The organism is Angustibacter luteus, from assembly GCF_039541115.1.
In the GTDB taxonomy this organism is placed as follows: domain Bacteria; phylum Actinomycetota; class Actinomycetes; order Actinomycetales; family Angustibacteraceae; genus Angustibacter; species Angustibacter luteus.
This window is the reverse complement of sequence record NZ_BAABFP010000007.1, coordinates 269,961-325,416: the sequence shown is the minus strand read 5'-3', so window position 1 is coordinate 325,416 and position 55,456 is coordinate 269,961. Positions and strand designations below refer to the sequence as shown.

Here is a 55,456-nt window from a genome sequence, read left to right as displayed (position 1 = left end):
TGCTTGGAGGGCAGCGGGAGCCAGGCCGGCCGGGGGGCGCGGGCCCGGGCCACCACGACCTCGAGCGCCTCGCCGACCGCCGTGACGATCCGCGCGCCATCCGCCGCCAGGTCCGCGTCGAACAGGGTGCCGCCGACGACGTCCAGGGTGGCCCGCAGGCAGGCCGCGTCGACGTCCACGACCGCTCCGGGCGCGAGGTCGCGCCACTGCCCCAGCAGGTGCTGGGCCGCCCGCGCGGACTGGTCGGCGACGGCGTCCAGCGAGCCGTGGTGGAAGGCCGGCTGCGCGATCCGCCGGTGCCGGCGCCACTCCGGACCGTCCGCGGTCAGCAGGCCCGCACCGGTGACCGCGCCCAGCGCGCCGTACTGCACGGTCTGCTTGGAGTAGCCGCGCGCGTTCTCCACGAGCACCCGGCGGGCGCCGTCGGGGTCGTTGACGAGCAGCACCGGCGTGCGCGGCAACGGGAACGCCACCAGGTCGCCGTACCGGGCCACCACCCGCTCCAGGTAGCGCAGCGGGTCACGGCGGATCGCCAGCAGGTCGCGCAGCATGTCCCGCGGGAGCGGGCCGTCGACGTCCAGCGCGGTGTAGCGGGCGTTCGCGCGCGCGCTCAGAGGTACAGGCCCGTCTGGCCGTCGTCGACCCGGGACGCGGCGACGGCGTGCACGTCCCGCTCGCGCAGCAACGCGTAGGGCGCGCCCTGCAGCTCGACCTCGGACCGGTCCTCGGGGTCGAACAGCACCCGGTCCCCCACCTGCACCTGGCGCACGTGCTGCCCGACGGCCTTCACCTCGGCCCAGGACAGCCGCTTGCCGACCGCCGCCGTGGCCGGGATCACGATGCCCCCGCCGCTGCGCCGCTCCCCGCCGTCGCCGTCGGCCGAGACCAGCAACCGGTCGTGCAGCATCCGGATCGGCAGCCGGGAGGTGGGATCGGTGGGGCTCACGGGGTGCACGCTACCCGCGCGTCACCAGGACGACGAGCCCGCACCACCCTTGAACGGACCGACCACCCGCCCGGTCACCCAGCCCCCGTAGAAGCCGCCCTCCTGCGCCCGGACCGGCTCGTCGTCCACCGTGCACTCGTCCATCCGCGCCGGGTACAGCGCGAGGTAGCCGGCCAGGTGCTCGAAGGGAGGTGTGGGGTGCGGGTACGTCCAGGCCGCCCGCTCCGCGACCACCGGCTGCCCGTCCGGGCCGCCGTCGCTGCCGCCGACGACGTCCAGGTAGGACGCGATGCCCTTCCACTCGCAGAAGGACGAACCGGCGGCCGCACGCAGGGCGCCGGGGGCGACGTCGTCCAGCGGCAGGTAGTACGTGGGCGGGTGGCTGGTCTCCAGCAGCCGCAGGCTGCGTCGGGTGTCGATGACGACGGCACCGCCCAGCCGCACGACCACGTGCTCGGACGACGGCTCGGTGCGCGGCGGCCGGGGGTAGTCCCAGACCGACTCCTGGCCGGGCTGGGGCTCGACCGGGACGACGCCCCGCGGGGTACGCCGGGTCGTCGCCACGTCAGGACCGGCGGTGACGCAGCACGGCGAGCAGACCGACGACGGCGGCCACGGCAGCGGCCACGGCAGCGATCCGTTCCACCCGCAGCGAGCCGTCGGGGTTGGTCGTCGCCTCGCGCACGTCGGACTTCGCCTCCGCGACGGAACGCCGGGCGATCTCCTTGGGGGTCAGGCGGTGGGCGAGCTCGTCCACCGTGCCCTTGAGGTGGTCGCGGGTGGCCACGATCTCGGACTCGATGGCAGCGGGGTCTGTCTGGCTCACGGCGTCTCCCTGCTCTGGTCCGGCGGTGCTGGTGCGTGCTGCTTCGGCTCCGCACAACCTACCGGCCGCGGCCCTGCGGGGCAGCGGGAGATGATGAGATGGAGCACGACCCAGCACCGCAGTCCCGAACGAGAGGCGCACCGTGCCCCAGCTCACCGTCGGCCAGCCCGCCCCCGACTTCACCTTGACCGACCAGACCGGGCGCGAGGTCTCGTTGCACGACCTGCGCGGCCGCAAGGTCGTCGTGTTCTTCTACCCGGCGGCGATGACGCCGGGCTGCACCAAGGAGGCCTGTGACTTCCGGGACAGCCTGGCACCGCTGCAGGCCGCGGGCTACGAGGTGCTCGGCGTCAGCCCGGACAAGCCCGAGAAGCTCGCGAAGTTCGTCGAGAAGGAGTCGCTGACCTACCCGCTGCTGTCCGACCCGGACAAGGCGACGCTGACGGCCTGGGGCGCGTTCGGCGAGAAGAAGCTCTACGGCAAGACGGTGACCGGCGTGATCCGCTCGACCGTCGTCGTCGGCGAGGACGGGGACGTCGAGCTCGCCCGGTACAACATCAAGGCCACCGGGCACGTGGCGTCGCTGCGCAAGCAGCTGGGCGTGTGACCTTCTCGTAGGCTGTGGCCGCGAGCGGGAGTGGTGTAACTGGCAGCCACGCAGGATTTAGGTTCCTGTGCCTTCGGGCGTGAGGGTTCGAGTCCCTTCTCCCGCACGGAAGGGGGTCGCACCGATGTCGGACGACCTACGCACGACCTTCGACGCCGTCGCCACCCAGTACGCGGACGTGCGACCCGGCTACCCGGACGAGCTGTTCGACGCCCTCGTCGCGGCGACCGGGATCGGCCCGGACTCGGCGCTGCTGGAGATCGGTCCCGGCACCGGCCAGGCGACCGTGCCCCTGGCCGCCCGCGGGTTCGCCATCACGGCCGTCGAGCTCGGCGGCGCGATGGCCCGGCTGGCTCGCGAGCACCTCGCGCCGTACCCGCGGGTCCACGTGGTGCAGGGAGCCGTGGAGAGCACCGACCTGCCACTACAGGCGTTCGACGTGGTGTACGCCGCGACGTCCCTGCACTGGGTGCCCGAGGCCGTCCGCTGGCGACGGCCGCACGACCTGCTGCGTGCCGGCGGCCACCTCGCCGTGATCTACAGCGAGCACGTCGCTCACGAGTCCGGCGACGCGTTCTTCGCTGCGTCCCAGGACATCTACCGGCGGTCGACGGAACGACCGCACCCGCGCCGCCACGCCCACGGCGCCTCACCGGACGACGAGCCGCGACTGCCGTCGGTGGGCGAGCTGCAGCCGGAGCCGGCTGATCCCGACCTGTTCGAGCCGGTGGACTTCCTGGTGTACCCGGTCGTCGTGCGCTACTCCGCGCAGCGGTTCGCGGCGCTGGTCGACACGTTCTCCACGACCCGGGCGCTGCCCCCGACGGAGCGCGCCGAGCGGCTCGACGCCCTGCGGGTGCTGATCGACCGGGACTTCGGCGGCTCCGTCGACAAGCACTTCGCGATGACCTTGACGATCGCCCGTGCCCGCTAGCTCAGACGTCGACCAGGCCGACGTAGTTCTCCGCCAGGGAGGTCGCGTAGGCCGTGGACGTCGTCGCGTACCGCAGCTGGGACAGCGCGAGCTGCTCCTCGTACGGGTCGGCGCCGCCGAAGGTGTGCAGCATCGACGTCATCCACCAGGAGAAGTGCTGCGCCCGCCAGACCCGGCGCAGTGCGGTGCGGGAGTAGCCGTCCAGGAGCTCTCGCTCGCCCCGGCCGTACCAGGAGTCGAAGGCCTGGCCGAGCAGGTTCGCGTCGGCCATCGCCAGGTTCATGCCCTTGGCACCGGTCGGCGGGACGATGTGCACGGCGTCGCCGGCCAGGAACAGCCGCCGGTGCTGCATCGGCTCGACGACCAGGCTGCGCATGGGCGTGATGCCCTTCTCCAGCACCGGTCCCTCGGTGACCCGCACGGGGTCGCCGTCCAGCTCGAGCCGGGTGTGCAGCTCGGCCCACACCCGGTCGTCGGGCCACTGCGCCAGGTCCTCGTCCGGGGCGACCTGCAGGTAGAGCCGTGAGACCTGCGGCGATCGCAGGCTGTACAGGGCGAAGCCGCGATCGTGCCGGGCGTAGATCAGCTCGTGGACGGCCGGTGCGGCCTGGGCCAGGATCCCCAGCCAGGCGAACGGGTACGTCCGCTCGTAGGTGGTCAGCACCCCGTCCGGCACCGCGTCCTTGCTGACCCCGTGCGAACCGTCGCAGCCGACCACGAAGTCGGCCCGCAGCTCGTGCTGCGCACCCTCGACGCGGTAGCGCACCACCGGGTCGTCGCTGTCCACCCCGTCGACCGCGACGTCGGCGGCCTCGAACACGATCTGCCCGTCGTCCGCCAGCCGTTGCGCGATGAGGTCCTTCACCACCTCCTGCTGGCCGTACACGGTGATCCGCCGGCCGGTCAGCTCGGTCATCGCGATCCGGTGCCGCTCGCCGGCGAACTGCAGGTTGATCGCCTCGTGGGGCTGCCCCTCGCGGAGCAGTCGGGCCCCGATCCCGCTGTCTCGCAGCAGGTCCACGGTGCCCTGCTCGAGGACGCCGGCGCGGACCCGGTGCTCGACGTACTCCCGGTCCCGCACCTCCAGCACGACCGAGGTGACGCCGTGCAGGTGCAGCAGGTGGGACAGCATCAACCCCGCCGGGCCGGCCCCGACGATGGCGACCTGGGTGCGCTCCTGGGTGCGCACGTGACCTCCGGCCATGTCAGAAGGGGTACGGCGTGATCGCCGCCTGCAGGGTGAGCCACTGCGTCTCGGTGAACGCCTCGACGTTCGCGGCCGCCCCGCCGAAGCGCGAGCCCGTCCCGGACGCCCCGACCCCGCCGAACGGCGCGACCGCCTCGTCACCGACGGTCTGGTCGTTGATGTGCACGATGCCGCTCGGGATCCGCTCCGCCAGCTCGTACGCCTTCATCACGTCCCGGGTCAGGATGCCGAGCGAGAGCCCGTACTCGGTGCCGTTGGCGAGCGCGGCCGCGTGCTCTAGGTCGGCGAACCGCAGCACGGGGGCGACCGGTCCGAACACCTCCTGCGCGTACGCCGGGGTGTCGCCCGTGACGCCGTCGAGCACGGTGGGCCGGTAGAACAGCTCGTCGTACTCACCGCCGGCGAGCACCTTCGCGCCGGACTCGACGCTCGCGGTGACCAGCGAGTGCACCCGGTCGCGCTGCCCGGCGTCGATCAGCGGGCCGAGCGCGACCTGCTCGCGGAACGGGTCACCGACCGGGAGCGCCTGGGCGTGCTCGACCAGCCGTCCGACGTACTCGTCGGCCACCGACTCGTGCACCAGGTGGCGGCCGGTGGTCATGCAGATCTGCCCCTGGTGCATGAACGAGCCGAACGCGCCGGCGCTCACCGCGAGGTCGAGGTCGGCGTCGTCGAGCACCACGAGCGCGGAGTTGCCGCCGAGCTCCAGGTGCGCGCGCTTGAGCAGCCGACCGGCCGCCTCGCCGACCTTGCGCCCGGCCGCGGTCGAGCCCGTGAAGCTGATCACCCGCACCCCTGGGTGCTCGACCAGCGCCTGGCCGGCCTCGACCCCACCGGGCAGCACGTGCAGCAGGCCGGACGGCAGCCCGGCCTCCTCGAACGCGCGGGCGATCATCAGCCCGCCGGTGACCGACGTGCGCGGGTCCGGCTTGAGCACGACGGCGTTGCCGAGCGCCAAGGCCGGTGCGACGGAGCGGATCGAGAGGATCAGCGGGAAGTTGAACGGCGAGATGACGCCGACGACGCCGACCGGACGACGGCGCACCAGGCTGAGCCGGGGTTGGGCCGACGGGATGATCTCGCCGAGGGGGGCCGAGGTCAGCGCGGCCGCCTCGAAGCACTCCTGCGCGGCGACGTGCAGCTCGAGGTCCGCCTTCGGTGGGATGCCGCCGGTCTCCCGGACGATCCAGTCGCGCAGGTGGTCGGCCTGCTCCTCGAAGATCCGGCCGACAGCGCGCAGCACCGCCGCCCGCTCCTCGAAGTTCGTTGCGGCCCAGGCCGTCTGAGCGGCCGCTGCGCTGGCGACGGCGCGGTCCACGTCCGCGGCGTCGGCGCTGCCGGCCCGCGCCAGCTCGTCCCCGGTGGCAGGCTCGGTGACCGGTGCGTCCCCGCCGGACGACGTCGTCCAGCCGTCGCTGAACACCTTGCCGTGCCAGCCGGTCCCATCGAGCAGTGCCATCGGATCTCCGTTCGTATGACGAACACGTGTTCTCACCATGAACGTACGGTCGCCCCCGGGTCGCGTCAATGGCGCCCCGCGGCCCGTTGACGTGCGCGGATCGGCTCCGTATGTTCGTCATAGGAACGCCCGTGCGGAATGCGAACACACGGGAGCCGAGCGGGACGGACCGAATCGAGGGGTGACCATGGCGCGCATCATGAGCCTGCGCGACGCGGTCGCCGAGCTCGTCCGGGACGGCGACACGGTCGCCCTGGAGGGCTTCACCCACCTCATCCCGTTCGCGGCCGGGCACGAGATCATCCGGCAGGGACGGCGCGACCTGACCCTGGTCCGGATGACCCCGGACGTCGTGTACGACCAGCTCATCGGCGCCGGCTGCGCGGCCCGGCTGGTGTTCTCCTGGGGCGGCAACCCCGGCGTCGGCTCGCTGCACCGGTTCCGGGACGCCGTCGAGCACGGCTGGCCGGGACCGCTGGAGCTCGAGGAGCACAGCCACGCCGGGATGGCGAACCGCTACGTGGCCGGCGCGTCCGGGCTTCCGTTCGCGGTGCTGCGCGGCTACCGCGGCACCGACCTCGTCGAGCGGACCGCAACCATCGCGCCGATCACCTGCCCGTTCACCGGTGAGGAGCTGACCGCGGTCCCCGCGCTGCGCCCCGACGTCACGGTCGTGCACGCCCAGCGCGCCGACCGGCAGGGCAACGTGCAGCTCTGGGGCATCACCGGAGTGCAGAAGGAGGCCGTGCTCGCCGCGCACCGGTCCCTGGTGACGGTCGAGGAGCTCGTCGACGAGCTGACACCAGTGCCCGGGGACGTCGTCCTGCCGTCGTGGGTGGTGACCGCGGTGGCGCACGTCCCCGGCGGGGCGCACCCGTCGTACGCGCAGGGGTACTCGGTGCGGGACAACGAGGCCTACCGGCGCTGGGACGCGGTCAGCCGCGACCGGGACGCGTTCACCGCGTGGCTGGACGCCGACGTGCTGGCCGCCGGAGCCCCGGCATGAGCAGCGCCGAGACCACCACCGAGACCACCGCCGAGACCAGCGCCGAGTGGACCGCCGACGAGATGATGACGGTCGCCGCCGCCCGCCAGCTGCACGACGGCACGGCCTGCTTCGTCGGCATCGGACTGCCCAGCACCGCCGCCAACCTGGCCCGCGCGACGCACGCACCGGGCCTCGTGCTGGTCTACGAGTCCGGCTGCATCGGTGCCAAGCCGGACCGGTTGCCGCTGTCCATCGGCGACGGCGTCCTGGCCGACACCGCGGACGCCGTGGTGTCGGTCCCGGAGGTCTTCAACTACTGGCTCCAGCCCGGCCGGATCGACGTGGGCTTCCTCGGCGCTGCCCAGCTGGACCGGTTCGCCAACATCAACACGACCATGGTCGGCGGGACCTACGACGCCCCCGCCGTCCGGCTGCCCGGCGCGGGCGGAGCCCCCGAGATCGCCGCGTCGTGCCGGGAGGTCGTGGTCGTCGTCCGCCAGTCTCCACGCACGTTCGTGCGCGAGCTCGAGTTCGTCACCTCGGTGGGCTTCGGCTCCGGGCCGGGCGACCGCGAGCGGTGGGGCCTGCGCGGCGCCGGCCCCCGGGTCGTGATCACCGACCTCGGTGTTCTCGAACCGGACCCCAGCACCTGCGAGCTGACCCTGACCTCGCTGCACCCCGGCGCCACCGTCGAGCAGGCTCGGGCCGCGACCGGCTGGGACCTGCGGGTCGCCGCCGACGTCGCCAGCACCCGCCCACCCGACGCCGACGAGCTGCGCGTCCTGCGCGCGCTGAACGCCACGTTGCGGGCAGGATCGTGACCAGCACGGCCGACGAGGACGGGAGCAACCAGATGACCAGCCCGGACACCAGGGCCTACCGCCGCATCCCGGCCGACGAGCGGCCGCCGCTGCTGTTCCCGGGGTACGCCTCGACCGTGCAGCGCGCGCCCGCCCAGCCGCTGGAGTACCTGCCGCACATGCTGACCGAGCTCACCGGTCCCCTCCTGGGCGAGGGGCGCGTCGGCCCGCTCGACCACGACCTGACCCGCCAGCACGTCGGCGAGCCGCAGGGCCAGCGGATCGTCGTGCACGGCCGGGTTCTCGACGAGGACGGCCGGCCGGTGCCGCGCACCCTCGTGGAGGTGTGGCAGGCCAACGCGGGTGGGCGCTACCGGCACGTCACCGACACCTGGCCGTCGCCACTGGACCCGAACTTCACCGGCACCGGACGCGCCCTGACCGACGACCAGGGCCGCTACGAGTTCGTCACGATCAAGCCCGGCGCCTACCCGTGGCGCAACCACGACAACGCGTGGCGGCCGGCGCACATCCACTTCTCGCTGTTCGGGCGCGCCTTCACCCAGCGCCTGGTCACCCAGATGTACTTCCCGGACGACCCGTTGTTCTTCCAGGACCCGATCTTCAACTCGGTGCCGGATCCCGTTGCGCGGCAGCGGATGGTCAGCCGCTACGACCACGGCGCCACCCAGGAGCAGTGGGCGCTGGGCTTCGCGTTCGACATCGTGCTGCGCGGCCGCGAGCAGACCCCGTTCGAGGACGAGGACGACGATGAGTGAGCTGGCCGCTGGACGACCTGGTGGCACGACGCCGTCGCAGACCGTCGGCCCGTACCTGTCGATCGGGCTGACCTGGGACGACGGACCGTACGTCGTCCCCGAGGGCACCCCGGGGGCGTTCTGGATCCGCGGGCGGCTGTTCGACGGCACCGGCGCGCCCGTGCCGGACGGCATGATCGAGACGTGGCAGTGCGATCCGGACGGCCGCTTCGACCACCCGGACGACCCGCGCGGTGCCGCTCCGTCGTCCGTGCCGGGCTTTCGCGGCTTCGGCCGCAGCCGGACCGACGCCGAGGGTCGCTGGGCGGTGCTGACCGTCCGCCCGGGTCGGGTGCCGGACGGCACCGACGGGCGGCAGGCACCGCACCTGGACGTCTCGGTGTTCGCCCGTGGCCTGCTCGACCGGGTGGTGACCCGCCTCTACCTGCCCGACGAGAGCAACGCGAACGCACAGGACCGCGTGCTGAACGCCGTGCCCGCCGAGCGACGGCCTACGCTCGTCGCTGCAGCAGGTCCCGACGGCCTGGTGTTCGACATCCACCTCCGGGGGGACGATGAGACCGTCTTCTTCGCGATCTGACGGCGCCGGGCCACCACCGCCGCCACTGCTGGCCGGGCTCACGGCCGGCCCGGACGTCGACGCACTGCTCGACGACACCGCACTGCTGCGGGCGATGCTGGACGTCGAGTCCGCCCTCGCCGGTGCGCTGGCCGACTGCGGGCTGGCCCCGCGATCCGTCGCGGACGCGCTCGAGGAGGCGTGCGAGCGTCCCGACCGGCTCGACCTGTCCGGACTGGTGGAGGGCACGGCGTCCGCCGGCAACCCGGTGGTGCCGCTGGTGTCGGCGATCGGTACAGCCGTCCCACCGGACGCCCGCACCTGGGTGCACTACGGCGCCACCAGCCAGGACGTCCTGGACACCGCGCTGATGCTGCTGGTCTCCCGCTGCCACGCCACGCTCGACGCCGCCTTTCGCACCGCTGGGGACGCCGCCGCCTCGCTCGCGCTGACCCATCGGGACACGCTCGCCGTGGCACGCACTCTCGGACAGCAGGCCTCCCCCACCACCTTCGGACTGGTCGCCGCCGGGTGGCTGAGCCAGCTCGACACCGCGCGCGCCCGGTGGGCCCTGGTCGCAGGCGACCTGCCCGTCCAGCTGGGCGGTGCTGTCGGCACGCGAGCGGCATACGGCACGCAGGGCGAGGCCGTCGCCGCCGCGCTCGCCAGCCGGCTCGAGCTCACCACGCGGTCGCCCTGGCACACCGACCGCCAGCCGATCCTCGACGTGGCGGCTGCGCTCGGCGCGGCGGTGGTGGCGTGCGGGAAGGTCGCGACCGACGTCCTGCTGCTGGCCCAGACCGAGCTCGGTGAGGTCGCGGAGGCGAGTGGCGGCGGCTCATCAGCCATGCCGCACAAGCAGAACCCGGTGTCGGCGGTGCTGGTCAGCGCGGCCGCCCGACGCGGCCCGGCACTGGTCGGCTCGCTGTTCGGCTCGGCCGTGCACGAGCAGCAGCGGGCGACCGGCGCCTGGCACGCTGAGTGGGAACCCCTGCGGGACCTGCTGCGGCTCGCCCTCGGTGCCGCGCAGCGCACGGCCGACCTGCTGGAGGGGTTGCAGGTGTTCCCGGACCGGATGCGTGAGCACCTGCGCGGTGGCGGGGCCGTCGTCATGGCCGAGTCGGTCGCCACCCGGCTGCTGCCCTCCCTGGGTCGGGCCCAAGCCCAGTACCTGGTGGCCCAGGCCGCCCGCAGCAGGGACTTCGAAGCGGCCCTGCGGGCCGACCCGTACGTGCTCGACGCGTTGGGCGACAGCGGGATCAGCGACGCCCTGGATCCGAGGCAGTGGCTCGGCACGAGCGGCGAGCTGGTCGACGCCGCCGTGGCCCGGCACCAGCGACTGGGCGCCCCGTGAGCGCCCGCCTGCACGTGGTCCAGGACGGACGCGCCGACGGGCCGCCGCTGCTACTGGGCAGCTCGCTGGGCACCACGGGGGTGATGTGGCAGCCGCAGGTCGACCGGCTGGCGGAGGCCTGGCGCGTCGTCCGGTACGACCACCGCGGGCACGGCGGGTCCGACGTCCCGGCCGGCCCGTACTCGCTCGACGACCTCGGCGGCGACGTCCTCGCGCTGCTGGACCGACTCGAGATCGAGCGGACGTCGTACGTCGGGCTCTCGCTGGGCGGCATGGTCGGCATGTGGCTCGCGATGCATGCGCCGCAACGGATCGACCGGCTGGTGCTGGTCTGCACGTCGGCGCGGCTGGGGCCGGCGCAGGGCTGGCGCGACCGCGCCCACGCGGTGCTGGACGGCGGGATGGCGGCCGTCGCCGACCCCGTCGTCGCCCGCTGGTTCACCCCCGGCTTCGCCGCGGTGCAGCCGCACGTCGTCGCCGCCGCCCGCGCGGACCTGCTCGCCGTCCCGCCCGTCGGCTACGCCGGGTGCTGCGAGGCGATCGCCGCGATGGACCTGCTGGCCGACCTGCCCCGGATCAGCGCGCCGACGTTGGTGATCGCGGCGGCCGACGACCCGGCCACTCCGCCGGAGCACGCGCGTGCCATCGTGAGCGCCGTCCCGGGGGCCCGGCTGGCCCTCCTGGACGACGCCGCTCACCTGGCCAACCTCGAGCAGCCGGACGCCGTGACCCGGCTGGTGCTGGACCACCTCGGCGCCGACCAGAGCACCCAGTAGGGGGATCGACGTGGACGACGACGAGCGCCGCGAGGCCGGGACCGACGTCCGGCGAGCCGTCCTGGGTGACGCGCACGTCGACCGGGCCGCCGCCGGCGCCACGCCGTTCACCGAGCCGTTCCAGGACCTGATCACCCGCTACGCCTGGGGCGACGTGTGGTCCCGCCCCGGCCTGGACCGGCGGACCCGCAGCGCCATCACCGTCGCCATGCTGGCCACCCTGCAGCACGAGGACGAGCTGGCGATGCACTGCCGCGCCGCGCTGCGCAACGGCCTGACCCGCGACGAGCTGGCCGAGATCCTGCTGCAGGTGGCGGTGTACGCCGGCGTCCCGACGGCCAACCGCGCGTTCCGGGTGGCCGAGGAGGCGCTGCGCCCGGAGCCCGACGACCCGCCGGAGCCGACGTGACCGGCGACGCACCCGGCGACCTCGGGTCGGCCCGTTCCACCGACTTCGTGCAGTCCCTGGAGCGGGGCCTGTCCGTGATCCGGGCGTTCGACGCGGAGCACCCGGCGCTGACGCTCAGCGAGGTGGCCCGCGCCACCGACCTGACCCGTGCGGCCGCGCGGCGGTTCCTGCTGACCCTCGTCGACCTGGGCTACGTGCGCACCGACGGACGGCTGTTCTCGTTGCGCCCCAGGGTGTTGGAGCTCGGCTACGCCTTCCTGTCCAGCCAGACGCTGCCCGAGCTCGCCATGCCGCACATGGAGGTGCTGGTCTCCCAGGTGCACGAGTCCTGCTCGGTGTCGGTGCTGGACGGGGACGACGTCGTCTACGTCGCCCGGGTGCCCACCAAGCGGATCATGACCGTGGCCATCGCGGTCGGCACCCGGTTCCCGGCCTACGCGACGTCGATGGGCCGGGTCCTGCTGGCCGCGCAGCCCGAGACCTGGCTCGACCAGTACCTGACCGGCCTCACCATGCCCGCCCTGACCGCCCGGACGGTGACCGACGTGGACCGGCTGCGCACCGTGCTCGGGCGGGTCCGGTCGCAGGGCTACGCGCTGGTCGACCAGGAGCTCGAGGAGGGCCTGCGCTCACTGGCCGTGCCGGTGCGGGACGCGAACGGCGTGGTCGTCGCGGCCATGAACCTCTCGGCGCACGTGAGCCGAGGCAGCTCGGACGCCTTCCGGCGCGAGCTCCTCGGCCCCTTGCGGGAGGCGGCGCGCGGCGTCGAGCAGGACCTCGGCCGCACCTCTCGCTGACCCTCGCTGACCCCACGCCAACGTCCGAACGGATCGCACCGAGAGGTGCGATCCGTTCGGACGCTACGGGTTCAGCAGGTCACATCTTCGGCGGCATCAGCACCGAGTCGATGAGGTACACGGTCGCGTTGGCGGTCTTGACGCCACCGCAGATCACCTTGGCGCCGTCCGCACCGACGGTCAGGTTGTCGCCAGAGCCCTTGACCTCGACGTCCTGGCCCTCGACGGTCTTGTGGGTGCCGACGATCTGGTCGGGCGAGAGCTGCCCGGCGATGACGTGGTAGGTCAGGATGCTGCTGAGCGTCTTGCCGCCCTTCTCCTTCGCCAGCGTGTCGACGGTGCCGGCCGGCAGCTTCTTGAACGCGTCGTCGACCGGAGCGAAGACCGTGAACTCGCCGTTGTTCAGCGTGTTCACCAGGTCGACCGAGGGGTTGACCTTGCCGGAGACGGCCTGGGTCAGGGTCTTGAGCAGCGGGTTGTTGGAGGCCGCGGTGGCGACCGGGTCCTGGGACATGCCCTCGACGGAACCGGCACCGGACGGAACGGCCTTGGCGTACTCCGCGCAGCCGGCGCCGACCATCCCGGACGCCATGGCGTCGGACGTCGTGGGCGAGCTGGAGGAGGTGGTCGAGGAGGACGAGGACGCCGAGGAGCCGGCGTCGGTGTCACTGCTGCCGCAGGCGGTGGCTGCGAGGGCCACACCGGCGACGGCGATGGTGAGTGCGAGACGGGGCTTCATGATGAGCGTTCTCCTTCTTCGGCTTCGCGACGGTGTGTCCGTCACATCTGTACTTCGCACCTGAGGGCCAAGCGGTTTGGTCTGGAGCGAGATTTCTTTTCTGGCACAGCGCATTTGCGCTCTGCCGTGCTCAACCGGGCTCAGGACACCGTGACGTTCTTGGAGTCCAGGCCGGTCGAGCCGTCCGGCCGGATGCCGTGCTTGGACTCGACCTGCTCGTTGCCGTCGGCGTCGACCAGGCGGCACTCGAGGGTGTGGCTGCCGGGCTCGGCATCCCACTCGTAGACCCACTGCACCCAGGTGTTCTTGCTGGGCGCGCCAGCGAGCCGGGCGTCCTGCCAGGATCCGCGGTCCACCCGGACCTGCACCTTGGCGACCCCGACGGCCTGCGCCCAGGCGACCCCGGCGATCGCGTTCTTGCCGGCCTTCAGCTGGGCGAAGCCCTTCGGCACGTCGATGCGCGACGAGAACTTGATCGGCGCCTTGGCGGAGTAGCCGCGCGGCGTCCAGTACGCCTCGTCGTCGGCGAACCGGGTCACCTTCAGGTCGGTGACCCACTTGGTGGCCGACACGTAGCCGTACAGCCCGGGCACGACCATCCGCACCGGGAAGCCGTGCTGGACGGGGAGCGGCTCGCCGTTCATCGCGACGGCGAGCAGCGCGTCGCGGTTCTTGGTCAGGTTCTCCAGCGGCGTCGAGATGGTCATGCCGTCCTGCGAGGTCGACAGCACCATGTCCGCGCCGGGGTCGACCTCGAGGTCGGCCAGCAGGTCCTTGACCGGGTAGCCCAGCCAGACGGCGTTGCCGAGCAGCTTGCCGCCCACCTCGTTCGACACGCAGGTGAGCGTGATCAGCCGCTCCACCAGCGGCTTGGCCACCAGGGTCCGGTAGTCGATGGTCAGCTCCTTGCCGACCTTGCCGTGCACCTTCAGCGACCACTCCTCGGTGGTGATCTGCGGCAGGCGCAGGGCGGTGTCGACCCGGTAGAACGTCGCCGGGTCCGTCTGCCACGGGGTGATCCCCTTGATCGGCAGCTGGACGTCCTTCGGCACGGTGACGGGCTCGGCCGCCTTGGGCAGCCGGACCTTGGCCCGCGAGTCCTCGACGCTGCCGAGGCTGGACTCCAGCACGTGCCCGGCCCCGCCGGCCACCACGGCCGCGGCGCCCGCCGCCCCGGCGCTGCCGAGGAACGTGCGCCGGCTCCACCCGGCCGCGGAGCCGTCGTCCGAGGTGGTCGGGGTGGCGCGCTCGATCAGCCAGCGCAGCGTCCACAGCCCGGCCGCCGTGCCGATCACGGTGGGGACCACGTCCAGCGGGGACGCCGAGGGTCGGGTCATGATCGCGCCCACGGCCACCAGACCGAGCAGCAGCACCAGGCCCAGGCCGACCACCAGGCGTCGCCCGGCGGCGATACCGGCGGCGAGCGCCAGCACGACCAGCACGAGGCCGATGGACCCGAGCAGGACGAGCTTGTCGTTCTCGCCGAAGGTCCGGACGGCGAAGTCCTTGAGCGGGCCGGGCGTGCGGTCCACGAAGGCGTCACCGACGGAGATCACGGGGCTGGGCTGGCCCCCGGCCAGCCCGGTCACGGTGAGCACCGCCGCCAGCAGCTCGGCGAGCCCGACGGTCACCGCGCCGGCGACCAGGCCGGACAGCGCGGCAGCCCACCAGCGGGGGTGGGTTCGCTCGGCGGCTGGTGCGGGCGGCGCGGTCTGGGTCGCAGTCATACCGGGGGTTCGGCGCCGACGTCCCCCCGGCTTGCTCCCGAGTCCAACCCGACCCCGCAGATGTCCCGCTTTCCGGTGTCAAAGGGTCGGTTTGAGCCCGGAAAGCGGGACATCTGCGGGGGTGGTGGGGGCCTCGTCGCGGGAGGACGACGAGGCCCCCACCGCTGTCTACGGAGCCGGACGCCGGATGGTTTGGTCCCAGCGCGGGTTCGACACCAGCGCTGGCCTCAGCGGGCGGGCACCGGCTGCGGCGGGGGTGGCCCGACGTACCGCGCGGACGGCCGGATGATCTTGGGGTCGCGGGCCTGCTCGAGCACGTTCGCGGACCAGCCGATCACCCGGGCCACGGCGAACGTCGGGGTGAACAGCTCGCGCGGCAGCCCGCACAGCGACATCACGACCCCGGCGTAGAACTCGACGTTGGTGTGCAGCTCGCGGCCCGGCTTGAGCTCGGCCAGGATCTGCACCACGCGACGTTCGACCTGCTCGGCCAGCTCGACGAGCTCGGACGCCGCGGGGTCCCCCTCGCTGAGCCGCTCGGCGACGCCCCGCAGCAGCCGCGAACGCGGGTCCTCGGTGCGGTAGACGGCGTGGCCGAAGCCCATGATCCGGTCCCCGGAGAGCACCCGCTGGCGGACCCAGGGGTCGATCCGCTCGACGGTGCCGATGTCGTCCAGCGTGTCCAGGGCGCGGCTGGGCGCGCCGCCGTGCAGCGGCCCGGACAGTGCGCCGATCGCGCCGACCAGGCAGGCCGCGACGTCCGCGCCGGTGCTGGCGATCACCCGGGCCGTGAACGTCGAGGCGTTGAAGCCGTGGTCGACGGTCAGCACGAGGTACTGCTCGACGGCGCGGGCCTGCTCGGGTGTCGGCTCGGCGCCGGTGAGCATGGTCAGGTACGCCGCGGCGTGGCCCAGGTCGTCCCGGGGCTCGAGCGGGACGAGCCCGGCGCGCAACCGGTGCAGCCCGGCCAGCACGGTCGGCACGGCGGCGGCCAGCCCGATGGCGTCGCGGCGGCGGGTGTCGTCGTCCAGGTCGTAGACCGGTCGCAGGCCGCGGGCGCTGCCGAGCAGCGACAGGACGGTGCGCAGCCCGTCCAGCGGCGAGCCGCCACCGGCGGCGATGACCGGCAGCGCCTCCGCAACCTCGGGCGGCAGGTGCCGGGCGGCCGCAACGTCAGCGCCGAACGCCGCCCGCTCGGCGTCGTCCGGCAGCCAGCCGAACAGCCCGAGGAACCACACGTCCTCCAGCCCGCGGCGCTCGGCCAGCTCGACGGCCGAGTACTGCCGGTAGTGGAAGAACCCCTCGTCCCCGCGGACGTCGCCCAGCTCGGTCTCGGTGACCACCACCCCCTTCAGTCCTCGGGGCACCTCGATCAGGTCGTTCTGTGTCGTCGTCGTCATGCCCGCAGCGTGCGACTGTCCACCTATCGCTGTCAACGTTGATACAGTCAATGTATGACGCTTCGACCGCCGACCCGGCTGACCACCCAGGAGGTCGCCGACCTGCTCGGCGTCCGGCTCGAGACGGTGTACGCGTACGTGAGCCGCGGCCGGCTCACCAGCGACCGGTCAGCCGGCGGCCGGGGCAGCACGTTCGACCGGGACGAGGTCGAGGCGCTGGCCCAGGGCGACCCGCGACGGCGCACCGCCACCCCGGCCCGCACCTGGCAGGGCCCGGTGGTGGACACCGACATCACCCTGATCGAGGAGGGCCGGCTCTACCTGCGGGGCGTGGACGCCGCCGAGCTGGCCGCCAGCGTCGGCTTCGAGCCGGCGGCCCGCTGGCTGTGGACCGGCGACTGCGGTCCGACCCGCTTCGCGGCCCCCGCCGAGCCGCTGGCCGCAGCCCGGGCCGCGGCGGCCAGCCTCCCGCCGTCCGCCGACCTGATGGGCCGGCTCCGGGTCGCCGTCAGCGCAGCCGGCGCCGTCGACCTCCTGCGGTACGACGTCCGCGAGCGGGCCGTGGTGCCCATGGCGCAGGGCCTGGTGGCGACGATGGTCGAGGCGCTCCCCCTGCTCGGCGCGGCGCCGGCACCCGATGCCGCGCTGGCCCGGCGCCTCTGGGCCCGCCTGTCCGAGCGAACCCCGACCGACCGGCTGCTCGGCTGCCTGGACGCCGCCCTGGTGCTGATGCTGGACCACGACCTGGCGGTCTCCACCGTCGCGGCCCGGACGGCGGCCTCGGTCCGGGCGCACCCGTACGCCGTGGTCGCCACCGGGCTGGCCGCCATGGAAGGTCCGCTGCACGGCGCGGCCAGCACCCTGGCCCGCGACCTGCTCACCGATGCGGCCGAGCGCGACCCGCAGCTCGTCGTCGCCGACCACCTGCGCACGGGCCGCCACCTGCCCGGCTTCGGCCACCCGCTCTACCCCGACGGCGACCCACGGGCCGCGGCCTTGCTCGCCCTGCTGGCGGACGAGCCGGCCGCGGCGGACGTCGTCGAGCTGGTGGAGCGGCTGGCCGACGCGGCCGACCAGCGGCCCAACGTCGACCTGGCACTGGCGGCCCTCGGGGCGGCGTCCGGCATGGTGCGGGACGGCGGTGAGGTGGTGTTCTGCGTCGCGCGCTCCGTCGGCTGGATCGCGCACGCGCTGGAGGAGTACGACGAGACGCCGCTGCGCTTCCGGGGCAGCGGCCGCTACCGGGGGCCGCGGCCGCCGCAGCCGGTCCCCACGCCCCTGACCTGAGTCGAACCCGACGCGATCGTGGCAACCTCGCATCGCCGGTGATGCGAGGTTGCCACGATCCGGCGCACCTGGCTGCTACTCCAGGCAGATCCCGCGGTCGATCGTCGCGTGCTGCCCCTGCGTCACGCTGTTCACGATGGCCCGGTCCACGATCGTCAGCCGCACGACGTACCCGCACGGGGCGAGCATCGGGTCCGTCAGGTCGATCGTGAAGTCGGTGCCGGACAACGGCGTCTGGGACGACGTCGGGAGCATCGGCAGGTTGCCGGGCAGGTGCAGCGGCGGCTGCGGCGGGTTGCCGCCAGGGCCGCCGAGCAGCGAGAGCGACCAGCTCGAGAAGTGCAGGTCCCGCGCCACGAACCGGGCGTTCAGCTCGGCCTTGGGCACCTTGCAGGCCCCCGCGGTGTCGAGCCACAGGTCACCGGCGTTGACGGTGTCCAGCGCGTCGACCTCGTTGCGCACCAGGTTGTCCAGCTGCACCCGCGCGGTGTCGACGGTGTTGCCGGCGACGTCCAGCTCGAGCGTGTAGTCCCACTGGTCGTTGCCGCCCGGGGTGTGCACGCCGAGGAAGCCCTCGGTGTTGCTCGTCCACGTCGGCCAGGGCGCCCACCCGGTGCCCGGCGTCGGCGTCACCGTGCCGGGGTTGCCGTTGCTGTCCACGACACCGAACGCGGTGTCCAGGTAGTGGAAGCCGCCGCCGCCGAGGTTGGTCGCCTTGATCCGGTACTGGTGCCCGGCGAGCGTCGGGTCGTTCGGCCCCTGCAGGGTCACCTGGCCCGCGAACGGGCACAGCGGCGGGTTCAGCGGCACCGTCGACGTGCCCAGCGTGGCGCCCGGGTCGGTCAGCCCGGTGATCAGGTTGACCTTGTTCGCGGCCACGCCGCCGACGATGGTGAAGTGCGCGGTGCCGTCGTACGTCGGGCCGGGCTCGACCTGCACGTGCCGGTCGATCCGGTTGCCCCAGGTGGGGAGCTTGTCCGGATCGGTGGTGGACGGCGGGCTCCCCCAGGACAGCACGGCGCGCACCCGGTTGATCCGCGGCTTGTCGCACGGACGGCGCAGCGCACCCAGGTCGATCGGCTGGATGGCGGCGTAGCACAGGCCTCCGTCGGGCAGGTCGTAGTCGTGCACGACGACCTCGACGGTGCCGAGGTAGGTGTACCGGCAGTCGTCGTCCCAGTCCGCCCAGAACGCGACGTACTCCTTGCTGCCCGCGGTGCACGGGCCCCCGGAGTAGCCGCTGTTCTTCTTGACGTTGAACGTCGCCACCAGCGACGAGATCCCCTCGTCGAGACCGAGGCACTCGAGCTCCTCGAAGTCGACGTCGCCCTTGGTGTCCTCGAGCTGCTTCAGGATCTCGCTGAGGTTCAGCTTCGAGGCCTGGGCGACCAGGGCGGAGCTGGCCAGCGCCTGGCCGCCGACCCCGGCGGTGTCGCTGAGCGCCATCAGCTGCGGGAACGCGAACCGGTGCGCCGGCACGTCGTCCTGGCGGTAGCGCGTGGTGAGCTCGGCCAGGTCCATCAGCGGGCCCGGGTCGGGGTCCGGGTGCGGGATCGGCGTCTGCTCGATCACCTTGGCGGGCAACGTGTCCAGCACCTTGGACGGGATGTACTGGATGATGTCGCCGAAGAAGAACCGGCGCGGCGCGATCTGCACGTGGCACTCGTGGACGTCGCCCCAGACCGGCGGGAAGTCCGGGTCACCGGGCGTCGGCGGCAGGTTCCAGGACAGGATGACCCGCACCCGTGGCAGCACCGGGGTGCCGCACCAGCGGCGGTGGGGCGTGTGCTTGACACTGGCGACGTAGCTGATCGGGTGCAGCGGGTCACCCGGACAGTCCCGGCCGGCCGCGAAGTCGTGCACCTTGATGGCGGCGGGACCGGCGTCCTCCCAGCCGCTGCCGTAGTCGACGTAGAACCGCAGGTGCTCGAAGGAGCCGCTGGTGCACGGTCCGCCGGAGTAGCCGAACGTCTGCTTGACGTTGATGGTCGCCTCGATGCGGTCCCGCGTCGGGCTGTACGAGACGCACTGGACCTCCTCGTACGCCGTGTTGCCCTGCATCGGCTCGACGACCTCGAACGGCAGGTCCGGGAACGTGCCGAAGTGGTTCGGGTTGGCCGTGATCAGCTGCCGGAACTGCCACCGCGAGGCGGTGAGCACCACGTCGCCCGAGTCGTCGGGTCGTCCAGAGTTCTCAGTCATGGTGATTCCCCCCAGGTCGCCGCCCGGAGTAGGCGGCATCCCCTAGGAAGAGCGCGCGGACGAGCCGCTGGATACGTCCCCGGTCAGGTGATGGTGACGCTGACGGTGTGCCAGCCCGTGGCGCCGTTCGGGGCCGGGGTGGCCTCGTCGCCGGTCTGGACGTCGTCCTGGGCGTCCGTGGCCCGCACCTGCAGGGTGTGCTTGCCGGGGCTGGCGTCCCACTCGTAGACCCACTGCTTCCAGGTGTCCGCGGTGCCACCGTCGCCCAGCCGGGCCGGTGCCCAGGCGCCCTCGTCGACCCGCACCTCGACCCGCTCGATCCCACGGTGCTGCGCCCAGGCGACCCCGGCCACCGCGACCTTGCCGGCCTTCGCCTTGCCGCGTGGGACGTCGATCCGCGACCCGGTCTTGATCGGGCCCAAGGCGCTCCAGCCGCGCGGCGTCCAGTAGCCCTCGGCCTGGTCGAACCGGGTGACCTCCAGGTCGACGACCCACTTGGTCGCGGACACGTACCCGTACAGCCCCGGCACCACCATGCGCACCGGGAAGCCGTGCTCGACCGGCAACGGCTCGCCGCCCATGGCCACGGCCAGCAGTGCGTCCCGGTGGTCGTCCGTGAGCGCCTCCAGCGGGGTGCCCGCGGTGAAGCCGTCGATGCTGGTGGACAGCACCATGTCGGCGTCCTGGGTCGGCTGGGCGCGGGCCAGCAGCTCCCGGATCGGGTGGCCGAGCCAGACCTGGTTGCCGATCAGGTCGCCGCCCACCTCGTTGGACACGCAGGTCAGCGTGGTCTGGCGCTCGATCATCGGCAGCGCGAGCAGGTCCGCGAACGTCATCCGGATCTCGTGCTCCACCATGCCGTGCACGCGCAGGTGCCAGTCCTGGGTGGACAGCTGGGGCACCGAGAGCGCGGTGTCGATCCGGTAGAAGTCCTCGGGCGGGGTGACCATAGGGCTCAGTCCGGGCACGTCGAGACCGGCCAGCTGGGCCGGGGTGGGGGTGGCGCCGGTCGGCGCCGGGAGCGCGAGGGCCGCCCGGCTGGCCTGGACGGCGCGACTGGCGTGCGCGATCACCTGGGCGCCCACCCCGGCCAGCACGGCGAACGCGCCGCCGCCGGCCAGCGCCCGCAGGAAGGAGCGCCGGGCCAGGTCGCCGTCGATGCGCGTGCTGGGGGTGTCGGCGGGATCGTCGGCTCGGGCCAGGTCGCTCCGCGCCCAGCGGTCGAGCAGCTTGCTGAGGGCGAACAGTCCGACCACGGTGCCGATCACGAGCGGGAACAGGTCGGTGCCGGACGACTTCGGTCGGCTGAGCACGGCGAACCCGGCGACGGCGGCCATCGCCACCACGACCAGCAGGCCGGCCACCCGGTGCCGGGCGGCGACGATCCCGGCCACCGCCGCGACCACCACCACGACCGCGGCGATGCCCGTGAGTAGCGCCTGCTTGTCGTGCGTGCCGAACGTCGAGACCGCGAGGTTCTTGAGCCACAGCGGGGTGCGGTCGATGAACGCCTGGCCGAGGGCCACGACCGGGGACGGCGTGCCCTGGCTGTGCCCGGACCGCACCAGCAGGGCCGCGAGCAGCTCCGCGACCGAGACCGTGAGCGCGCCCGCGACGATGCCGGCCAGCGCCGGCCACCAGATGGTCGGCCGTCCCGTCGGCTGTGTCGCCGGTCGCGCCGTCGTCGTGGCCGTCCCGCTCGAGCTGTCGTTCACCCTTCAAGCATCACACGAGCCGACGTGGCCTGCCCTGCCGTCGGGATTACGACTTGCTGACGTCGGCGACGAGCAGGTCGACCAGGCGCGGCGCGATCGCCCGCAGGGCCCGTCCGCGGTGGCTGATCGCGTTCTTCTCCGCGTTGGCGTACTCGGCGAGGGTGCGACCGTCGTCCATCACCAGGATCGGGTCGTAGCCAAAGCCGTTGTCCCCGTGCGGTTCGCGGCCGAGCGTGCCGCGCACGTGGCCGTGCTCGACGTGCTCGAGGCCGTCCGGACCGACCAGTGCCGCGGCGCAGACGAAACCGGCCGCGCGGTGCTCGTCGAGCACGTCGTGCAGCTGCTCCAGCAGCAGGTCGACGTTGGCGCGGTCCTGCGCGGCTCGATCCGGTGCGGCGCGGTCGGCGCCGCCGGCCCGCTTGCCGGACCAGCGGGCCGAGAAGATGCCCGGCGCGCCCCCGAGGATGTCGACGGCCAGGCCGGAGTCGTCGGCCAGCGCCGGCAGCCCGGTCGCCGCACTCACCGCGTGCGCCTTGATCAGCGCGTTCGCCGCGAACGAGTCGCCGTTCTCCACCGGCTCCTCGAGCCCCGGGACGTCCCCGGCCCCGATGACCGCACGGTCCAGGTCGACGTCCATGCCCCGGTCGCGGACGACGTCCGCGATGATCTCGCGCAGCTCGACGACCTTGTGCGGGTTGTGCGTGGCCAGCACCAGGCGCGCGCCGTCCGGCACGCTCACGTGCCGGCCGCCAGCGCCGCGCGCTGCAGCTCGGTGAGCTCGGTGCACCCCACGGCGGCCAGGTCGAGCAGGCCGTCCAGCAGTGCGCGGTCGAAGGCCTCGCCCTCGGCGGTGCCCTGCACCTCGACGTAGCGGCCGTCCCCGGTCATCACGACGTTCATGTCCGTCCCCGCGGTGACGTCCTCCTCGTAGCAGAGGTCGAGCAGCGGCCGACCGCCCACGATGCCGACGCTGACCGCGGCGACGGAGCCGGACAGCGGCTGCGCGTTGGCGGCGACCAGGCCCTGGGACCGCGCGTTCTCGATGGCGTCGGCCAGCGCCACGTAGGCACCGGTGATCGCGGCCGTGCGCGTCCCGCCGTCCGCCTGGAGCACGTCGCAGTCCAGCACGATCGTGTTCTCTCCCAACGCCTTCGTGTCGATCACCGCGCGCAGGCTGCGGCCGACCAGGCGGCTGATCTCATGGGTGCGGCCACCGATCCGGCCCTTGACGGACTCGCGGTCGCTGCGGGTGTTCGTGGCGCGCGGCAGCATCGCGTACTCCGCGGTCACCCAGCCCTGGCCGCTGCCCTTGCGCCAGCGCGGCACGCCGGCCGTGAACGACGCGGCGCACAGCACGCGGGTCTTGCCGAACTCGACCAGCACGCTGCCCTCGGCGTGGTCCAGCCAGCCGCGGGTGATCGTGACCGGGCGGAGCTGGTCGGGGGTGCGGCCGTCGACGCGCGCGGCCGAGTCCTGCGTCTCGGGAGCCATGCGGTCCAGGCTAGACGGCGCCACCGACGACGTAGGTGGCGCCCGGCGTCGCGACCTCGAGCGGACCGTCCCAGACCTCACGGGCCTGGGCCAGGCAGACCTGCGGGTCGTTCCACGGCGGCAGGTGGGTGAGCACCAGCCGACCCACGCCCCCGGCGTCCAGCGCGGCCTGGGCGGCCCGGCGTCCGGACAGGTGGATGCCCTCGACCTCGTCCCGGCCGTCCACGAAGGCCGCGTCGGCCAGCACGAGGTCGGCGCTGTGGCACAACGGCTTCAGCGCGTCGCAGGCATCGGTGTCACCGGTGTAGGCGAGCACCGACCCGTCGTGCTCGATGCGCATCCCGTAGGCCTCGACCGGGTGGTTGACCAGCAGCGGCGTCACGGCCAGCGGGCCGATCCGCACCGGCTCGCCATCCGACCAGGCCTGCACGTCCAGCTCGGCCGACATCCCGGGATCAGTCGGCAGGTCGTAGGCGCCGGCCAGCCGCGCCGCCGTGCCCGACGGCCCCCAGACCGGGATGCGCGGGCGCGGCTGCACCCCGACCGGCGAGTGCCTGAGCATCACGTACAGCCCGCACAGGTCCAGGCAGTGGTCGGCGTGCAGGTGGCTGAGCAGCACCGCGTCCACGGACATCGGGTCGACGTACTGCTGCAACGACCCCAGCGCCCCGCTGCCCAGGTCCAGCAGCACCCGCCAGGTGCGGGGGGCGCCGTCCGGACCGACGCCGTCGGCCTCCAACAGGTAGCAGGACGCCGCGGAGCTCGGCCCCGGCACCGACCCCGAGCAGCCGACCACGGTCAGCCTCATCGGGCGTCCCCCACCAGCTGGGCCGGCGAGACCTCGGGACCCAGGAAGCGTCGTCCGAGCTCGGCGAACGCCTTGGGGTCCCCGGTGGTCTCGAACCGGTGCTGCGGTGCGGGCAGGCCGTCCGGGCGGACCAGGTCGTGCTCGACGAGCTGGCGGTAGACGTCCTTCGCCGTCTCCTCCGCGCTGCTCACCAGGGTCACCAGGTCGCCGACGACGTAGGAGATGACGCCCGTCAGCAGCGGGTAGTGCGTGCAGCCGAGGATCAGCGTGTCCACGCCGGCGGCCACTACCGGGTCGAGGTACTCGTGCGCGGCGGCGAGCAGCTCGGGCCCGCTGGTCACGCCGTCCTCGACGAAGTCCACGAAGCGCGGGCAGGCCTGGGTGGTGACCCGCAGGTGCGGTGCCGCCGCGAAGGCGTCCTCGTACGCGCCCGAGGTCTTCGTGGCCTGGGTGCAGATGACCCCGACGTGGCGGTTCCGGGTGGCCGCCGCCGCCCGCCGCACGGCCGGCCGGATGACCTCGACGACCGGGACGCCGTACCGCTCCCGGGCGTCGCCGAGGACGGCCGCGCTCGCACTGTTGCAGGCGATGACCAGCAGCTTCACGCCCTGGTCGACGAGCTGGTCCAGGCACTCGATGGCGTACTCGCGCACCTGGGCGATCGGCCGCGGACCGTAGGGCTGACGGGCCGTGTCGCCCATGTAGAGGACCGGCTCGTGCGGCAGCTGGTCGAGGACGGCGCGCGCGACCGTGAGGCCGCCGTAGCCGGAGTCGAAGATGCCGATGGGAGCGTCTGCCACGGTGACGAGCCTACGGTTCGGCTCGGCCCGACGTGCCGCACCGCACCGTGAGCCTCACCACGCCGCGCCCGCCCCACCACCCGATCGTGGCAACGTCGCACCACCGGCGATGCGACGTTGCCACGATCGGGTTCCGTGCCCGGGCCTGTGGATGAACCAGGGAGGGTCGGCCGGCAAACCGGCAGGCTTGGGCGGTGCCTTCACCGAGCCTGCTGGACGACCTGGTCGAGCAGCAGCACGGCGTGGTGTCGCACGCTCAGGCGGTCGGAGCCGGTCTCGGTCGGGGCTGGATCGGCCACCAGCTGCGCAGTGCCCGCTGGCGCCGGGTGTTCCCCGGCGTGTATGTCACGCACACCGGACCGGTCACCTTTCGGAGCCGGGTCTGGGCCGGCCTGCTGCACGCCGGGACGCCAGCCGTGGCGAGCCACCGCACGGCGGCCTACCTGCAGGGCCTCGTGGACGACGAACCCGAGCTCGTCGAGGTGTGCGTCTTCGCACCGCACCGGACCACCCGGCAGGACGGGCTGCGCATCCGGCGGCGCCGTCGGTTCGCGAGCATCGCCAGCGCCGCGGGCTCGATACCGGTGACGACGGTTGAGGACACCGTGCTCGACCTGACCGAGCTGGTCGGCAGGCCGGACGCCGTCGTCGGCTGGTTGACCCGAGCCTGCCAACGTCGTCTGACCACTCCGGCCCGCCTGGGCGCTGCGGCAGCCCGGCGGTCCCGCCTGCGCCACCGCCAGCTCGTGCGCGAGGTGCTCGACGACGTCCGGGCGGGGGTGGCCTCGGCTCTCGAGCGACGCTACGTCCGCGACGTCGAACGGGCGCACGGCCTGCCGCCGAGCGAGCGGAACAGCCGGCAGGTGGTGCGGGGCGTCAACCGCTACGCGGACGTGCGGTATCGCCGGTGGCGGACGCGGGTCGAGCTGGAGGGGCTGGCCTACCACCCCGCCGACGGCAGCCACCGCGACCACGGGCGCGACAACGCCGCGACGCTGCACGGCGATGCCACCTTGCGGTACGGCTGGCCGGCCGTCGCCGGTGCCAGCTGCTCGACCGCGCTGGAGGTCGCCGCGGTGCTCCGCCGCCGGGGCTGGACGGGACGGCTCAGGCCGTGCTCGTCGACGTGCCTCGTCAGGGCCGCGCAACCGGCGTGATCGTGGCACCCTCGCATCACCCGCGATGCGCGGTTGCCACGATCGGGTAGGGGACGGGCGCGGGGTGGGGGTCAGTCGTGCGGCAGGGGTTCGAGCAGGGCCTCGACCAGGCTCTCCTGCAGCCAGGTGAGGAAGTCGTAGACCGCGAGCACCCAGGCGAGCCCGCTGGACGGCGGCACGTCACCATCACCGTCACCGTCCCCGTCCTGCGCCGGCACGCCTTGCGCCTCGGCAGCCAGCTCGGCGGCGGCGAGCGCCTCGAGCCGTTCGTGGTCCTCGTCGACCTCCAGGCCCATCCGCGAGGCCAGCACCAGCCGGACGTCGGTCAGCGCCACCACCCAGGCCTGCGCCTCGTCCTCGTCCAGCACCAGGGTGGCTCCGTCGCGGCCGAGGCTGCGGCGCGCGACCTCCAGCCCGGTCCGCTTGCGCTCGCGCAGCCCGGCCTCGGTGTAGCGGCGGAACTCGGCGGAGGCGTCCGGGTCGTCGCGGTGGGCGTCCGGCAGCAACCGCGCCACGGCGGGGTCGCCGGGCAGGTCGACGGCAGTGCCGATGCCGACCAGGACCGCCAGCGGGTCGTCGTCCGCGGAGGTCTCGTCGTCCAGCATCTCGTGCACCTCGACGAACAGGTGCGCGAGCAGCCCGCGCTCACCGTCGTCCAGCCGCGCCCGGATGCCCCGCCTGGACCGTTTGAAGCCTCGTGCCACTAGTCGTCCTTCTGCATGGTCGCCCACAGCCCGTACCCCTGCAGCGCCTCGACGTGCCGCTCCATGCCCTCGCGGTCCCCGTGCGCCACGGCGGCCCGGCCCTTCTGGTGCACGTCCAGCATCAGCGACTCGGCCTTGGCCCTGCTGTAGCCGAAGTAGGACTGGAAGACGTACGTCACGTAGGACATCAGGTTGACCGGGTCGTTCCAGACGAGGGTGACCCACGGGCTCGCGACATCGACCTCCTCGGCCGACCGCGGCTCGTCCAGCTCGACCGGCGACGTGACCACCCGTCCACTGTAGGCACCCCGGGGCGGTCCGGTCGCCCGCGCGGGCTCACGCCCTGCCCGTCTACGCTCGGTCGGGTGAACCGGCCCAGCACGGCACTGCTCACGGACCACTACGAGCTGACCATGCTCCAGGCCGCGCTGCGCGGCGGGACGGCCGGCCGCCGGTGCGTGTTCGAGGTGTTCGCCCGGCGGCTGCCGCCCGGCCGCCGGTACGGCGTGGTGGCCGGCACCGGTCGGCTGCTGGACGCGCTGGAGGCCTTCGCCTTCACTGACGACGAGCTCGCCGCGCTGGACGCGGTGGTGGACGACGCGACGCTGGCCGTCCTGCGCGACTGGCGGTTCACCGGGTCGATCTGGGGGTACGCCGAGGGCGAGTGCTACGTGCCGGGGTCGCCCCTGCTGGTCGTCGAGGGGACGTTCGCCGAGGCGGTGCTGCTCGAGACCCTGGCCCTGAGCGTGCTCAACCACGACTGCGCGGTCGCTGCGGCGGCCAGCCGGATGACGGCCGCCGCCGGCGCCCGGCCGTGCATCGAGATGGGCTCGCGGCGCACCCACGAGCAGGCCGCGGTGGCGGCGGCGCGGGCGGCGTACGTGGCGGGGTTCGCCAGCACCAGCAACCTGGAGGCCGGACGCCGGTACCCGATCCCGACCGCGGGCACCGCCGCGCACGCCTTCACCTTGCTGCACGACGACGAGGAGGCCGCGTTCGCCGCCCAGGTGGCGAGCCTCGGCGCCGGGACGACGCTGCTCGTCGACACCTATGACGTCGAGGTGGCGGTGCGCACCGCGGTGCGGGTGGCCGGGCCGGGTCTGGGCGCCGTCCGGCTGGACTCCGGGGACCTGCTGGTGCAGGCCCACCAGGTCCGGCGTCTGCTGGACGAACTCGGCGCCACCGCGACGCGCATCCTGGTGACCAGCGACCTGGACGAGCACGCGATCGCGGCACTGGCGGCAGCGCCGGTCGACGGCTACGGCGTGGGCACCAGCCTGGTCACCGGGTCGGGCGCGCCGACGGCCGGGCTGGTCTACAAGATGGCCGCCCGCGAGGGGGCCGACGGCCGGCTCGTCGGCGTCGCGAAGAACAGCGCGGACAAGGTCGGGGTCGCGGGGCGCAAGTGGGCGATGCGGCGCAGCGGACCGGACGGCACGGACGTCGCCGAGCTGGTCGGGGTCGGGCCGGGCCGAGCGCCCGCACCCGGCGAGCGCGAGCTGCTCGTCGAGCTGGTGCGGGCCGGTGAGGTGGTCGGGCGCGAACCCCTGGACGACGCCCGCGAGCGGCACGCGAAGGCCCGAGCCGCCCTCCCGGACCAGGCGACCCAGCTCTCCCGGGGCGAGCCGTGCCTGCCCACCGTCTACGAGGAGCACCGATGACCGACTCAGCCAGCCACGTGGCCGACGCGCTGATCGTGGTGGACGTCCAGAACGACTTCTGCGAGGGCGGCTCGCTGGCGGTGGCGGGCGGCTCGGACGTGGCGCACGCGGTCGCAGAGCTGGTGCGGCGCAAGGACTACCGGCTGGTGGTCGCGACCCAGGACTGGCACGTGGACCCCGGGGCGCACTTCAGCGACGACCCCGACTTCGTGGACACCTGGCCGCGGCACTGCACGGCCGACACGCACGGCGCCGATCTGCACGCGGCGCTTCAGCCCGAGCACCTGGACGCGCGGTTCCGCAAGGGTGCGCACGCTGCCGCCTACTCGGGCTTCGAGGGGACGGCGAACCGCGCCGGCGGCGGTCAGGTCGGGCTGGCGCAGTGGCTGCGCGAGCGCGGCGCCCGCACCGTCGACGTGGTGGGCCTCGCCACCGACCACTGCGTGCGCGCCACCGCGCTCGACGCCGTGGCCGAGGGCTTCGAGACCCGGGTGCTGCTCGCCCTCACGGCGGGGGTCGCCGCCGGCACCACCGGCCGCGCCCTCGCCGAGCTGGACGCGGCCGGGGTGAGCCTGGTCGGCGAACCCGTCCTCAGGACGTAATCGTCAGGGCGTGACGGTCAGGGCGTGATGGTCATCGGGGTGCCGCCGACCACGAGCCGCCAGTCCACCGACGCGAAGGCCGCCGAGTCGATCGTGCCCTTCGCCGTCGCCCAGTCGATGAGCAGCTGGCGGATCTCGAGCTGGCGGTTGTAGACGACCGGCGCGGTCGTGGTGTGCGGGAAGTTGCCGCCACCGGACTGCCGGTAGTTGTTGATGGCGATGACGAACTGCTGGGACGCCGTCACCGGGCTGCCGGCGTAGGCGAGACCCACGATCCGCGACCCCACGGGCTGGGCGAGGTCGATGTCGTAGGTGAGTGCCGCGTCGAGCCCGCCCATCACGTCGTAGTTGTAGTCCGGCGTGCCGTTGGGCGCCTCGGTCGTGACGGCGTTCGTCACGGAGTCGGCGGCCACCGGACCGGCGCTGGTCTGCGCCTTGAAGTACCGGGCCGAGTACTCCAGGTAGTCCTTGATCTCGGCGCCCGTCATGGTGACGCCGAGCAGCGTGTTGTCGTAGATGTAGAGACCGGCGACGTCGCGGACCGTCACGTCGCCCGCCGGGATGGCGGCCGCGCGGTTGAACGGCGCCGCGATGGACAGCACGGGCAGGTCGGCCTGCGGCGTCCCGGCCAGGGCGGCCTTGACGGTCTCGGCCTGCACCAGGTTGATGAAGTCGATCGCCGCGACGTCCTCGTACCGCGCGGTCTCCGCCGACATGGCCGTGACGTTCTGCGCGACCACCGAGTTGACGTAGGTGCGGACCTTCTCGTGGTCCCGGGTGAGTAGCGCGACGATGGCCGGGTCGGGCTCGACCGCGCTGCTCGGCAGCACCTTGGAGTGCCGCGCCACGACGGACCAGCGACCGCGCTTCCACTCCAGGTCGATGTCGATGACGCTCAGCCGCTTGCCCCACATCATCGGCTCGGTGAGCACGACCTGCTGGCCGGTCACCTTGTTGGTGACCAGCCGCTCCGGGATCTCGACGTGTGCGTGCCCCACCAGGATGGCGTCGATGCCGGGGACCTGCTCGGCCACCAGGGTGGACGCGTTCTCGGGGTACGGCAGCGCGTCGCCGTACGAGGACGAGGTGTCGGCGCCGCTGTGCGCAGCGACCACGACGACGTCCGCTCCCATCTTGCGCAGCCGGGGCACCCAGATCTTGGCCTGCTCCACGAGACCCGGGAAGGCGAGCTTTCCCTCGACGTTCGCCTTGTCCCAGATCGCGATGCCGGGGTTGGTCAGCCCGAGGATGCCGACCTTGACCGTGCGCCCACGGGCCACCCGGACGCGCTTGATCGCGAACGGCGGGAAGGCGGGCTGCCCGGTGCGGGCGTCCACGGCGTTGGCGCCGAGCAGCGGGAAGCGCAGCTGGCGCTGGAACGTGTGCAGGACGTCGAGCCCGTAGTTGAACTCGTGGTTGCCCAGGGCGGCGGCGTCGTACCCGATGCGGTTCATCGCGGCGGCCATCGGGTGCACGTGCCCGCCAGTGATCGGCTCGATCTTGGCGAAGTAGTAGGCCAGCGGGGTCCCCTGGATGGTGTCCCCCGCGTCCAGCAGCAGCGTCTGGCGGCCGCGTGCGTCGGCCCGCTGCTGGGTCACCAACGTCGAGATCTTGGCCAGCCCGATGTCGTCGTGCTTGGCGTCGTCGTACTCGGCGTCCTTGAAGTAGTCCCAGTTCAGCCCGTTGCCGTGCAGGTCCGTCGTGCCCAGGATGGTCAGCCTGGCCGTCGCGGACGACGGGTGGCCGTGACCGTGGCCGGGCCCACCCGCCGAGGCCGGCTCCGCGGTCAGCGCGGACGCGGCCAGCACCCCGGCGGCCGCACCCCCACCGAGCACGGTGCGCCGACGCAAGGCGGCCGCGCCGGAGGTCTCGGCCGCGGGATCAGGGACGTGGCTGCTGGACGACATGGAACCTCCACGAAGCGCGTGAACCCGACGAATCTCATCGAGTCGCCCAGGACGCTACCTGAGTGCGCCGACACCGCATCCGGGCAGAACCTCACGAAGGGTGCGCCCGCCGCTTGGCAGCACCTCGGGCAGCCGGCGCGGGGACGTCGTGGCGACCTTTCAGGATGCGGACCCGCTGCCGGTGCACTAGAACTTGCTGGCCGCGCGAGCCCCTGCTCGCTGGCGGGTCACCCCCGCCGTGCGGTTCGTGCAACCGGGAGGTACCTCAGATGTCCCCTTGGCTCATCCTGCTCCTCGTCGGAGTGGTCCTGTTCGTGCTCGGCTTCACGGGCCTTGGCCACTTCCTGATCTGGGTGGGGATCATCGTGCTGGTGGTCGGCCTCGTGATGTCGCTGCTGAGCCGCCGTGGCGGTAGCAGGGTCTAGGCAGCGGTCCGCGCGGCCGGCGCCCCTGCTCGTCAGGGCTCGCGCCGGCCGCCGGACCAGCTCCACGCGTAGGCGCCGTCGTCGCTGGCGATCGCCCCCTCGCCCAGCTCGAGCGGCTTGAACGTGTCGACCATGACAGCCAGCTCGTCGAAGTACTCCTTGCCGAGCGCGGCCTCCACGGCCCCCGGCTGCGGCCCGTGGCTGTGCCCGCCGGGGTGCAGCGAGATGGAGCCCTGGCCGATGCCGCTGCCCTTGCGGGCCTCGTAGTCGCCGGCGACGTAGAACATGACCTCGTCGCTGTCCACGTTCGAGTGGTAGTACGGCACGGGGACGGCCAGCGGGTGGTAGTCCACCTTGCGCGGCACGAAGTTGCAGATCACGAAGTTCCAGCCCTCGAAGACCTGGTGCACGGGCGGCGGCTGGTGGATCCGGCCGGTGATCGGCTCGAAGTCGGACACGTTCAGCGTGTACGGGTACATGCAGCCGTCCCAGCCCACGACGTCGAACGGGTGGGTGGCGTGCACGACGACGCTGCCGACGATCCCGTGCGGGCCGTGCCCGCGGTGCTTGGTGAAGACCTCGACGTCCGTGCCCTCGGCCAGCAGCGGCTCGGAGGGCGCGTGCAGGTCCCGCTCGCAGTACGGGCTGTGCTCGAGCAGCTGGCCGTACTTGCTGAGGTAGCGCTTGGGCGGGGCGATGTGGCTGTTGGCCTCGATGGCGTACGCCCGCACCGGGCCGTGCTGCGCGACGTCCCCGGGGACCCAGCGGTGCACGGTGGCGCGCGGGATCAGGACGTAGTCACCCGGCCGGAACGGCAGCGCGCCGAACATGGTCTCGACGACGCCCTCGCCGGACTCGACGAAGACGCACTCGTCGCCGATCGCGTTGCGGTAGTAGGGGGACGGCGTGTCACTCACCGCGTACGAGATGCGCACGTCGCCGTTGGCGAGCACCAGGCGGCGGCCGCGCACGACGTCCACCCCGCGCCAGGCCGCCTCCTCGCCCTCGCCCGGGAACAGCTCGTGCAGCTTGAGGTGGAACGGCCGCAGCGGGTAGTTCGGGTGGGTCTTGAGCTCGGCCATGTCCCAGGGCCGGGAGTCGACGATCGCCGACGGTATCTCGCGGTGGTAGAGCAGCGAGGAGTCGGACGAGAAGCCCTCCTCCCCCATGAGCTCCTCGCTGTACAGCCGCCCGTCGGGCTGGCGGAACTGCGTGTGGCGCTTGGCGGGGATGTCGCCGACGCTGCGGTAGTGGGCCACTCCAGGTCCCTCTTTCCGGTGCCGTTCTCAGCAGATCGCCGTCCGATAATCGGACGCAACTGTCCTGTCACTCGTTACGGTGCGCTACCGTGCGAGCCATGTCAACCTCCGCCGGGCGCGACGCCACCTGGCCCCGCGCGGGCGGGACGAGCGCCCTCCTGGGCGGGCTCGTGGACGACGCTGCCGTGTTCCCACCCGGCAGCTCGCCGTTGCCACAGGCCGTCGCCGACCACCGCCGGCACCGCGCCGCGCCGTACGCCGGCTGCGTCGGCCCCCTGCTCGTCCGCGCCGGCGATGCCGCGGCCACCGCCGCCCTGCTGCACCAGCACGAACGGCTCGAGGTGTCGCTGGTGGTCCGGCCGGGCTCCGACCCGGGCACGCTGCCGACCGCGGTCGACCAGCTGCAGCGCGAGGGTCGAGCCGTGGTCCGCGGACTCGAGCTGCCCGTCGCCGACCCCATCACCTTGCGACCGCTGCTCGACCTGCGGGTGCCGCTCTGGCTCGAGGTCTCCCGGGGACGCCTACAGCAGGACCTGGACGCCGTCACCGCGGCGGGTGCGCACGCGAAGCTGCGCACCGGCGGGCTGGCCCAGGACGACGTCCCGCCGGCGGCCCTGCTGGCCGAGCTCGTCGTGGGGTCGGTGTCCCGGTCGCTGCGGTTCAAGCTCACCGCGGGCCTGCACCACGCCGTTCGGGCCGTGGACCCGACGACCGGCCTGGACCAGCACGGCGTCGCCAACGTGCTGGTGGCCACCGCCCTCGCGACCGCCGGCGCCCCCGTGGACGACGTCCGCGCCGTCCTGGACGAGCGGGACGGCGCGGTGCTGCGTCAAGCCGTCGCCGCCCTGTCCGCCGCCGACGTCGATCGTCTGCGAGGCTCGTTCGCGTCGTTCGGCTGCTGCGGGGTCACCGACCCGCTGAGCGAGCTGGGCGTCTTGCTGGAGGACCTGTTGCCCTCGACCCACCTGGAGCTGACGTGAGTGCCGTCGACCTGCCCGCGGACACCGCGTACGGGCTGGACCACCTGCCCTTCGGCGTGTTCTCCACCGAGGACGAGGCTCCGCGGGTCGGTGTCCGGGTGGGCGACCACGTGCTCGACCTCGCACCCGTGGCCGCGGCCGACGGCATCGACTCCGCGCCGGTGTTCGCCGAGCCCACGCTGAACCCGTTCCTGGGGCTGGGTCGCGCGCACTGGGAGGCGCTGCGGGCGTGGCTGGTCGACCTGCTGACGCAGGAGGCCAACGCCGAGCTGGTCGGGCAGCACCTGCACCCGCTGGCCGAGGTCCGGCTGCACCTGCCGATCGAGGTCGCGGACTACGTCGACTTCTACGCCAGCGAGCACCACGCCACGAACGTCGGGCGCATCTTCCGGCCGGACGGTGCCGCGCTGACCCCGAACTGGAAGCACCTGCCGATCGGCTACCACGGCCGGGCGGGCACGGTCGTGGTGTCCGGGACGGACGTCGTCCGCCCCCAGGGGCAGCGCAAGGCGCCGGACGACGCCGCCCCCACGTTCGGGCCGAGCGTCCGGCTGGACATCGAGGCCGAGGTCGGGTTCGTCGTCGCTGGGGCGACCCGGCTCGGCGAGCAGGTCGGCGTCGACTCCTTCGCCGACCACGTCTTCGGCGTCGTGCTGCTCAACGACTGGAGCGCCCGCGACGTGCAGGCCTGGGAGTACGTCCCGCTGGGCCCGTTCCTGGGCAAGTCGTTCGCCACCAGCGTCTCGGCCTGGGTCACCCCGCTGCAGGCGCTGCGCGCCGCCCGGGTGCCGCTGCCGGAGCAGGACCCGACGCCGCTGCCGTACCTGCTCGGCGACGACCTGCCCGGGTACGACCTGGCCATCGAGGTCGAGCTCAACGGCACGGTCGTGTCCCGCCCGCCGTTCGCCAGCATGTACTGGTCCCCGGCCCAGATGCTCGCGCACCTCACGGTCAACGGAGCGAGCCTGCGCACCGGGGACCTGTTCGCCAGCGGCACCGTGTCCGGCCCCGAGCGCGACCAGACCGGCTCGCTACTCGAGCGCACCTGGAACGGCACCGAGCCGGTCACCGTCGGCGACCAGGAGCGCGGCTTCCTGCAGGACGGCGACACCGTCGTCCTGCGCGCCACCGCGACCGGCACCGGTGGCGGCCGGATCGCCCTCGGTGAGGTCACCGGGACGATCCGACCAGCCACCACCTGACGGGCGCGGCTAGCGCGCGGCCGCCGCGGCGCGCTCCTGCGCCACGAGGACCCGGTGCAGGGCGTCGATCTTCTGCTTCGACCGGGGCAGCTCGGCCTGCGGGCCGCCCACGCCGGCCTTGGCCGCGGCCTTCGCGGTCAGGAAGCCGTTGGCCACGGTGTGCGCCGGCTTCGTCGACGAGTAGAGCCAGGCATCGAAGAACGAGCCGAGGTCCTCGCCGGACGAGCGCTCGGCCAGCGCGATGAACTGCGGGATCGACCCGTTGCCGTACCGGTGCTGCTGCGCCCAGTTCCGCATGACCTGCCAGAAGGCGGGGTCGCCGATCCGCTGCCGCAGCGCCTGCAGGGTCATCGCCCCGCGGTCGTAGACGGCGCCGGAGAACTCACGGTCCTTGCCCGGGTTGCCGATCGTGAGCGACCAGAAGGGCGACGTGGCCGGGATCTGGTCGTAGTAGGCCTCGAGCAGCTCGGCGCCGCTGCCCTCACCGTGGTCCTCGGACCAGGCCCACTCGGCGAAGCTGGCGAAGCCCTCGTTCAGCCAGATGTCCTTCCACTGGTCGACGCTCACGCTGTCGCCGTACCACTGGTGCGCCTGCTCGTGCACGACCACGTAGATGTTCGGACCACCGCGCCAGAAGCCGCGCGTGTAGACCGGGCGGGTCTGGTTCTCCAGCGCGAAGCCGAAGTCCGCTGCCGGGGCGACACCGCCGGTGATGTCGAACGGGTAGGGCCCCCAGTGCCGGGCGTGGAAGTCGATGACCTCTCCCGTCCGGGCCAGGTCGGCCGCGGCGTACTGGCCCTCACTGCCACCGTTCGAGGCGACCGCCGTGATCACCGGCAGCCCCTTGGCCGTCGTGCTCTGGGTGATGTCGAACTGGCCGGCCGCGAAGAAGGCCAGGTAGCTGGCCATGGGCTTGGACTCGTGCCAGCTCCAGACCTCGTGCCCGGGGATGCTCCGGTGCGAGCGCAGCGAGCCGTTGCTCAGCGCCTCGAGCCCGGTCGGCACCGTCACCTTGATGTCGTAGGTCGCCTTGTCCCGGGGGTGGTCGTTGCCGGGGTACCACCACGAGGCGATCTGCGGTTCGCCGACCGCGACCGCGCCGTCCGCCGTCCGGATCCAGGGCTGGTAGCCGTCGGCCTCGACGGAGCTCGGCACCCCGGCGTACACGACGACGACCTTCATCGTCGCGCCCTTCTTGACGGCCTTGCGCGGGGTGACGACCAGCTCGAGGTCGTCCGTCCGGGTGCGCGCGGGCACCCCGTTCACCGTGACGGACTGGGCCGTCAGCGCGAAGTCCAGGTCGAAGCGCGAGAGGTCCTGGGTCGCCTTCGCCGTGATGGTCGCCCGGCCGGTGATCAGGTCGTTCGACGGCGTGTAGTGCACGTCGATCGCGTAGTGGCTGACGTCGTACCCGCCGTTGCCGTACGCCGGGTAGTACGCGTCACCGAGGCCCGGAGCCCCCGGCGAGGCCGCCGCCGCCCACGCGCTGCCGCCCGCGCCGACCGCCAGCGCTGCCGTCGCCGCGACCACCGACGTCGCCCGGCGCCTGCTGCGTCCTGCACCTCGCATGTGCCCTCCCTGGTTGCGTCGGGGCCCTGAGGGGCCCGCGGAACAGGAAAGCGACACTACCCCTGAATGGGGACAATCCACCCCGGCAATTCCGCCCGAACCGGTCAGTGGGACTGGTCGGTCGGCCCTGGGGTCAGCGGGATCGCCGACTGGTCGGCCCGCCGGACCACGCAGGTCCCCGCGATCTTGTCGTGCAGCGCCTGACGGCGCGCGTCGCGCAGCGGCCAGAGGACGTCGAGCAGGAGGTACAGCGTCCCGATGTAGGACAGCACCGAGGCGGCCTCGAAGCCGAGCCAGCGCCGGACGACGACCAGCACGGTCAGCGCCTCGCCCGGCACCCAGCGGCGCACCATCAGGCCGAACACGAGCTTGCCCGGTGTCGCGTCCCGCCAGAGCAGGAAGCCCACGTTGTACAGCAGCGACACCAGCACCCAGGCCAGCGAGATGATGAACAACGCCTCGATGGTCGCCTGGTCGTAGGTGATCGGGCTCGGGTCCTGCCCGGCCTCGGTCGCCTTCAGCGCGGCGTTGAACTGCGACCCGATGGAGTCGAGGACCGCGGCGCTCTGGTTCCACGCGATCAGCCAGGCCAGCAGCCCGGTGATCACCCAGTCGATCATCCGGGCCCCGGCGCGCATCCACCACCCCGCGACCGGCACGCCGTCGTCCGTGCGCGGCGCCTCCCGGTCCGGCGTCGGTCGAGCGCCCTGGGGCTGTGCCGGGCGCGCCGGCTGCGGCGCAGAGGCGGCGGGGCGGCCGGCCGCGGGAACCGGTCGGTCGACCGGCCCCGGCCCCTCCGGCATCCCCCCGGTGTGGTGCCAGATCTCGATCGGCTCGACCCGCTCGTAGGTGTCGTCGGTCCAGCTCGTCCCGTCCCACCAGCGCATCAGCATCTCGATGTGCGGGTCGGGGTACCAGCCGGGGCTCGGGGACGTCATGGTGACAGTGTCTCAGCGTGCCGGGACGCGCTCGCACCCCTACGGTCGACGGATGAAGATCACCCGGACCAAGCCGGTCGAGGACGTGCTGGCCCAGCTGGCGGACGACCCGGACGCCGAGGAGGGCGCCCCCGGCCGGCGGCTGCGCAAGCGGCTCGGGCCGATCGACCTGATGGGCTTCGGCATCGGGATCGTGATCGGCACCGGCATCTTCACCCTGACCGGGATCGAGGCCAAGAACCACGCCGGCCCCGCGGTCACCATCTCGTTCGTCATCGCCGGAGCCGTCAGCCTGCTCGCCGCGCTCTGCTACTCCGAGCTCGCGTCGTCCGTCCCGGCGGCGGGCAGCGCGTACACCTACGCCTATGCGACCATCGGCGAGGTCTTCGCCTGGATCATCGGCTGGGACCTGGTCCTGGAGTTCGCGCTGGGCGCCGCCGTCGTGGCCCGGGGCTGGTCAGGCTACCTGCAGAACCTGTTCGACCTGCCGACCTGGGCGTTCGGCGAGGACGCGCCCGTCAACATCGGTGCCGTCGCGATCGTGCTCGTGCTCGGCGTCATCGCCGTGGTCGGCATCCGCGAGTCGGCCCGGGTGACGAACGTGCTCGTGGTGATCAAGGTCGCCGTCTGCCTGTTCGTCATCGTGGCCGGCGCCTTCTTCGTCAAGAGCGCCAACCTCACGCCGTTCGTGCCGCAGTCCCAGCCGACACCGGACGTCAGCGGGGTCAAGCAGCCGCTCGGCGAGGTGCTGTTCGGCATCGCGCCGTCCGCGTTCGGGTTCGCCGGAGTACTCACGGCCGCGGCCGTGGTGTTCTTCGCCTACACCGGGTTCGAGGCGGTGGCCAACCTCGGCGAGGAGACCCGCGAGCCGGCGCGCGACCTGCCGCTGGGCCTGCTCGGCACGCTGGGCATCGCCACCGTCCTGTACGTCGGCGTCTCGTTCGTGGTGACCGGCATGGTGCGCTACGACAAGCTGGACGAGGGCGCCCCGATCGCCAGCGCCTTCGACGCCGTCGGTGCCGGGTGGGCGTCGAACCTGGTGTCCATCGCGGCGGTCGCGGGCCTGACCTCCGTGATCCTGGTGGACATCGTGGCCATGGGTCGGATCGGCTTCGCGATGGGTCGCGACGGCCTGCTGCCGCAGTCGGTCGCGCAGGTGCACCCGAAGTTCGGCACCCCGGCCCGGATCACCGCCGGGACGACGATCCTGGTTGCGGTCATCGCCGGGCTCGTCCCGCTGACGGAGCTGGCCGACCTGGTCTCGATCGGGACGCTGTTCGCCTTCGTGGTGGTGTCGATCGCGGTCCCGGTGCTGCGCCGGACGCGGCCTGAGCTGAAGCGCCCGTTCCGCACCCCCTGGTCGCCGGTACTGCCGATCGTGTCCGCGCTGGCCTGCCTCTACCTGATGACGAACCTCGCCGTGGAGACCTGGCTGCGGTTCCTGGCCTGGATGCTGCTCGGACTTCTCGTCTACGGTCTTTACGGACGTCGCCACGCCCGCCTCGCGCAGTTACCCGACGACGACTGAGGGCCCTTCTCCGGCAGGCGCTTCCGGTGCTACGGTCCGCCCGCATGGGCCCCCACGTCGCCCCGGCCCGCTGGGCCGAGTTCGGACGGCGACTGCGCGCCCGCCGGCGAGCGGCGGGGCTCACCCAGGCCGAGCTCGGACGGCGGGTCGGGTACCACCACAGCCTGATCAGCCGGCTCGAGGCCGGGGAACGCGCGCCGTCGCCGGAGCTGCTGCGCCGCCTCGAGCGGTTGCTGGGCGCCGGTGGGCCGCTGGGCCCGGACGACGCCCCCGACGTCACCCGGGACCTGGCCTCCGGTGGGTTCACCGTCACCTCCCCCACCTCGCTGGGCCTGACCCTGTTCGCCGTCTCCCCGGGCTCGGCGTCCCTCGACCTGCCGACCGCCGACCTCGGTCGGCACTGGCCGAGCCGGCTGCCGGTCGCGGGGGTGACCTGCCCGGTCCACCCCCAGCGCGAGTGCGCGGTGCCCGCCGCCGGTGACGCGGTCGCCGTCCTGCCGAGCCTGCGGGCCAGCGGCTCACCAGCGGCCCGGCCCGGTCGGGACGTCGACCTCGCGCACAGCCTGGCCGCCCTGCTCGCCGCGTTCTCCCAGGCGAGCGTCGTGGACTGCTCGGTCGACCTGGTGGGGGCGGTCGAGCGGGTGCTGCAGCTCGTGGTCCGCTGGCTGCGCGCCGCGCAGGCGGTCGGCGAACCGGCACCGGTGCAGCTGCGGCTGGCGGCCGGCTACGCGCAGCTCGCAGGCCGGATGCGCATGCACCGCGGGCAGAACGTGCTGGCTATGGCGTGGCTCGGCCACGGGATGCAGTGGGCCGAGCTCGCCAACGACGTGGCCGCGCGGGTCTGCCTCCTGACCGACGTCTGCACGCTCGCTCGGCTCGACGAGGACGCGCCGTCCGTCGTCAGCTACGCGCTCGGACTCGGGGCGATCGACCCGCGCCGCGGGTGGGTGGCCACCCTCTCCCACCTGTACCAGGCTCGCGGCTACGCCGGTTCGGCCGACCTGGTCGCCGCGCGGCGGCACGCCACGGCTGCCCGGCGCGGGTTGGCCCGACTGGACGAGCGGGACCTGGTGGAGGCCCCGTGGCTGGCCGGCGAGGGCGGCGTGCTGCGCATCGAGTCGTCCGTGGCTGGGGCGCTGCGCGACCTGTCGGCGCGCACCGGTGACGCAGCCCTCGCCCGGCAGGCCGGGCACGCCACCCGGCGGTCGCTGGCGGTGCTCCCGACGTCCATGCGTCCGACGTACCTGCTGCTGCAGCTGCGACTGGCCGACTCGCTGGCGTGCGCCGGTGACGTGGACGGGGCCGTCGCCGAGGCGGCCCCCGTCGCGGTCGAGGTGCTCGCGGCCCGCCGGGCGCCGTTGACCCGGGAGCTGGCCGGCCTCCGGGCCCGGCTGCAGCGGTGGCGGGAGGTCACGGCCGTCCGGGAGCTCGAGGAGCGGCTGGCCACCGCGGCGGTCTGAGTCTCTGCGGGCTGGGTCAAGGCTTCCCCTAGGGCGCGTCACGCACTGGTCAGGCCCTCGTGGACGCCCGGCCGACGGCGGCTTCGCCAGGATTTGACAGAAACTTGACAACTGCCCGAGTTGCCCCGACTCGTCCGTTGACCGTACGCGCGCCGCGTGTGAGCGTTCGGCCTGCTTCCGACCCCTCCCGTCGGGTCGTCCTTACCGAGGAGAACCGCATGAGATGCAGATCGATGACGTCAGCGGCCGCTGCGGCCGCCGTCGTCGGCGCCGCACTCGCCCTGGCTCCGGCCGCCGCGAGCGCCACCCCGACCTCCCACGGGCAGGTGAGCGCGGTGGCCGCCGCGCCGGACGTGAACGTCGCCAACGTCAAGGCGCACCTGACCCAGCTGAACACCATCGCCACCCAGAACGGCGGGAACCGGCGGGCCGGCAGCGCTGGCTACACCGCGTCCGTGGCCTACCTCAAGGCCAAGCTGACGGCCGCCGGGTTCACCGTGGCCGAGCAGACGTGCACCTCGTGCACCTACCGGGGCAACAACCTGGTCGCCGACTGGCCCGGCGGACCGTCCGACCAGGTGACGATGTTCGGCGCCCACCTGGACAGCGTGGCCGCGGGGCCGGGGATCAACGACAACGGCTCGGGGTCGGCGACGTTGCTGGAGAACGCCTTGGCGCTCGCCGCAGCCAACCCGACGATGAGCCGGCACGTGCGGTTCGCCTGGTGGAACGGCGAGGAGCAGGGCCTGCAGGGCTCGAAGTTCTACACCGCCCAGCTGACCTCGACCCAGAAGTCGGCGATCAAGGCGTACTACAACTTCGACATGGTCGGCTCACCCAACGGCGGCTACTTCATCAACAACATCAGCTCGGCCGCGTCAGCCCCGATGAAGGCCTACTGGGTGAGCAAGAACCTGCAGCCCGAGGAGAACGTCGAGGGCCAGGGCCGCTCGGACGACTACTCGTTCCAGCAGGCCGGCATCGCGACGTCCGGCTACGCCGCGGGCGCCTCGGCCACCAAGTCCTCCGCCCAGGCCGCGAAGTGGGGCGGCACCGCGAACCGGGCCTACGACAGCTGCTACCACGCCTCGTGCGACACGACGTCCAACATCAGCGACGCGATCCTGAACAACGCCGCGGACGGCGTCGCGTACACGCTGTGGGCCACCTCGGTCTCCGGCACGACCACCCCGACCAACGACTTCTCGGTATCGCTGAGTCCGGCGTCCGGCAGCGCGAGCGCCGGCCAGTCGACGACCTCGACCGTGTCGACCGCCACGACCAGCGGGTCCGCGCAGACCGTCGCCCTCTCGGCGTCCGGCGCCCCCAGCGGCGTCACCGTCTCGTTCAGCCCGTCGTCCGTGCAGTCCGGCTCGTCGTCGACCATGACGGTGGCCGTCGGCTCGTCGGCCGCGAGCGGGACGTACCCGATCACCGTCACCGGTGCTGGTTCCGTCGCGCACACCGCGACGTACTCGCTGACCGTGGGCGGCGGGTCCGGCTGCACCGGTGCCGAGGTCGTGCGCAACGGCGGCTTCGAGTCCGGCACCACACCGTGGACGACGACGTCCGGGGTGATCACCAACGACAGCCGGCAGGCGGCCCACGGCGGTAGCTATAAGGCATGGCTGAACGGCTACGGCAGCAGCCACACGGACTCGGCAGCCCAGACGCTGACCATCCCGGCCGGCTGCTCGACGTACACGCTGGCGTTCTGGCTGCACATCGACACGGCGGAGACCGGTTCGACCGTCTACGACCGGCTGACCGCGACCATCGGCAGCAAGACCCTCGGCACGTGGTCCAACGTCAGCGCCGCGACCGGCTACTCCCAGAAGACGTTCGACGTCTCCGCGTACGCCGGGCAGAGCGTGTCGTTGAAGTTCAGCGGCACCGAGGACGCCGGCCTGCAGACGAGCTTCGTCGTGGACGACGTCTCCGTGACCGGTCGCTGACGCTCCCGCCTCCGCCACTCAGGCCGGTTCTCCTCGCGGGAAACCGGCCTGGGTGGCGGAAAGCGGACTGGGTGGCGGAACCGTGGGGTGGGGGTGCTGGGGGTGGGTCAGAGGTTGCCGCGGCGGTCCTGCTCGCGCTCGATGGCCTCGAACAGGGCCTTGAAGTTGCCCTTGCCGAAGCCGAGCGAGCCGTGCCGCTCGATCAGCTCGAAGAACACGGTCGGCCGGTCGCCCACGGGCTTGGTGAAGATCTGCAGCAGGTAGCCGTCCTCGTCGCGGTCGACCAGGATGCCGCGGCTCTGCAGCTCCTCGATCGGCGCCCGCACGTTGCCGATGCGGGCCCGCAGCTCGTCGTCCTCGTAGTAGGAGTCCGGGGTGTCCAGGAACTCCACGCCCTCGGCCCGCATGGCGTCGACCGTGGCCAGGATGTCGTTCGTGGCCAGCGCCAGGTGCTGCGCACCCGGGCCGTCGTAGAACTCCAGGTACTCGTCGATCTGGCTCTTCTTCTTGGCGATCGCCGGCTCGTTCAGCGGGAACTTCACCCGGTGGTTGCCGTTCGCGACGACCTTGCTCATCAGCGCCGAGTAGTCGGTCGCGATGTCGTCGCCGATGAACTCCGCCATGTTCACGAAGCCCATCACCTTGTTGTAGAAGCTGACCCACTCGTCCATCTTGCCGAGCTCGACGTTGCCGACGATGTGGTCCAGCGCCTGGAACATGCGCTTCGGTGAGCCGTCGCGCTTGACGTAGGTGCCGGTGCGCGCGACGTAGCCGGGCAGGTACGGGCCGGCGTAGTCGCCGCGCTGGACCAGGGTGTGCCGGGTCTCGCCGTACGCCGCGATGGCGGCGATCCGCACGGTGCCGTGCTCGTCGCTGACGTCGGTCGGCTCCTGCACGACGGTCGCACCGGCGCGGCGGGCCTGCTCGACGCACTTGTCGACGTCGGGGACCTCGAGCGAGATGTCGACGACGCCGTCGCCGTGCCGGCGGTGGTGGTCGTGCAACGCACTGTCCGGCGTGACGCCGCCCTTGAGCACGAACTTGATCGACCCGCTCTTGAGCACGAACGCCTTGTGGTCGCGGTTGCCGGTCTCGGGGCCGCTGTAGGCGACGAGCTCCATGCCGAAGGCCGTCTGGTAGTAGTGCGCGGCCTGGGTGGCGTTGCCCACCACGAAGACGATCGCGTCCCAGCCGGTGACCGGGAACGGGTCCTTCGCCTCGTCGTAGTCGACGAGCCCGACGAGCTGCTGCAGCTGCTGCAGGTCCAGACCGGCCTCGGTCTCCTGCTCGGTCAGGCTGATGTGCTCGGCGCTCGAGTCGGCCTGGGTGGTCACGGGTACCTCCGGTCGTCAGCAATCGGCGGACGTCGTCGTCGCCGTCCTACCGAGCCTGCCCGACCACAGGGCATCGGGCAACTGCCCACCCCCAGCCTGGTCAGGTTGCGCAGGCTGTCCAGGGTTTCCCGTGTCACACTGTGCACTGTGTCCACCCTGGATGAGCTCGATGCGCACTTGCTGGACCTGCTGACCAGCGAGCCGCGGATCGGCGTGCTGGAGGCCTCGCGGCGGCTCGGGGTGGCCCGCGGCACGGTGCAGGCCCGGCTGGACCGCCTCGTCGCTCGCGGCGTGATCCGCTCGTTCGCGCCGACGCTGGACCCGCGGGCGCTGGGCTACCGGGTCACCGCGTTCGCGAACCTGGAGATCCGCCAGGGCGCGCGGGACCGGCTGGCCGAGCACCTCGGGGCGATCCCGGAGGTGCTGGAGGTGCACACGATCACCGGTCAGGGCGACCTGTTCTGCCGGATCGTCGCGCGCGACAACGACGACCTGCAGCGGGTGATCGACGTGCTGGTCGCCGACGACGACATCATCCGCACCTCGACCGTGGTCGCGCTCGCCTGCATCCTGGAGCAGCGGGTGCTGCCGCTGGTGGTGGAGGCCGGACGTCGCTGACCGCCGCTCGTGACGGTCAGGTCTGCAGCCGCTGGACCAGGTCGTCCCGGGCGGTGCGGACGGCGGCGGAGACGTCGTCCGGGTCGAGCGGGGTGAGCGTCACGACGCCGACCGACCCCTCCAGCGGACCGACGGACCAGCCGATCGCCAGCCCGTGCGCGCCGGGCTGCAGCTCGCCGTCGCTGGTGGCCGTCTCGGGAGCGCCGGAGCGCATCGCCAGGATGGCCCGGCCGGCGGCGCCGCGGACCAGCGGGTGCCGGCTGCCCACCCGGTACGCCACGTGGAACTGCGTCCACTGCGGCTCGACCACGACCACGGCCAGGGCCTCGTCGCCGTCCACCACCGTCAGGTGCGCGGTGGCGCCGACCTCGTCGGCGAGCTGGCGCAGCACCGGGGTGGCGACGTCGCGCAGCAGCGGCTGCACCCGCCCGGCGAGCGCCAGGACGCCCAGCCCCAGCCGGACCCGACCGTCCCGCCCCCGGGTGGCGAGGTGGCGCTGCTCCAGGGTGGTCAGCAGCCGGTAGACGACGGGTCGCGCCACGCCGAGGGCGGCGGCGAGCTCGGTGACGGTGCAGCCGGACTCGTCCGCGGCGAGCAGCAGCAGCAGCTGCAGCCCCCGGTCGAGCGTCTGCGACGTCTCGGGATGGCCGCTGGTGGTCATCGCTCGCCCGGCGCGACTGGCTCGTTCACACGCGGAGCCTAGCGGGCACCCATCGAAGGCTCCAATGACACGTGACCAGGTGGGGCATTGTCACGTGCCCGACTTGTCACCTAGCGTCCGGGCTTCTCGGCGGTCGCGATCCGCGTGGTCGCCGGCTCAACGGAGGGGCAACGGATGAGAGCGCGCAGAGCAGGAACGAGGTGGCGCACGGCGGCGCTGGCGGCCGCGGCCGCGGTGACGGCCGCGGTGAGCGTGACGACCGGCGCCGAGGCGATCGCAGCGCCCGCGGCGTCCGCCACCGCAAGGTCCGCCACCGCAAGGTCCGACACCGCGCCGCCCTCCACCTCGCTGTCGGCGGCGATGGCTGTCGCGCGCGACGCGACGTCCGGCGAGGTCCGGCAGCTGGTTGCGCCGGAGTCCGTGCACGGCCTGCGGGTCGCCCCGGCGACGTCGTCGGGGACGCCGGTCCCGACGCTGGTCCAGCCGCACGAGGACGGCGTCGCGGTCCTCACGGTGCTGACCGCGGGCCAGCGCACGGTGGACTACCCGAACGCGCTCGCGCCCGGCCAGCGGCTCGAGCCGGCCGGCGCCGGGGCGCTCGTGGTCGTGGACGGTGCGGACGTGGTGGGTGCGGTCGAGGCACCGTGGGCGGTGGACGCCACCGGGCGCCGGCTGCCCACCCGGTACGAGCTGCGCGGGGACGGCGGCCTCCGCCAGCTGGTCGACACGGAGGGCGCGACGTTCCCGGTCGTGGCCGACCCCAAGTACTCCGTCGGCTGGTACCGCGGCCCCGTCTACTACCAGGAGCTGTACTGGTCGGACATGTGGAAGGCCAAGAACCTGATGGACCGGTACGGCAAGCCGGTGACGGCCCTCGTGTCGGCGATCTGTGCCAAGATCCCCAGCGCACCGGCGAAGGCGGCCTGCGCCTACACGGTCAACCACCGGTACGGCGCGTACCGCACGCAGGTGAACTCCGGGATCGCGCACAAGCGGTGCGTCAAGATCCGCAACGGGTTCGGCCCGACCGACCTGTGGGCGTGGGGCATCTGGACCAAGAAGTGCATCAAGTGAGGAGCGGGCTCGATGAGGGGTGACCCGGCATGATCACGCGGGGCTGGGTGGTCCGGCAGCTGCTGTCCCTGGCGGCCGTCGTCGTGGGGGTGCTGCTCGCGCAGGCCGTCGACGGCCACGGCTGGGGCGCGTCCGGCTGGGCCATCCTGCTGGCCGTGTGGGCCGCGCTCGCGGCGGTCGAGCTGGCCGTCCGGTCCCGTCGTGGCACGGCCGAGCCGGCTCCACCCGGGTCGGGCTGACGCACGAAGGCCCGGGCCGGGGAAGGTGCTTCCCCGGCCCGGGCCTTGTCGTGGCAGAAGCCGTCGTGGCCGAAGCCCTCGGGTCAGAAGCTCGTCGGGTCGTTGGCGGGCTTGCGACCGGAGGCCTGCGCCTCGGCGGCGGCCACCTGCTGCGCGTACTGCTGCTTGACGGCGTCCATGTCGAGGTCGCGGACCTGCTTGAGGAGGTCCTCCAGCGCCGGCTGCGGCAGCGCGCCGGGCTGGCCGAACACCGGGATGCCGTCCCGGTAGATCACGAGCATCGGGATCGAGCTGACGCCGTACTGCGCGGCAAGCTCGGGCTCGGACTCGGTGTCGACCTTGACGAACTTCGCGTCGGGGTTGGCCTCGCTCACCGTCTCGAAGACGGGACCGAACTGGCGGCAGGGGCCGCACCACTCGGCCCAGAAGTCGATGAGCACGATGCCGTCCTGGACGGTCTCGTCATGGGTCTGCGGGGTCAGTGCCGTGGTAGCCATGCTGAGCACAACGGCGGGCGAGCCTCACGTGTTCCGCGCAGGCGGGACCACACGACGTGATCGTGGCAACACCGCATCACCGGCGATGCGAGGTTGCCACGATCCGAGCCCGGCCGGGACAGCTCAGCGCTTGCCGACGAACCAGCGCCGCAGCGTCTCGATCCGCTCGCGGACCTCCTGCGCGCCCGCCTGGGGCACCGCCGGGCCGCCGCACGAGCGCCGCAGCTCGGCGTGCACGGTGCCGTGCGGTTGGCCGGTGCGCTTGGCCCAGGCGCCGACGAGCTGGTGCAGCTCCTTGCGCAACGCGGCCACCTCACGGTGCGACGCGCGCTCCGGAGCGGGCTCCTGCCCCCGCGAGCGCCGCCCCTTCTGCTGGGCCGCCTGCCGTTCGCGCAGCAGCACCGCCACCTGCTCGGGCTCCAGCAGGCCGGGCAGTCCCAGGTAGTCCTGCTCCTCCTCGCTGCCGACCAGGGCCGACGTCCCGAACTCGCCGCCGTCGAACAGGACCCGGTCGAACTCGGCCTGGGCCTCCAGCGCCTCGAACGGCAGCAGATCCTGGTCGGCGGACGCGTTCTCCGGACGGTTCGCGGCGGCCAGCAGCGCGTCCTCGGGCGACCAGTCCTCGTCGCGGCCGGTGCGCGGCCGGTCCAGGGCGTGGTCGCGCTCGACCTCCAGCTCACCGGCGTGCTGCAGGAGAAGCGGCACGCTGGGCAGGAACACGGACGCCGTCTCCCCCCGTCGCCGGGCCCGCACGAAGCGGCCCACGGCCTGGGCGAAGAACAGCGGCGTCGCCGTGGACGTCGCATAGACCCCCACGGCCAGCCGCGGCACGTCCACACCCTCGGACACCATCCGGACGGCGACCATCCAGCGCTGCTCGCCGTGGGTGAACGACTCGATCCGGGACGACGACCCGCTGTCGTCCGACAGCACCACCACCGGCGGCTCACCGGTCAGCCCCCGCAGCAGCGAGGCGTAGGCGCGGGCCTGGGTCTGGTCCGTCGCGATCACGAGGCCCGCGGCGTCCGGGACGTGCCGGCGCACCTCGGTCAGCCGGGTGTCCGCGGCCCGCAGCACCGACGTCATCCACTCGCCCTTGGGGTCCAGCGCGGTCCGCCAGGCGTGCGCGGTGACGTCCTGGGTGAGCGGGTCGCCCAGGCGGGCGCTGAGCTCGTCGCCGGCCCGGGTCCGCCAGCGCATGGAACCCGAGTAGGCCAGGAAGATGACGGGCCGGACGACGCCGTCGCGCAGCGCGTCGCCGTACCCGTAGGTGAAGTCGGCCTGCGAGCGGCGCACGCCCGCGCCGTCCTGCACGTAGGTGACGAACGGGATGGCGGCGGTGTCCGACCGGAAGGGCGTCCCGGTGAGGGCCAGCCGGCGCTGCGCGGGCTCGAAGGCCTCGCGCACGGCATCACCCCAGGACAGGGCATCACCGCCGTGGTGAATCTCGTCCAGGATGACCAGGGTGCGGGCGGCCTCGGTGCGGGCCCGGTGCAGCAGCGGGCGGGCGGCGACCTGCGCGTAGGTGACGGCCACGCCGTCGAAGTCGCGGCCGTGCGTCCCGTGCGCGTTGCGGAACTGCGGGTCGACCCGGATCCCGACGCGGTGCGCGGCATCCGCCCACTGGCTCTTGAGGTGCTCGGTGGGGGCGACCACGGTGATCCGGCTGATCTCGCCGCGGTCCAGCAGCTCGGTCGCCACCCGCAGCGCGAAGGTCGTCTTGCCGGCCCCCGGCGTGGCCACCGCCAGGAAGTCGCGGGGCTGCTCGCGCAGGTACTGGTCGAGGGCAGCGGCCTGCCAGGCGCGCAGCTTCGACGCGGTGCCCCAGGGGGCGCGGCCGGGGAAGGCCGGGGGCAGGTGGGAGGCGGCAGAGGTACTCATCGGTCCAGCGAGCGTAACCGTTGCCGGACAAGGACATGCCGAGGGCCCGCGATGCTTCGCGGGCCCTCGGCGGCGTGCTATGGCGTGTCGAGACCGGCCCTGCTCAGCCCCGGTACGCCGCCCACTGCGATGCCATCCGGGTGCGCTGCCCGGCGCTGAAGGTGTTCATGCAGGAGTCGTACGTGTAGTCCATGAAGTTCTTGATGGGGTCCAGGCCGGACGCGGAGCAGGTGTCCCGGCCGGTCGGGCACTCGTAGGCCGGGGACGCCTCGGCCGGGGTGTCGGACACGTAGTCCCCCGAGCCCGAGCAGCCGCCCTGGAACGTGTGATAAAGGCCCATCCAGTGGCCGACCTCGTGCGTTCCGGTGTCGCCCTGGTTGTAGTTGGTGGCCGAGCCGCCGGGCACCGAGGAGTACAGGATCACGACGCCGTCCATCTTGGGCTGGCTGTTGTAGGACGACGGGAAGGTCGCCCAGCCGAGCAGGCCGCCACCCAGGTTCGCGGTGTAGACGTTCAGCGCGTTGGCGCCACCCTTGCGCAGCGCGTTCTTCATGTTCCGCTCGGCCGAGCTGCCCTGGCTGACGTTGTACCAGGACGAGTTCGACGTGGTGTCCGTGCCGGCCAGGGTGAACGAGAAGCCCGCACTGGAGTACGCGTTGTTCAGCACCGACAGCTGCTGGCTGATCTGGCTGGTGCTGACGGCACCGGCGGAGCCGTTCTTGATCACGTGGAAGTACACCGGGATGGACGTCGCCGCGAGCGCCGAGGAGGTGGAGCCCTTGAGCGCGGCGGAACGGTCGACGCCCTTGGCGGACAGCGCCTGGGCGAACTGCTTCTCCATCGCGGCGGCCTGCGCCGTGGTGAGCTCGTTGGCGTCGGCGCGGCCCTTGGTTCCGCGAGCGGCCACGGTGTCGGTGTGCGTCTCGCAGGCGCGGGCGGACGACGAGGTCGTCGGGCCGGGGGCGGCGCCGGCGGTGGCGGACGAGGCGGGGATGACGGCCAGGGCGGCGACGACGCCGGTGGAGCTGGCCAGGGCGAGGAGGAGTCGGGAGGCAGATTTCATCGTGGCAACGTAGCCAGGAGTCGGTGCGGACCATTCCCCCCAAATGGTCAATTCTTAGCAAAATGTCCGGGGGTGGCGTCCGGTCAGCTGTTTTCGTCCGGCGCGCGCAGGCCCTCGTAGATCTCCTTGCAGGCGGGGCACACCGGGAACCGGTTCGGGTCGCGGCCCGGTACCCAGACCTTGCCGCACAGCGCGATCACCGGGTCGCCGGACAGCGCGCTCTCCAGGATCTTCTCCTTGCGCACGTAGTGCGCGAACCGCTCGTGGTCCCCCGGCTCGACCCGGGTCTCCTCGACGGTCTCGCGCTCGAGCACGGCGGTGCGTTGCGGACTGCTGGCCGGCTGCTCCTGCGGCTGCGGCTCGCCGGGGTTCGCGAACGGGTCCTCGTGGCTCATCGCGCCAGTCTAGTTCGCCGCACCGGGGTCGTTCCTAGTTGAGCTCGGGGTCCTCGGGGAAGGTCGCGACGAAGGCGAGGTCCCCACCCTGGCGGCGCAGGACGGACCGCCAGAGCAGGTCGGGCTGGTCGGTGAACGCGTCCCGCGGCTCGGCATCCACGACGTACCAGGCGCCCTCCTCGATCTCGCGCTCGAGCTGGCCGGACGACCACCCGGCGTAGCCGGCGAAGACCCGCAGCCCGGACAGCGACTGGACGACGTCGTCCGGGTCGGTGTCCAGGTCGACCAGGCCCAGCGACCCGTTGATCCGGCGCACCCCGGGCGGCTCGTCGCCGTCGCCGGGGACCCCGACCAGCCCCAGCGCGGAGTCCAGCGCAACGGGGCCGCCCTGGAACAGCACGCCCGGGTCCGTCGTCCAGGGCTGCCAGGGCGGCAGCACCGTGGCGACGTCCACCTCCATCGGCCGGTTCAGCACCACGCCGAGCCCACCGTCGTCGCCGTGGTCGAGCAGCAGCACGACGGTGCGGTGGAACGTGGGCTCGCGCAGCGTCGGGGTCGCCAGCAGCAGCTGCCCCGTGAGGTTCACGTGCGGCCGAACGTCGGGCCGGCCTCGGCCGCCGGGAGCGAGCTGGAGTGCGGGTGCGCCTGGACGGGGGCGGGGCCGGCCGCCTGGTGCACAGCGGCGGCGACGACCTTCGTGACGTCGGGGTGGAACACGCTGGGCACGATGTAGGTGGCGTTCAGCTCGTCGTCGGCGACCACCCCGGCCAGGGCGGTGGCCGCCGCCAGCAGCACCGCCTCGGTGATCTTCGTGGACTGGGCGTCGAGCAAGCCGCGGAACACGCCCGGGAAGGCCAGCACGTTGTTGATCTGGTTCGCGAAGTCACTGCGCCCGGTGGCCACGACGGCCGCGTGCTGGGCCGCGTCGACCGGGTCGACCTCCGGGTCGGGGTTGGCCATCGCGAAGACGATCGCGTCCGACGCCATGGTGGCGATGTCGTCGCCGGTGAGGATGCCGGGGGCCGAGACGCCGATGAACACGTCCGCGCCGACGAGCGCCTCGCGCAGGGTGCCGCTCACACCGCGCGGGTTGGTGCGCGCGGCGACGCCGGCCAGGGCCGAGTCCGGCGCGGCCAGCACGTCCGGCCGGTCGCCGGCCACGACGCCGGCCACGTCGCACACGACGACGTCCCGCGCCCCGGCGTGCAGCAGCAAGGTCAGGATCGCGGTGCCGGCCGCGCCGGCCCCGGACATGACGATCCGGACGTCGGGCAGCGCCTTGCGCACGACGCGCAGGGCGTTGGTCAACGCGGCGAGCGTCACGATGGCCGTGCCGTGCTGGTCGTCGTGGAAGACCGGGATGTCGAGCTCGGCGCGCAGCCGCCGCTCGATCTCGAAGCAGCGCGGTGCGCTGATGTCTTCGAGGTTGATCCCGGCGAACACCGGCGCGATGGCCTTGACGGCCGCCACGATCTCGTCGGTGTCCTGGGTGTCCAGGCAGATCGGGAAGGCGTCGATGCCGGCGAACCGCTTGAACAGCGCGGCCTTGCCCTCCATGACCGGCAACGCGGCCAGCGGCCCGAGGTTGCCGAGGCCGAGCACGGCCGAGCCGTCGGTGACCACGGCCACCGTGTTGCGCTTGATGGTGAGCCGCCGCGCGTCGGAGGGGTCGTCGGCGATGGCGCGGCAGATCCGCGCCACCCCGGGGGTGTAGACCAGCGAGAGGTCGTCCCGGTTGCGGATCGGCACCTTGGACTCGATGGTCAGCTTGCCGCCGAGGTGGGCCAGGAAGGTGCGGTCGCTGACCTTGCCGATCTCGACCCCGGGAACCCCGCGCATCTCGTCGACCAGCGTGTTCGCGTGGCCGACGTCCCGCGCCGCGCACGTGACGTCGACGCGGACCCGGTCCGCGCCGGACGCCGTGACGTCCAGCGCCGTGACCAGCCCGCCGCCGCGCTCGATCACCGTGGTGAGCTCGCTGACCGCGGTCGGTCGGGCCGGCAGCTCCAACCGCACCGTGATCGAGTAGGAGACGCTGGGTGCCGCAGTCATGGTTGCCTCTCGTCGCTCGAGGTCCCCATTCAAGCGCAGCCCCGGCCCGGCGCGACCGGGTGGACCTCAGCCGGACTGGCGACGGGCCCGCTTGTCCCGGTACATCTCGACGTCCGCCCGGCGGACCGCGTCGTCGATCGAGCCCCGGGGCGGGCAGGTCGCGGCGCCGACCGAGGTGCGCAGGGGAAGGCCGTGCCCGGTCAGGGTGCGCTCCAGCGACCGGCGCAGCCGCTCCGCGATCTCGGCCGGATCGATCTCGTAGCCGCGCAGCAGCAGGGCGAACTCGTCGCCGCCGAGCCGGGCGATCACGTCCGGCTGGCCGCGCACGCAGCGCCGCAGGGCGTGCGCGCACGCGATGATCAGCTCGTCGCCGGCACCGTGCCCGTGGGTGTCGTTGACCACCTTGAGGTCGTCCAGGTCCACGGACACGACGGTGACCGTGCCGCCGGCGGCGATGTGGTCGCGGGCCCGGGTCACGGCCTCGTCCCAGCCGCGCCGGTTGGCCGCCCCGGTCAGCGGGTCGCTGATGGCGTGCTCGCGCGAGGAGTCCAGCTGGCGCACCAGCTCGTCGTGCGTGCTGGCCACCTCGAGCATCTGCGAGCCGACCTGGGCGAGCTGGACGGCGATCTGCTCGCACAGCGGGGTGAACCGGCTCGGCGCGCCCTGGGTGTGCACCAGCAGCAGGCACCCGCGCACGCCGTCCACCTCGATCGGCACGGTCAGGTACGACGAGACCGCTGGGTCGGGGCCGATCGGCGCGGGCAGCGGCCGGGCGGACGCGTCCTGGACGACGAGCAGCTCGCCGGTTTCGGCCGCAAGCGTGCGGGCGGCGACGACGGCCCGCTGCGCTCCGCCGTCCGGGGTCCACTCGGGCGTCGCCACGGCGTGCCGGTCGTCGTCCAGCCAGATGGCGCCGAGGGCGCAGGACACCGCGTTGGCCACGGACGCGGCCACGTGGAGGAGCAGCTGGCTGACGCCGACGGGAGCACCGGCCGACAGGTCCCGCTGCGCGGAGAGCACGACGAGCTCGTCGGCGAGGTGGCGAGCCGGAGCAGCGGCGGTGACCCGCTCGGTCGCTCGCGCGGCGAGGTCGAGCAGCTGGTTGTCGTCCAGGCGCAGCAGGTCGGCGTCCGGTTGGCCGGAGCCGAGCACCACTGCGTGGTAGGCGTCCAGCCGCACCACGGCCGAGGTCGAGGCCCGGTAGGGGCCGAGCACGGCGTGCGGCCGCTGACCGTGCCGGCGGACCGGGCGCCCGCGCGACAGCGCCGCCTGCAGCCCGTGGTCGGAGAGCTCGTCGCCGTCCACCGAGCCCGCCCAGGTGGCGCCGCGGCCGAGCCCACCCAGATGGGTCCACCGGTTGCCGACGCGGCGGAAGACGAGCACGTCGTGGGCGTCGAGGAACCCATCGACGTCCTGCAACGGCATCTGGGCTCCTCGACGGCCGGCGGGGCTGCACGGCTCACGCGTTTCTACCGGAAGCAAACCCCCTGCCGGTGCGGCCGTCAGCCGAACCTCACCCGGCCACCCGAGTGGGCGAACCAGACCGCCGTCAAACACCCCAGTCCGTCAAACACCCCAGTCCGGACGCATCGGGAAGTGCGGGTCGCCACCCTCGTCGGTCCGGGTGGCCAGCACCTGGTGGAGCTCGATGTCCTGGCGGTCGAACGCCAGCCGCGAGCCCGCCATGTAGAGACCCCAGACCTTGGCAGTGGCCAGCCCGGCCTCCGCGACCGCCTCGTCCCAGCCCTGCACGAGGTTGTCGCACCAGGCGGCCAGCGTCCGGGCGTAGTGCCGGCGCAGGTTCTCCTCGTGCTGGACCTCCAGGCCCTCGTCCTGCATGGCCGTGATGATCGAGCCGACCCCGGTCAGCTCGCCGTCCGGGAAGACGTACCGGTCGATGAAGCCGCGGCGCTTGATCCCCGGGTGCAGGTTGTCCATCCGGGTGATCGAGTGGTTGAGCAGCCGGCCGCCCGGCACGAGCCGCGAGCGCAGGAACCGGAAGTACGCCGGGTAGTTGTGCACCCCGATGTGCTCGGTCAGCCCGATGGAGCTGACCGCGTCGAAGCCCGTCTCGGCGACGTGCCGGTAGTCCTGGTGGCGGACCGTGGCCTTGCCGGACAGGCCGTCCGCGGCGATCGCCGCCTGCGCCCACTGGGCCTGGTCCTTCGAGAGCGTGACCCCGATGGCCGTCACGCCGTACTCGCGCACGGCGTGCCGCACCATGCCACCCCAGCCGCAGCCGACGTCCAGCAGCCGCATGCCGGGCTGCAGGCCGAGCTTGCGGCAGACCAGGTCGAACTTGTTCGCCTGGGCCTCCTCCAGCGTCGCGCTGTCGCTCGGGTAGCAGGCACAGGTGTACGCCATGGACGACCCGAGCACGATCTCGTAGAACCGGTTGCTCACGTCGTAGTGGTGGTGGATCGCCTCGGCGTCGCGCCGTTGCGAGTGCCGCAGGCCGTGCAGGGCCCGGTGCCACCCGCTGGGCACCTCGTTGGGCGGCGGCGGCGGCATCGTCAGGGCGAGCTTGCCGAAGGACCGCAGGGCGCGAGCCGCGTCAGCCGGAGCCGGCCGCTTGGGCGCAAGCAGGGTCTGAGCCCGCCGGAGCAGCTCGTACGGGTCGCCGGGGTGGATCCCGTCGACCTCGAGGTCCTCCATCAGGTAGGCCCGGGCCATCCCGAGCGAGGACGGCGCCCCGGCGATGTAGGCCAGGCCGCGCGGGTTCACCAGCCGCAGCTGGATCGGCGCGTCGGCCGACCCGGTCCGGGACCCGTCGTACGCCGTGAAGCTCAGCCCCTCGACCGGTCCGACGACCATGTCGAAGGCCTCCGCGATGCTCATGGGCCCACGCCTACCGGGATCCTGCTTGAACTGACCGAGCACGCTCACCGTCGCCTCACCGCCTTGTCGTAGAGATCGAGCAGACGCTCATCCGGGTCGTACCGCCGCTTGGCCGCCTCGTACTCGGCGCGGCCGTAGAGCTGCCAGAACTCCTCCGGCTCGTAGTACGAGTCGGAGTACAGGGACTTGTGGCCGTCCAGCTCGGCGACCTTGGCCTCGATGCGGCGGTTCACGTCGCCGTCCTGGTCGCCCGCGGCGATCGGCACGGTCGACCAGAAGCCGACGTTCACGTAGAGGCTGTCCGGACCGAGCGGGTACAGCGGCCAGGTGCCGTCGGCCGTCGGCGCGGGACGGCTCAGCCGCAACGGGCACAGCCAGATCGGCTCGATCGGCACGGTGTCGATGAACCAGCGCAGGAAGTCGGCGGTGCGCTCCACCGGGATCTCGACGTCCTGCACGACCCGCTCGCGCTCCGGCAGTCCCTTGCGGGCATCCATCCGAGCCTTGACGTGGTAGCGGTTCTCCAACCCGATGATCCGCTGGTAGACGTCGCTGCGCAGGTACTGCTTGGGCACCCAGCGCCGGATGCGCGGGTTCTGCACGCCGAGCGCGCGCGAGCACCAGAACCAGTCGGTGTCCCAGCGCCACAGGTAGTCCCGCACCGTCAGCCAGTCCTCCCGGCGGGACCGCACCGACCGGTAGTAGACGTCCTGACCGGTGTAGTCGGAGGTGTACGGCGCGTTGTCGGCCCACGTGCCCAGGGTCAGGAACGCCTCGAGCGCCGGGCCGTCGGCGTCCGGCGGGGTCGGGAAGACCGAGCCGTCGATGAAGTCCACCGGCTCGCCGT

55 protein-coding genes, 1 tRNA gene and 1 pseudogene (2 of these 57 only partly in view) are annotated in these 55,456 nt (G+C 72.9%); 24 read left to right on the top strand and 33 right to left on the bottom strand.

All coding sequences use genetic code 11. The features are described from left to right. The 4 genes in view from ABEB17_RS15540 to ABEB17_RS15525 are tightly spaced (at most 59 nt apart) and all read right to left on the bottom strand, a layout consistent with a single transcriptional unit that may run on beyond the window. On the bottom strand, positions 1–551 hold the beginning of the coding sequence (locus ABEB17_RS15540; RefSeq protein WP_345717642.1) for a cytochrome P450. Its footprint begins 772 nt before the window's first position; the window shows 551 of its 1,323 coding nt (coding positions 1–551); it begins with the start codon at positions 549–551; its stop codon lies off the left edge, out of view. A gap of 59 nt (positions 552–610) precedes the next feature. Further along, entirely contained in the window at positions 611–946 is a 336-nt protein-coding gene (locus ABEB17_RS15535) for a GroES family chaperonin (protein ID WP_378227137.1), read from the bottom strand. A gap of 21 nt (positions 947–967) precedes the next feature. Then, positions 968–1,510, bottom strand: a complete 543-nt coding sequence (locus ABEB17_RS15530) for a DUF427 domain-containing protein (RefSeq protein WP_345717641.1) — start codon at positions 1,508–1,510, stop codon at positions 968–970. 1 nt (position 1,511) lies between these two features. Beyond that, on the bottom strand, positions 1,512–1,772 hold the full coding sequence (locus ABEB17_RS15525; protein WP_345717640.1) for a DUF3618 domain-containing protein: 261 nt from the start codon (positions 1,770–1,772) through the stop codon (positions 1,512–1,514). A 142-nt stretch (positions 1,773–1,914) separates the two neighbouring features. Here ABEB17_RS15525 and bcp point away from each other — a divergent pair, with 142 nt between their 5' ends. From bcp to ABEB17_RS15510, 3 genes are all read left to right on the top strand, one after another. Further along, positions 1,915–2,379: a thioredoxin-dependent thiol peroxidase gene (gene bcp / locus ABEB17_RS15520; protein ID WP_345717639.1), complete on the top strand. Its 465-nt coding sequence runs from the start codon at positions 1,915–1,917 to the stop codon at positions 2,377–2,379. Between the two features lie 24 nt (positions 2,380–2,403). Further along, a tRNA-Leu gene (locus ABEB17_RS15515) sits at positions 2,404–2,485 on the top strand. Positions 2,486–2,503: 18 nt separating this feature from the next. Continuing rightward, positions 2,504–3,313 carry a class I SAM-dependent methyltransferase gene (locus tag ABEB17_RS15510; protein WP_345717638.1) on the top strand — a complete coding sequence of 270 codons (810 nt, stop codon included), beginning with the start codon at positions 2,504–2,506 and terminating at the stop codon, positions 3,311–3,313. Position 3,314: 1 nt separating this feature from the next. Here the strand turns inward: ABEB17_RS15510 and ABEB17_RS15505 are convergent, their stop codons facing one another. Both ABEB17_RS15505 and ABEB17_RS15500 read right to left on the bottom strand, forming a co-directional pair. Next, the gene (locus tag ABEB17_RS15505) at positions 3,315–4,517 is read right to left on the bottom strand and encodes a 4-hydroxybenzoate 3-monooxygenase (RefSeq protein WP_345717637.1); all 1,203 of its coding nucleotides are present in this window, start codon (positions 4,515–4,517) and stop codon (positions 3,315–3,317) included. Between the two features lies 1 nt (position 4,518). Next, entirely contained in the window at positions 4,519–5,979 is a 1,461-nt protein-coding gene (locus ABEB17_RS15500; RefSeq protein WP_345717636.1) for a benzaldehyde dehydrogenase, read from the bottom strand. Positions 5,980–6,166: 187 nt separating this feature from the next. Here ABEB17_RS15500 and ABEB17_RS15495 point away from each other — a divergent pair, with 187 nt between their 5' ends. Genes ABEB17_RS15495 through ABEB17_RS15460 form a run of 8 tightly spaced genes read left to right on the top strand, consistent with a single transcriptional unit; the run spans position 6,167 to position 12,441 of the window. Next, positions 6,167–6,985, top strand: coding sequence for a CoA transferase subunit A (locus ABEB17_RS15495; RefSeq protein WP_345717635.1), 819 nt, complete (start codon positions 6,167–6,169; stop codon positions 6,983–6,985). Next, positions 6,982–7,788 (top strand): CoA-transferase subunit beta, encoded by an 807-nt coding sequence (locus tag ABEB17_RS15490; RefSeq protein ID WP_345717634.1) that lies wholly within the window; start codon positions 6,982–6,984, stop codon positions 7,786–7,788. The genes ABEB17_RS15495 and ABEB17_RS15490 overlap by 4 nt, the downstream gene beginning before the upstream one ends. A 32-nt stretch (positions 7,789–7,820) precedes the next feature. After that, the gene (gene pcaH, locus ABEB17_RS15485) at positions 7,821–8,546 is read left to right on the top strand and encodes a protocatechuate 3,4-dioxygenase subunit beta (RefSeq protein ID WP_345717943.1); all 726 of its coding nucleotides are present in this window, start codon (positions 7,821–7,823) and stop codon (positions 8,544–8,546) included. Beyond that, complete coding sequence (gene pcaG / locus ABEB17_RS15480) at positions 8,539–9,126, top strand: protocatechuate 3,4-dioxygenase subunit alpha (protein WP_345717633.1); 588 nt, start codon at positions 8,539–8,541, stop codon at positions 9,124–9,126. The genes pcaH and pcaG overlap by 8 nt, the downstream gene beginning before the upstream one ends. Next, on the top strand, positions 9,101–10,459 hold the full coding sequence (gene pcaB / locus ABEB17_RS15475; RefSeq protein WP_345717632.1) for a 3-carboxy-cis,cis-muconate cycloisomerase: 1,359 nt from the start codon (positions 9,101–9,103) through the stop codon (positions 10,457–10,459). Before pcaG ends, pcaB begins: the two co-directional genes overlap by 26 nt. Next, on the top strand, positions 10,456–11,235 hold the full coding sequence (pcaD, locus tag ABEB17_RS15470) for a 3-oxoadipate enol-lactonase (RefSeq protein WP_345717631.1): 780 nt from the start codon (positions 10,456–10,458) through the stop codon (positions 11,233–11,235). Before pcaB ends, pcaD begins: the two co-directional genes overlap by 4 nt. 10 nt (positions 11,236–11,245) lie before the next feature. Then, complete coding sequence (gene pcaC / locus ABEB17_RS15465) at positions 11,246–11,644, top strand: 4-carboxymuconolactone decarboxylase (RefSeq protein ID WP_345717630.1); 399 nt, start codon at positions 11,246–11,248, stop codon at positions 11,642–11,644. Further along, the gene (locus ABEB17_RS15460; protein WP_345717629.1) at positions 11,641–12,441 is read left to right on the top strand and encodes an IclR family transcriptional regulator domain-containing protein; all 801 of its coding nucleotides are present in this window, start codon (positions 11,641–11,643) and stop codon (positions 12,439–12,441) included. Before pcaC ends, ABEB17_RS15460 begins: the two co-directional genes overlap by 4 nt. A 79-nt stretch (positions 12,442–12,520) precedes the next feature. On the opposite strand, the gene ABEB17_RS15455 is transcribed toward ABEB17_RS15460, so the two are convergent. The 3 genes from ABEB17_RS15455 to ABEB17_RS15445 all read right to left on the bottom strand — a co-directional run bounded on the left by ABEB17_RS15455 (position 12,521) and on the right by ABEB17_RS15445 (position 16,307). Then, positions 12,521–13,180, bottom strand: a complete 660-nt coding sequence (locus tag ABEB17_RS15455; RefSeq protein WP_345717628.1) for a fasciclin domain-containing protein — start codon at positions 13,178–13,180, stop codon at positions 12,521–12,523. Between the two features lie 140 nt (positions 13,181–13,320). Continuing rightward, positions 13,321–14,907 (bottom strand): molybdopterin-dependent oxidoreductase, encoded by a 1,587-nt coding sequence (locus ABEB17_RS15450; RefSeq protein WP_345717627.1) that lies wholly within the window; start codon positions 14,905–14,907, stop codon positions 13,321–13,323. 227 nt (positions 14,908–15,134) lie between these two features. Beyond that, positions 15,135–16,307 carry a citrate/2-methylcitrate synthase gene (locus ABEB17_RS15445; protein ID WP_345717626.1) on the bottom strand — a complete coding sequence of 391 codons (1,173 nt, stop codon included), beginning with the start codon at positions 16,305–16,307 and terminating at the stop codon, positions 15,135–15,137. A gap of 54 nt (positions 16,308–16,361) precedes the next feature. Here ABEB17_RS15445 and ABEB17_RS15440 point away from each other — a divergent pair, with 54 nt between their 5' ends. Then, on the top strand, positions 16,362–17,594 hold the full coding sequence (locus ABEB17_RS15440; RefSeq protein ID WP_345717625.1) for a citrate/2-methylcitrate synthase: 1,233 nt from the start codon (positions 16,362–16,364) through the stop codon (positions 17,592–17,594). Between the two features lie 75 nt (positions 17,595–17,669). Here ABEB17_RS15440 and ABEB17_RS15435 read toward each other — a convergent pair whose 3' ends face one another. From ABEB17_RS15435 to murI, 6 genes are all read right to left on the bottom strand, one after another. Beyond that, positions 17,670–19,796 (bottom strand): hypothetical protein, encoded by a 2,127-nt coding sequence (locus ABEB17_RS15435; protein WP_345717624.1) that lies wholly within the window; start codon positions 19,794–19,796, stop codon positions 17,670–17,672. A gap of 83 nt (positions 19,797–19,879) precedes the next feature. Next, the gene (locus ABEB17_RS15430) at positions 19,880–21,511 is read right to left on the bottom strand and encodes a molybdopterin-dependent oxidoreductase (protein ID WP_345717623.1); all 1,632 of its coding nucleotides are present in this window, start codon (positions 21,509–21,511) and stop codon (positions 19,880–19,882) included. Between the two features lie 46 nt (positions 21,512–21,557). After that, complete coding sequence (gene rdgB, locus ABEB17_RS15425) at positions 21,558–22,250, bottom strand: RdgB/HAM1 family non-canonical purine NTP pyrophosphatase (protein ID WP_345717622.1); 693 nt, start codon at positions 22,248–22,250, stop codon at positions 21,558–21,560. Further along, positions 22,247–23,002, bottom strand: a complete 756-nt coding sequence (rph, locus tag ABEB17_RS15420; protein WP_345717621.1) for a ribonuclease PH — start codon at positions 23,000–23,002, stop codon at positions 22,247–22,249. Before rph ends, rdgB begins: the two co-directional genes overlap by 4 nt. A 10-nt stretch (positions 23,003–23,012) precedes the next feature. After that, the gene (locus tag ABEB17_RS15415; RefSeq protein WP_345717620.1) at positions 23,013–23,810 is read right to left on the bottom strand and encodes an MBL fold metallo-hydrolase; all 798 of its coding nucleotides are present in this window, start codon (positions 23,808–23,810) and stop codon (positions 23,013–23,015) included. After that, positions 23,807–24,610, bottom strand: coding sequence for a glutamate racemase (murI, locus tag ABEB17_RS15410; protein ID WP_345717619.1), 804 nt, complete (start codon positions 24,608–24,610; stop codon positions 23,807–23,809). Before murI ends, ABEB17_RS15415 begins: the two co-directional genes overlap by 4 nt. A 194-nt stretch (positions 24,611–24,804) precedes the next feature. On the opposite strand from murI, the gene ABEB17_RS15405 reads away from it, so the two are divergent. Then, complete coding sequence (locus ABEB17_RS15405) at positions 24,805–25,767, top strand: type IV toxin-antitoxin system AbiEi family antitoxin (protein WP_345717618.1); 963 nt, start codon at positions 24,805–24,807, stop codon at positions 25,765–25,767. Positions 25,768–25,838: 71 nt separating this feature from the next. Here ABEB17_RS15405 and ABEB17_RS15400 read toward each other — a convergent pair whose 3' ends face one another. Both ABEB17_RS15400 and clpS read right to left on the bottom strand, forming a co-directional pair. Then, positions 25,839–26,471: a DUF2017 domain-containing protein gene (locus ABEB17_RS15400; protein WP_345717617.1), complete on the bottom strand. Its 633-nt coding sequence runs from the start codon at positions 26,469–26,471 to the stop codon at positions 25,839–25,841. Continuing rightward, a complete protein-coding gene (clpS, locus tag ABEB17_RS15395) occupies positions 26,471–26,761 on the bottom strand; it encodes an ATP-dependent Clp protease adapter ClpS (RefSeq protein WP_345717616.1) in 291 nt (96 codons plus the stop codon). Before clpS ends, ABEB17_RS15400 begins: the two co-directional genes overlap by 1 nt. Before the next feature lie 75 nt (positions 26,762–26,836). On the opposite strand from clpS, the gene ABEB17_RS15390 reads away from it, so the two are divergent. Both ABEB17_RS15390 and ABEB17_RS15385 read left to right on the top strand, forming a co-directional pair. Then, positions 26,837–28,132: a nicotinate phosphoribosyltransferase gene (locus ABEB17_RS15390; RefSeq protein ID WP_345717615.1), complete on the top strand. Its 1,296-nt coding sequence runs from the start codon at positions 26,837–26,839 to the stop codon at positions 28,130–28,132. A gap of 17 nt (positions 28,133–28,149) precedes the next feature. Next, positions 28,150–28,734 carry a nicotinamidase gene (locus ABEB17_RS15385; protein ID WP_345717942.1) on the top strand — a complete coding sequence of 195 codons (585 nt, stop codon included), beginning with the start codon at positions 28,150–28,152 and terminating at the stop codon, positions 28,732–28,734. A gap of 17 nt (positions 28,735–28,751) precedes the next feature. On the opposite strand, the gene ABEB17_RS15380 is transcribed toward ABEB17_RS15385, so the two are convergent. Continuing rightward, entirely contained in the window at positions 28,752–30,641 is a 1,890-nt protein-coding gene (locus ABEB17_RS15380) for a bifunctional metallophosphatase/5'-nucleotidase (protein WP_345717614.1), read from the bottom strand. 269 nt (positions 30,642–30,910) lie between these two features. Here ABEB17_RS15380 and ABEB17_RS15375 point away from each other — a divergent pair, with 269 nt between their 5' ends. Then, the gene (locus ABEB17_RS15375) at positions 30,911–31,066 is read left to right on the top strand and encodes a hypothetical protein (protein WP_345717613.1); all 156 of its coding nucleotides are present in this window, start codon (positions 30,911–30,913) and stop codon (positions 31,064–31,066) included. Positions 31,067–31,098: 32 nt separating this feature from the next. Here the strand turns inward: ABEB17_RS15375 and ABEB17_RS15370 are convergent, their stop codons facing one another. Beyond that, the gene (locus ABEB17_RS15370; protein ID WP_345717612.1) at positions 31,099–32,325 is read right to left on the bottom strand and encodes a homogentisate 1,2-dioxygenase; all 1,227 of its coding nucleotides are present in this window, start codon (positions 32,323–32,325) and stop codon (positions 31,099–31,101) included. 98 nt (positions 32,326–32,423) lie between these two features. Here ABEB17_RS15370 and ABEB17_RS15365 point away from each other — a divergent pair, with 98 nt between their 5' ends. Further along, positions 32,424–33,305, top strand: coding sequence for a hypothetical protein (locus tag ABEB17_RS15365; protein ID WP_345717611.1), 882 nt, complete (start codon positions 32,424–32,426; stop codon positions 33,303–33,305). Next, a complete protein-coding gene (gene fahA, locus ABEB17_RS15360; protein WP_345717610.1) occupies positions 33,302–34,507 on the top strand; it encodes a fumarylacetoacetase in 1,206 nt (401 codons plus the stop codon). Before ABEB17_RS15365 ends, fahA begins: the two co-directional genes overlap by 4 nt. Positions 34,508–34,516: 9 nt before the next feature. Here the strand turns inward: fahA and ABEB17_RS15355 are convergent, their stop codons facing one another. Next, the gene (locus ABEB17_RS15355) at positions 34,517–36,076 is read right to left on the bottom strand and encodes a M1 family metallopeptidase (protein WP_345717609.1); all 1,560 of its coding nucleotides are present in this window, start codon (positions 36,074–36,076) and stop codon (positions 34,517–34,519) included. Positions 36,077–36,180: 104 nt separating this feature from the next. Continuing rightward, positions 36,181–37,014, bottom strand: a complete 834-nt coding sequence (locus ABEB17_RS15350; RefSeq protein WP_345717608.1) for an RDD family protein — start codon at positions 37,012–37,014, stop codon at positions 36,181–36,183. A gap of 52 nt (positions 37,015–37,066) precedes the next feature. Between ABEB17_RS15350 and ABEB17_RS15345 the strand changes: the two genes are divergently transcribed. The 3 genes and pseudogenes from ABEB17_RS15345 to ABEB17_RS15335 form a co-directional block, all read left to right on the top strand. After that, positions 37,067–38,542 (top strand): amino acid permease, encoded by a 1,476-nt coding sequence (locus ABEB17_RS15345; RefSeq protein ID WP_345717607.1) that lies wholly within the window; start codon positions 37,067–37,069, stop codon positions 38,540–38,542. Between the two features lie 44 nt (positions 38,543–38,586). Beyond that, positions 38,587–40,002: a helix-turn-helix domain-containing protein gene (locus ABEB17_RS15340; RefSeq protein WP_345717606.1), complete on the top strand. Its 1,416-nt coding sequence runs from the start codon at positions 38,587–38,589 to the stop codon at positions 40,000–40,002. A gap of 230 nt (positions 40,003–40,232) precedes the next feature. Continuing rightward, a pseudogene (locus ABEB17_RS15335) lies at positions 40,233–41,957 on the top strand (M28 family peptidase); the annotation flags it as partial. Between the two features lie 107 nt (positions 41,958–42,064). Here the strand turns inward: ABEB17_RS15335 and hppD are convergent. After that, positions 42,065–43,291 (bottom strand): 4-hydroxyphenylpyruvate dioxygenase, encoded by a 1,227-nt coding sequence (gene hppD / locus ABEB17_RS15330; RefSeq protein ID WP_345717604.1) that lies wholly within the window; start codon positions 43,289–43,291, stop codon positions 42,065–42,067. 147 nt (positions 43,292–43,438) lie between these two features. On the opposite strand from hppD, the gene ABEB17_RS15325 reads away from it, so the two are divergent. Continuing rightward, on the top strand, positions 43,439–43,909 hold the full coding sequence (locus tag ABEB17_RS15325) for an Lrp/AsnC family transcriptional regulator (protein WP_345717603.1): 471 nt from the start codon (positions 43,439–43,441) through the stop codon (positions 43,907–43,909). A gap of 16 nt (positions 43,910–43,925) precedes the next feature. Here ABEB17_RS15325 and ABEB17_RS15320 read toward each other — a convergent pair whose 3' ends face one another. Together ABEB17_RS15320 and ABEB17_RS15315 are read right to left on the bottom strand one after the other, a co-directional pair. Further along, positions 43,926–44,570, bottom strand: coding sequence for an IclR family transcriptional regulator (locus ABEB17_RS15320; RefSeq protein WP_345717602.1), 645 nt, complete (start codon positions 44,568–44,570; stop codon positions 43,926–43,928). 110 nt (positions 44,571–44,680) lie between these two features. Next, positions 44,681–44,899: a hypothetical protein gene (locus ABEB17_RS15315; RefSeq protein WP_345717601.1), complete on the bottom strand. Its 219-nt coding sequence runs from the start codon at positions 44,897–44,899 to the stop codon at positions 44,681–44,683. Between the two features lie 31 nt (positions 44,900–44,930). Between ABEB17_RS15315 and ABEB17_RS15310 the strand changes: the two genes are divergently transcribed. Together ABEB17_RS15310 and ABEB17_RS15305 are read left to right on the top strand one after the other, a co-directional pair. After that, entirely contained in the window at positions 44,931–45,644 is a 714-nt protein-coding gene (locus tag ABEB17_RS15310; RefSeq protein ID WP_345717600.1) for a hypothetical protein, read from the top strand. A 29-nt stretch (positions 45,645–45,673) separates the two neighbouring features. Continuing rightward, positions 45,674–45,883 (top strand): hypothetical protein, encoded by a 210-nt coding sequence (locus tag ABEB17_RS15305; RefSeq protein ID WP_345717599.1) that lies wholly within the window; start codon positions 45,674–45,676, stop codon positions 45,881–45,883. Positions 45,884–45,966: 83 nt separating this feature from the next. Here the strand turns inward: ABEB17_RS15305 and trxA are convergent, their stop codons facing one another. From trxA to ABEB17_RS15260, 9 genes are all read right to left on the bottom strand, one after another. Further along, positions 45,967–46,380: a thioredoxin gene (trxA, locus tag ABEB17_RS15300; protein WP_345717598.1), complete on the bottom strand. Its 414-nt coding sequence runs from the start codon at positions 46,378–46,380 to the stop codon at positions 45,967–45,969. A gap of 123 nt (positions 46,381–46,503) precedes the next feature. Beyond that, on the bottom strand, positions 46,504–48,261 hold the full coding sequence (locus ABEB17_RS15295) for a DEAD/DEAH box helicase (protein ID WP_345717597.1): 1,758 nt from the start codon (positions 48,259–48,261) through the stop codon (positions 46,504–46,506). A gap of 103 nt (positions 48,262–48,364) precedes the next feature. After that, positions 48,365–49,324 (bottom strand): zinc metalloprotease, encoded by a 960-nt coding sequence (locus ABEB17_RS15290; protein ID WP_345717596.1) that lies wholly within the window; start codon positions 49,322–49,324, stop codon positions 48,365–48,367. 83 nt (positions 49,325–49,407) lie between these two features. After that, entirely contained in the window at positions 49,408–49,719 is a 312-nt protein-coding gene (locus ABEB17_RS15285) for a DUF3039 domain-containing protein (RefSeq protein ID WP_345717595.1), read from the bottom strand. 34 nt (positions 49,720–49,753) lie between these two features. Next, positions 49,754–50,305 carry a YqgE/AlgH family protein gene (locus tag ABEB17_RS15280; RefSeq protein WP_345717594.1) on the bottom strand — a complete coding sequence of 184 codons (552 nt, stop codon included), beginning with the start codon at positions 50,303–50,305 and terminating at the stop codon, positions 49,754–49,756. Then, positions 50,302–51,771 carry an NAD-dependent malic enzyme gene (locus tag ABEB17_RS15275; RefSeq protein WP_345717593.1) on the bottom strand — a complete coding sequence of 490 codons (1,470 nt, stop codon included), beginning with the start codon at positions 51,769–51,771 and terminating at the stop codon, positions 50,302–50,304. Before ABEB17_RS15275 ends, ABEB17_RS15280 begins: the two co-directional genes overlap by 4 nt. Positions 51,772–51,837: 66 nt before the next feature. Continuing rightward, positions 51,838–53,196 carry a GGDEF domain-containing protein gene (locus tag ABEB17_RS15270; RefSeq protein WP_345717592.1) on the bottom strand — a complete coding sequence of 453 codons (1,359 nt, stop codon included), beginning with the start codon at positions 53,194–53,196 and terminating at the stop codon, positions 51,838–51,840. Between the two features lie 141 nt (positions 53,197–53,337). Next, positions 53,338–54,609 carry a class I SAM-dependent methyltransferase gene (locus ABEB17_RS15265; RefSeq protein WP_345717591.1) on the bottom strand — a complete coding sequence of 424 codons (1,272 nt, stop codon included), beginning with the start codon at positions 54,607–54,609 and terminating at the stop codon, positions 53,338–53,340. Positions 54,610–54,653: 44 nt separating this feature from the next. After that, positions 54,654–55,456, bottom strand: the 3' portion of a protein-coding gene (locus tag ABEB17_RS15260; protein ID WP_345717590.1) for an FAD-binding oxidoreductase. It continues 682 nt past the right edge of the window; 803 of the gene's 1,485 nt are visible here — the last part of the coding sequence; the start codon falls outside the window, past its right edge; it ends in the stop codon at positions 54,654–54,656.

What these genes read in the sequence shown, in the direction of transcription:
- ABEB17_RS15450 (WP_345717627.1), bottom strand. Translation starts at nt 14,907, where the DNA reads ATGACTGCGACCCAGACCGCGCCGCCCGCACCAGCCGCCGAGCGAACC.
- ABEB17_RS15495 (WP_345717635.1), top strand. Translation starts at nt 6,167, where the DNA reads ATGGCGCGCATCATGAGCCTGCGCGACGCGGTCGCCGAGCTCGTCCGG.
- ABEB17_RS15305 (WP_345717599.1), top strand. Translation starts at nt 45,674, where the DNA reads ATGATCACGCGGGGCTGGGTGGTCCGGCAGCTGCTGTCCCTGGCGGCC.
- ABEB17_RS15375 (WP_345717613.1), top strand. Translation starts at nt 30,911, where the DNA reads ATGTCCCCTTGGCTCATCCTGCTCCTCGTCGGAGTGGTCCTGTTCGTG.
- pcaG (WP_345717633.1), top strand. Translation starts at nt 8,539, where the DNA reads ATGAGTGAGCTGGCCGCTGGACGACCTGGTGGCACGACGCCGTCGCAG.
- ABEB17_RS15415 (WP_345717620.1), bottom strand. Translation starts at nt 23,810, where the DNA reads ATGAGGCTGACCGTGGTCGGCTGCTCGGGGTCGGTGCCGGGGCCGAGC.
- ABEB17_RS15435 (WP_345717624.1), bottom strand. Translation starts at nt 19,796, where the DNA reads ATGACTGAGAACTCTGGACGACCCGACGACTCGGGCGACGTGGTGCTC.
- ABEB17_RS15500 (WP_345717636.1), bottom strand. Translation starts at nt 5,979, where the DNA reads ATGGCACTGCTCGATGGGACCGGCTGGCACGGCAAGGTGTTCAGCGAC.
- ABEB17_RS15510 (WP_345717638.1), top strand. Translation starts at nt 2,504, where the DNA reads ATGTCGGACGACCTACGCACGACCTTCGACGCCGTCGCCACCCAGTAC.
- ABEB17_RS15445 (WP_345717626.1), bottom strand. Translation starts at nt 16,307, where the DNA reads ATGACGACGACGACACAGAACGACCTGATCGAGGTGCCCCGAGGACTG.
- ABEB17_RS15285 (WP_345717595.1), bottom strand. Translation starts at nt 49,719, where the DNA reads ATGAGCCACGAGGACCCGTTCGCGAACCCCGGCGAGCCGCAGCCGCAG.
- ABEB17_RS15340 (WP_345717606.1), top strand. Translation starts at nt 38,587, where the DNA reads ATGGGCCCCCACGTCGCCCCGGCCCGCTGGGCCGAGTTCGGACGGCGA.
- ABEB17_RS15490 (WP_345717634.1), top strand. Translation starts at nt 6,982, where the DNA reads ATGAGCAGCGCCGAGACCACCACCGAGACCACCGCCGAGACCAGCGCC.
- ABEB17_RS15270 (WP_345717592.1), bottom strand. Translation starts at nt 53,196, where the DNA reads ATGCCGTTGCAGGACGTCGATGGGTTCCTCGACGCCCACGACGTGCTC.
- ABEB17_RS15365 (WP_345717611.1), top strand. Translation starts at nt 32,424, where the DNA reads ATGTCAACCTCCGCCGGGCGCGACGCCACCTGGCCCCGCGCGGGCGGG.
- ABEB17_RS15355 (WP_345717609.1), bottom strand. Translation starts at nt 36,076, where the DNA reads ATGCGAGGTGCAGGACGCAGCAGGCGCCGGGCGACGTCGGTGGTCGCG.
- rph (WP_345717621.1), bottom strand. Translation starts at nt 23,002, where the DNA reads ATGGCTCCCGAGACGCAGGACTCGGCCGCGCGCGTCGACGGCCGCACC.
- ABEB17_RS15290 (WP_345717596.1), bottom strand. Translation starts at nt 49,324, where the DNA reads ATGAAATCTGCCTCCCGACTCCTCCTCGCCCTGGCCAGCTCCACCGGC.
- ABEB17_RS15505 (WP_345717637.1), bottom strand. Translation starts at nt 4,517, where the DNA reads ATGGCCGGAGGTCACGTGCGCACCCAGGAGCGCACCCAGGTCGCCATC.
- ABEB17_RS15265 (WP_345717591.1), bottom strand. Translation starts at nt 54,609, where the DNA reads ATGAGCATCGCGGAGGCCTTCGACATGGTCGTCGGACCGGTCGAGGGG.
- pcaH (WP_345717943.1), top strand. Translation starts at nt 7,821, where the DNA reads ATGACCAGCCCGGACACCAGGGCCTACCGCCGCATCCCGGCCGACGAG.
- ABEB17_RS15350 (WP_345717608.1), bottom strand. Translation starts at nt 37,014, where the DNA reads ATGACGTCCCCGAGCCCCGGCTGGTACCCCGACCCGCACATCGAGATG.
- trxA (WP_345717598.1), bottom strand. Translation starts at nt 46,380, where the DNA reads ATGGCTACCACGGCACTGACCCCGCAGACCCATGACGAGACCGTCCAG.
- pcaB (WP_345717632.1), top strand. Translation starts at nt 9,101, where the DNA reads ATGAGACCGTCTTCTTCGCGATCTGACGGCGCCGGGCCACCACCGCCG.
- ABEB17_RS15440 (WP_345717625.1), top strand. Translation starts at nt 16,362, where the DNA reads ATGACGCTTCGACCGCCGACCCGGCTGACCACCCAGGAGGTCGCCGAC.
- ABEB17_RS15455 (WP_345717628.1), bottom strand. Translation starts at nt 13,180, where the DNA reads ATGAAGCCCCGTCTCGCACTCACCATCGCCGTCGCCGGTGTGGCCCTC.
- ABEB17_RS15320 (WP_345717602.1), bottom strand. Translation starts at nt 44,570, where the DNA reads ATGACCACCAGCGGCCATCCCGAGACGTCGCAGACGCTCGACCGGGGG.
- ABEB17_RS15345 (WP_345717607.1), top strand. Translation starts at nt 37,067, where the DNA reads ATGAAGATCACCCGGACCAAGCCGGTCGAGGACGTGCTGGCCCAGCTG.
- ABEB17_RS15310 (WP_345717600.1), top strand. Translation starts at nt 44,931, where the DNA reads ATGGCTGTCGCGCGCGACGCGACGTCCGGCGAGGTCCGGCAGCTGGTT.
- ABEB17_RS15380 (WP_345717614.1), bottom strand. Translation starts at nt 30,641, where the DNA reads ATGTCGTCCAGCAGCCACGTCCCTGATCCCGCGGCCGAGACCTCCGGC.
- ABEB17_RS15275 (WP_345717593.1), bottom strand. Translation starts at nt 51,771, where the DNA reads ATGACTGCGGCACCCAGCGTCTCCTACTCGATCACGGTGCGGTTGGAG.
- ABEB17_RS15295 (WP_345717597.1), bottom strand. Translation starts at nt 48,261, where the DNA reads ATGAGTACCTCTGCCGCCTCCCACCTGCCCCCGGCCTTCCCCGGCCGC.